The sequence below is a fragment of the Desulfovibrio desulfopostgatei genome (assembly GCF_053570645.1).
In genome coordinates this window covers 1,910,088-1,967,758 of record NZ_JBRBQS010000002.1, presented here as the reverse complement: position 1 = coordinate 1,967,758, position 57,671 = coordinate 1,910,088, and the positions used below count along the sequence as shown (strand labels likewise).

General features: G+C 57.0%; 47 protein-coding genes (2 of these 47 cut by a window edge). 18 read left to right on the top strand and 29 right to left on the bottom strand.

Annotation, left to right across the window (positions count from 1 at the left end; genetic code table 11):
- The 5 genes from radA to aat all read left to right on the top strand — a co-directional run.
- A protein-coding gene (gene radA, locus ACUZ9Q_RS08655; RefSeq protein WP_300553150.1) for a DNA repair protein RadA crosses the window boundary here: on the top strand, positions 1-219 show its 3' portion. 1,125 nt of this gene lie to the left of the window's left edge; 219 of the gene's 1,344 nt are visible here — the last part of the coding sequence; its start codon lies beyond the left edge, outside the window; the stop codon is at positions 217-219.
- A gap of 11 nt (positions 220-230) precedes the next feature.
- Entirely contained in the window at positions 231-872 is a 642-nt protein-coding gene (locus ACUZ9Q_RS08650; RefSeq protein WP_449247695.1) for a class IV adenylate cyclase, read from the top strand.
- Between the two features lie 19 nt (positions 873-891).
- Positions 892-1,212, top strand: a complete 321-nt coding sequence (clpS, locus tag ACUZ9Q_RS08645) for an ATP-dependent Clp protease adapter ClpS (protein WP_022659235.1) — start codon at positions 892-894, stop codon at positions 1,210-1,212.
- Positions 1,213-1,221: 9 nt separating this feature from the next.
- On the top strand, positions 1,222-3,534 hold the full coding sequence (clpA, locus tag ACUZ9Q_RS08640) for an ATP-dependent Clp protease ATP-binding subunit ClpA (protein ID WP_192112010.1): 2,313 nt from the start codon (positions 1,222-1,224) through the stop codon (positions 3,532-3,534).
- Between the two features lie 133 nt (positions 3,535-3,667).
- Positions 3,668-4,447, top strand: coding sequence for a leucyl/phenylalanyl-tRNA--protein transferase (gene aat / locus ACUZ9Q_RS08635; protein WP_233483014.1), 780 nt, complete (start codon positions 3,668-3,670; stop codon positions 4,445-4,447).
- Here the strand turns inward: aat and ACUZ9Q_RS08630 are convergent.
- Positions 4,411-4,902: a hypothetical protein gene (locus ACUZ9Q_RS08630; RefSeq protein WP_022659238.1), complete on the bottom strand. Its 492-nt coding sequence runs from the start codon at positions 4,900-4,902 to the stop codon at positions 4,411-4,413. The genes aat and ACUZ9Q_RS08630 overlap by 37 nt on opposite strands.
- A 57-nt stretch (positions 4,903-4,959) precedes the next feature.
- Between ACUZ9Q_RS08630 and uvrB the strand changes: the two genes are divergently transcribed.
- The 4 genes from uvrB (at position 4,960) to ACUZ9Q_RS08610 (ending at position 11,546) form a co-directional block, all read left to right on the top strand.
- Positions 4,960-6,990, top strand: a complete 2,031-nt coding sequence (gene uvrB, locus ACUZ9Q_RS08625) for an excinuclease ABC subunit UvrB (protein WP_233483013.1) — start codon at positions 4,960-4,962, stop codon at positions 6,988-6,990.
- 89 nt (positions 6,991-7,079) lie between these two features.
- Positions 7,080-9,209 carry an NAD-dependent DNA ligase LigA gene (ligA, locus tag ACUZ9Q_RS08620; protein WP_449247694.1) on the top strand — a complete coding sequence of 710 codons (2,130 nt, stop codon included), beginning with the start codon at positions 7,080-7,082 and terminating at the stop codon, positions 9,207-9,209.
- A gap of 16 nt (positions 9,210-9,225) precedes the next feature.
- The gene (gene dapB / locus ACUZ9Q_RS08615) at positions 9,226-10,014 is read left to right on the top strand and encodes a 4-hydroxy-tetrahydrodipicolinate reductase (protein ID WP_449247693.1); all 789 of its coding nucleotides are present in this window, start codon (positions 9,226-9,228) and stop codon (positions 10,012-10,014) included.
- A 503-nt stretch (positions 10,015-10,517) separates the two neighbouring features.
- Complete coding sequence (locus ACUZ9Q_RS08610; protein WP_323389913.1) at positions 10,518-11,546, top strand: linear amide C-N hydrolase; 1,029 nt, start codon at positions 10,518-10,520, stop codon at positions 11,544-11,546.
- Between the two features lie 194 nt (positions 11,547-11,740).
- On the opposite strand, the gene ACUZ9Q_RS08605 is transcribed toward ACUZ9Q_RS08610, so the two are convergent.
- Together ACUZ9Q_RS08605 and ACUZ9Q_RS08600 are read right to left on the bottom strand one after the other, a co-directional pair.
- Positions 11,741-14,056 (bottom strand): methyl-accepting chemotaxis protein, encoded by a 2,316-nt coding sequence (locus ACUZ9Q_RS08605; protein WP_449247692.1) that lies wholly within the window; start codon positions 14,054-14,056, stop codon positions 11,741-11,743.
- 254 nt (positions 14,057-14,310) lie between these two features.
- Positions 14,311-15,231: a DMT family transporter gene (locus tag ACUZ9Q_RS08600; RefSeq protein WP_308584027.1), complete on the bottom strand. Its 921-nt coding sequence runs from the start codon at positions 15,229-15,231 to the stop codon at positions 14,311-14,313.
- A gap of 261 nt (positions 15,232-15,492) precedes the next feature.
- On the opposite strand from ACUZ9Q_RS08600, the gene ACUZ9Q_RS08595 reads away from it, so the two are divergent.
- Positions 15,493-15,915, top strand: coding sequence for a hypothetical protein (locus tag ACUZ9Q_RS08595; protein WP_027180902.1), 423 nt, complete (start codon positions 15,493-15,495; stop codon positions 15,913-15,915).
- Positions 15,916-16,034: 119 nt separating this feature from the next.
- Entirely contained in the window at positions 16,035-16,592 is a 558-nt protein-coding gene (panD, locus tag ACUZ9Q_RS08590; RefSeq protein ID WP_296966791.1) for an aspartate 1-decarboxylase, read from the top strand.
- A 118-nt stretch (positions 16,593-16,710) separates the two neighbouring features.
- Here the strand turns inward: panD and ACUZ9Q_RS08585 are convergent, their stop codons facing one another.
- The 19 genes from ACUZ9Q_RS08585 to glpA all read right to left on the bottom strand — a co-directional run bounded on the left by ACUZ9Q_RS08585 (position 16,711) and on the right by glpA (position 39,525).
- On the bottom strand, positions 16,711-17,727 hold the full coding sequence (locus tag ACUZ9Q_RS08585; protein WP_449247691.1) for a J domain-containing protein: 1,017 nt from the start codon (positions 17,725-17,727) through the stop codon (positions 16,711-16,713).
- Between the two features lie 2 nt (positions 17,728-17,729).
- Entirely contained in the window at positions 17,730-18,182 is a 453-nt protein-coding gene (locus ACUZ9Q_RS08580) for a YkgJ family cysteine cluster protein (RefSeq protein ID WP_192112003.1), read from the bottom strand.
- Positions 18,183-18,200: 18 nt separating this feature from the next.
- The gene (locus ACUZ9Q_RS08575) at positions 18,201-18,626 is read right to left on the bottom strand and encodes a CoA-binding protein (RefSeq protein WP_215648860.1); all 426 of its coding nucleotides are present in this window, start codon (positions 18,624-18,626) and stop codon (positions 18,201-18,203) included.
- Positions 18,627-18,856: 230 nt separating this feature from the next.
- A complete protein-coding gene (locus tag ACUZ9Q_RS08570; protein ID WP_449247690.1) occupies positions 18,857-20,875 on the bottom strand; it encodes a cation:proton antiporter domain-containing protein in 2,019 nt (672 codons plus the stop codon).
- 134 nt (positions 20,876-21,009) lie between these two features.
- Positions 21,010-21,951, bottom strand: a complete 942-nt coding sequence (locus ACUZ9Q_RS08565; protein WP_323389909.1) for a hypothetical protein — start codon at positions 21,949-21,951, stop codon at positions 21,010-21,012.
- Positions 21,952-21,998: 47 nt separating this feature from the next.
- Positions 21,999-22,649: a Fe-only nitrogenase accessory AnfO family protein gene (locus tag ACUZ9Q_RS08560; RefSeq protein ID WP_449247689.1), complete on the bottom strand. Its 651-nt coding sequence runs from the start codon at positions 22,647-22,649 to the stop codon at positions 21,999-22,001.
- Between the two features lie 352 nt (positions 22,650-23,001).
- Complete coding sequence (locus ACUZ9Q_RS08555) at positions 23,002-23,865, bottom strand: homocitrate synthase (RefSeq protein WP_192111998.1); 864 nt, start codon at positions 23,863-23,865, stop codon at positions 23,002-23,004.
- Positions 23,858-24,802, bottom strand: coding sequence for a homocitrate synthase/isopropylmalate synthase family protein (locus tag ACUZ9Q_RS08550; protein ID WP_192111997.1), 945 nt, complete (start codon positions 24,800-24,802; stop codon positions 23,858-23,860). The genes ACUZ9Q_RS08555 and ACUZ9Q_RS08550 overlap by 8 nt, the downstream gene beginning before the upstream one ends.
- 81 nt (positions 24,803-24,883) lie before the next feature.
- A complete protein-coding gene (gene nifB / locus ACUZ9Q_RS08545) occupies positions 24,884-27,595 on the bottom strand; it encodes a nitrogenase cofactor biosynthesis protein NifB (protein WP_215648854.1) in 2,712 nt (903 codons plus the stop codon).
- A gap of 75 nt (positions 27,596-27,670) precedes the next feature.
- On the bottom strand, positions 27,671-29,098 hold the full coding sequence (nifE, locus tag ACUZ9Q_RS08540) for a nitrogenase iron-molybdenum cofactor biosynthesis protein NifE (protein ID WP_233483005.1): 1,428 nt from the start codon (positions 29,096-29,098) through the stop codon (positions 27,671-27,673).
- Positions 29,099-29,159: 61 nt separating this feature from the next.
- Positions 29,160-30,524: a nitrogenase component 1 gene (locus ACUZ9Q_RS08535; RefSeq protein WP_192111994.1), complete on the bottom strand. Its 1,365-nt coding sequence runs from the start codon at positions 30,522-30,524 to the stop codon at positions 29,160-29,162.
- A 1-nt stretch (position 30,525) separates the two neighbouring features.
- Entirely contained in the window at positions 30,526-32,115 is a 1,590-nt protein-coding gene (nifD, locus tag ACUZ9Q_RS08530; RefSeq protein ID WP_192111993.1) for a nitrogenase molybdenum-iron protein alpha chain, read from the bottom strand.
- 11 nt (positions 32,116-32,126) lie between these two features.
- The gene (locus ACUZ9Q_RS08525; RefSeq protein WP_022659258.1) at positions 32,127-32,504 is read right to left on the bottom strand and encodes a P-II family nitrogen regulator; all 378 of its coding nucleotides are present in this window, start codon (positions 32,502-32,504) and stop codon (positions 32,127-32,129) included.
- Between the two features lie 9 nt (positions 32,505-32,513).
- Positions 32,514-32,837: a P-II family nitrogen regulator gene (locus ACUZ9Q_RS08520; RefSeq protein WP_022659259.1), complete on the bottom strand. Its 324-nt coding sequence runs from the start codon at positions 32,835-32,837 to the stop codon at positions 32,514-32,516.
- Positions 32,838-32,864: 27 nt separating this feature from the next.
- Positions 32,865-33,686 carry a nitrogenase iron protein gene (nifH, locus tag ACUZ9Q_RS08515; protein WP_022659260.1) on the bottom strand — a complete coding sequence of 274 codons (822 nt, stop codon included), beginning with the start codon at positions 33,684-33,686 and terminating at the stop codon, positions 32,865-32,867.
- Positions 33,687-34,491: 805 nt separating this feature from the next.
- Positions 34,492-35,247, bottom strand: a complete 756-nt coding sequence (locus ACUZ9Q_RS08510) for a class I SAM-dependent methyltransferase (protein WP_449247688.1) — start codon at positions 35,245-35,247, stop codon at positions 34,492-34,494.
- 192 nt (positions 35,248-35,439) lie between these two features.
- The gene (locus ACUZ9Q_RS08505) at positions 35,440-36,648 is read right to left on the bottom strand and encodes an anaerobic glycerol-3-phosphate dehydrogenase subunit C (protein ID WP_192111991.1); all 1,209 of its coding nucleotides are present in this window, start codon (positions 36,646-36,648) and stop codon (positions 35,440-35,442) included.
- Positions 36,645-37,934 (bottom strand): anaerobic glycerol-3-phosphate dehydrogenase subunit GlpB, encoded by a 1,290-nt coding sequence (gene glpB / locus ACUZ9Q_RS08500; RefSeq protein WP_449247687.1) that lies wholly within the window; start codon positions 37,932-37,934, stop codon positions 36,645-36,647. The genes ACUZ9Q_RS08505 and glpB overlap by 4 nt, the downstream gene beginning before the upstream one ends.
- Complete coding sequence (glpA, locus tag ACUZ9Q_RS08495) at positions 37,918-39,525, bottom strand: anaerobic glycerol-3-phosphate dehydrogenase subunit GlpA (protein ID WP_215648848.1); 1,608 nt, start codon at positions 39,523-39,525, stop codon at positions 37,918-37,920. The genes glpB and glpA overlap by 17 nt, the downstream gene beginning before the upstream one ends.
- A 281-nt stretch (positions 39,526-39,806) precedes the next feature.
- On the opposite strand from glpA, the gene ACUZ9Q_RS08490 reads away from it, so the two are divergent.
- Complete coding sequence (locus tag ACUZ9Q_RS08490; RefSeq protein WP_449247686.1) at positions 39,807-40,586, top strand: HAD-IIA family hydrolase; 780 nt, start codon at positions 39,807-39,809, stop codon at positions 40,584-40,586.
- 126 nt (positions 40,587-40,712) lie between these two features.
- Here the strand turns inward: ACUZ9Q_RS08490 and ggt are convergent, their stop codons facing one another.
- Both ggt and ACUZ9Q_RS08480 read right to left on the bottom strand, forming a co-directional pair.
- The gene (ggt, locus tag ACUZ9Q_RS08485; protein WP_233483000.1) at positions 40,713-42,470 is read right to left on the bottom strand and encodes a gamma-glutamyltransferase; all 1,758 of its coding nucleotides are present in this window, start codon (positions 42,468-42,470) and stop codon (positions 40,713-40,715) included.
- A gap of 350 nt (positions 42,471-42,820) precedes the next feature.
- Positions 42,821-44,629, bottom strand: coding sequence for a methyl-accepting chemotaxis protein (locus ACUZ9Q_RS08480; RefSeq protein WP_192111987.1), 1,809 nt, complete (start codon positions 44,627-44,629; stop codon positions 42,821-42,823).
- A 508-nt stretch (positions 44,630-45,137) separates the two neighbouring features.
- Here ACUZ9Q_RS08480 and ACUZ9Q_RS08475 point away from each other — a divergent pair.
- Entirely contained in the window at positions 45,138-46,193 is a 1,056-nt protein-coding gene (locus tag ACUZ9Q_RS08475; RefSeq protein ID WP_192111986.1) for an NAD(P)-dependent alcohol dehydrogenase, read from the top strand.
- A gap of 115 nt (positions 46,194-46,308) precedes the next feature.
- Here the strand turns inward: ACUZ9Q_RS08475 and ACUZ9Q_RS08470 are convergent, their stop codons facing one another.
- The 4 genes from ACUZ9Q_RS08470 to ACUZ9Q_RS08455 form a co-directional block, all read right to left on the bottom strand.
- Positions 46,309-47,598, bottom strand: coding sequence for a TRAP transporter large permease (locus ACUZ9Q_RS08470; protein ID WP_449247685.1), 1,290 nt, complete (start codon positions 47,596-47,598; stop codon positions 46,309-46,311).
- Between the two features lie 9 nt (positions 47,599-47,607).
- A complete protein-coding gene (locus tag ACUZ9Q_RS08465) occupies positions 47,608-48,168 on the bottom strand; it encodes a TRAP transporter small permease (RefSeq protein ID WP_227117948.1) in 561 nt (186 codons plus the stop codon).
- 201 nt (positions 48,169-48,369) lie between these two features.
- Positions 48,370-49,374, bottom strand: coding sequence for a TRAP transporter substrate-binding protein (locus tag ACUZ9Q_RS08460; RefSeq protein ID WP_192111983.1), 1,005 nt, complete (start codon positions 49,372-49,374; stop codon positions 48,370-48,372).
- Between the two features lie 760 nt (positions 49,375-50,134).
- The gene (locus ACUZ9Q_RS08455) at positions 50,135-51,232 is read right to left on the bottom strand and encodes a DUF362 domain-containing protein (RefSeq protein ID WP_215647846.1); all 1,098 of its coding nucleotides are present in this window, start codon (positions 51,230-51,232) and stop codon (positions 50,135-50,137) included.
- A gap of 215 nt (positions 51,233-51,447) precedes the next feature.
- Here ACUZ9Q_RS08455 and upp point away from each other — a divergent pair, with 215 nt between their 5' ends.
- The 3 genes from upp to ACUZ9Q_RS08440 all read left to right on the top strand — a co-directional run bounded on the left by upp (position 51,448) and on the right by ACUZ9Q_RS08440 (position 55,282).
- A complete protein-coding gene (gene upp, locus ACUZ9Q_RS08450; RefSeq protein ID WP_192111981.1) occupies positions 51,448-52,074 on the top strand; it encodes a uracil phosphoribosyltransferase in 627 nt (208 codons plus the stop codon).
- Between the two features lie 10 nt (positions 52,075-52,084).
- Positions 52,085-53,344, top strand: a complete 1,260-nt coding sequence (locus ACUZ9Q_RS08445) for a uracil-xanthine permease family protein (protein ID WP_192111980.1) — start codon at positions 52,085-52,087, stop codon at positions 53,342-53,344.
- A gap of 675 nt (positions 53,345-54,019) precedes the next feature.
- Positions 54,020-55,282 (top strand): sensor domain-containing diguanylate cyclase, encoded by a 1,263-nt coding sequence (locus tag ACUZ9Q_RS08440; protein WP_192111979.1) that lies wholly within the window; start codon positions 54,020-54,022, stop codon positions 55,280-55,282.
- Positions 55,283-55,441: 159 nt separating this feature from the next.
- Here ACUZ9Q_RS08440 and ACUZ9Q_RS08435 read toward each other — a convergent pair whose 3' ends face one another.
- Positions 55,442-56,401, bottom strand: coding sequence for a LysR family transcriptional regulator (locus ACUZ9Q_RS08435; RefSeq protein WP_215647847.1), 960 nt, complete (start codon positions 56,399-56,401; stop codon positions 55,442-55,444).
- Between the two features lie 98 nt (positions 56,402-56,499).
- On the opposite strand from ACUZ9Q_RS08435, the gene ACUZ9Q_RS08430 reads away from it, so the two are divergent.
- Together ACUZ9Q_RS08430 and ACUZ9Q_RS08425 are read left to right on the top strand one after the other, a co-directional pair.
- A complete protein-coding gene (locus ACUZ9Q_RS08430; protein WP_227117944.1) occupies positions 56,500-57,249 on the top strand; it encodes an SDR family oxidoreductase in 750 nt (249 codons plus the stop codon).
- A gap of 81 nt (positions 57,250-57,330) precedes the next feature.
- A protein-coding gene (locus ACUZ9Q_RS08425; RefSeq protein ID WP_449247684.1) for an MFS transporter crosses the window boundary here: on the top strand, positions 57,331-57,671 show its 5' portion. 877 nt of this gene lie beyond the right edge of the window; 341 of the gene's 1,218 nt are visible here — the first part of the coding sequence; its start codon is at positions 57,331-57,333; the stop codon falls past the right edge of the window.

Below are 57,671 nucleotides of genomic sequence, written 5' to 3'. Positions count from 1 at the left end.
GCGGTGCTTTCGTCGTATTATGATGTTCCGCTGCCGGAAAAGAGCGTGCTGTGGGGCGAGGTTGATCTCAACGGGCAGGTGCGGCCCGTATCCGCGCAGGATTTGCGCCTCACGCAGGCGCGGCGGCTGGGCTTTGATCCCATTGTCCATCCGGCTGTGGAGCAGGGCGGCATCAGCACCATAGCCGCCTTGCAGCAAAAACTGTTTCATCGCAAGTAAAGGCGGCGGTCATGGGCCTTGAGATTGAACGCAAATATCTGCATGTGAATCTGCAAACCCTGCGTCAGGCGCTTGTGGATAACGGGGCGCACTGCCTTGGCGCGCATTTTGAGTGCAACTGGGTGTTTGACACTGCCCAGGGAACGCTGGTCACTGGCGGCAAACTGCTGCGTTTGCGCAGTCAGGAATGGCAGGACAAAACGCGCCACCTGATCACGCTCAAGCTGCCCGCCACAGAAGACGGCGGCTTCAAGGTGCGCGAGGAGCGCGAAACGGAAGTTGCCGATGGCGCTGCCTTGCGGGGTATTCTGGAAGGGCTGGGCTATACGGTGGCGGCCCGGTACGAAAAAGTTCGCGAGCCATGGCGCATGGACACCGTGGAAGTGGAGCTGGACGCGCTGCCCTTTGCCCAGGTGGTTGAACTGGAAGGCCGGGCGCAGGATATTGCAAGGGTCGAGAAGCGTCTGAACCTTGACAATGCCGAAATAAGCATCAAAAGTTATCATGAGCTGCATCAGGAATGGTTGCGGCAAAACAACAAGCCGAAACAGCTTTCCTTTGTGTTTGACGAAGCGCAGAGGGCGCACTGGCGAACAGTGCTGGGCCTGAACGACAAGGCCGATGTCAACACGGATTCATCGCGGCAGAGCTGAAACGTCTTGGGAGCCATGCATGTCTTTTATCCCCGACAATCAAACCAGCGGCGACAGTCGCGTAATCGTGGAAAAAAAACTCAAGGAACCGGATCGCTACCGGGTACTCCTGCACAATGACGACTATACAAGCATGGAGTTTGTGGTGTCGGTACTGTGCGGCATTTTCCACAAAACCGCCGAAGAAGCCACGGCCATCATGCTGGCGGTACACCAGCGCGGGGTAGGCCAGTGCGGCATATACACCCTTGAAATAGCCGAGGCCAAGGTTCGGCGTGTGCACAACACGGCGCGGGCGGCAGGGTATCCCCTTAAATGCACCATGGAAAAAATCCATTGAGATAAGCCTATGTTGAGTAAAAATGTTCAGTTGGTCATTCGGGACGCCCTCATGGAAGCCCACCGGCGACGGCATGATCTGTTGACTGTGGAGCATGTGCTCTTTGCGCTGACCAACAGCATGAAGGGGCGCATCATTCTTGAGGGCAGCGGGGCAAGCGTGCCTGTGCTGCGCGAGCAGCTTGAGGAATTTTTCAACAAGGAACTGGAACCCGTTTCCCTGGCGGAAAAGCACGAAGTCTCGCAGACGGACAGCGTGCAGCGCGTGCTTGAACGCGCGCTGGAGCATATCCGCTCCTCCGGGCGCGACGCTGTGGAGCTTGGCGACCTGCTCATTTCCATCATGGATGAGGAAGAAAGCTACGCCCACTTCTATCTGCGCAAACAGGGCGTTGAACGGCTGGACGTGCTGACTTTTATTTCGCACGGGCTTGATGAAGGTTCCGGTTCGCGCGGCGTGGAAGCCGGGGCCGAAGCCGGGGACGGCGAAGCCAAGGCAGACCCCCTGGCCCAGTATACCGTTGAACTTACGGCCCGTGCCAGGGAAGGCAAGATTGACCCCCTCGTGGGCCGCACTGCGGAACTTGACCGCGCGGTTGAGGTTCTGTGCCGCCGCCGCAAGAACAACCCCCTCTTTGTGGGCGACCCCGGCGTTGGCAAAACAGCCCTGGCCGAGGGCCTTGCCTTGCGCATTGTGGAAGGCAACGTGCCTGAAATGTTTGCCAAAACAAAGCTTTATGCCCTTGATATGGGCCTTCTGCTTGCGGGCACCCGCTACCGGGGCGACTTTGAAGGCCGCCTCAAGGCCGTGGTGCAAAAGCTCAAGGAGCAGCCAGACTGCATCCTGTTTATTGACGAAATCCACACCATCGTGGGGGCTGGTTCCACCTCTGGCGGCTCGCTTGACGCGTCCAACCTGCTCAAGCCCGTGCTCGCCAATGGCGAAATCCGCTGCATTGGTTCCACCACCTACGAGGAATACCGCAACCATTTTGAAAAAGACCGCGCGCTGGCCCGCCGGTTTCAGCGCATTGACCTTACCGAGCCGACCACGGAAGAATGCCTTGGCATTCTTGAAGGGCTTGAGCCGCGCTATGCGCAGTACCACCACGTGCGCTACAGCCCTGCGGCCCTCAAGGCCATGGTGGATCTTACCGCGCGCCATGTGCGCGACCGCCTGCTGCCCGACAAGGCCATTGACGTGCTGGACGAAACTGGCGCAGCCGTGCGCCTGGGCCGTGGCGTAACGCCTGCCGGAAAGCCTGCCAAAAAGAGCGGCAAGGATGCCCCGCTGGTCAGCGTGGCCGATGTGGAGCGCATTGTGGCCCGCATGGCGGGCATACCCGTGCGCACTGTCTCCGGCAAGGAACGCAACAAGCTGGCAACGCTTGAAAAAGACCTCAAGAGTCTTGTGTTCGGGCAGGAAAAAGCCATTGAGCTGACCGTGCGCGCCATCTTGCGCGCCCGCGCCGGGCTTGGGCAGGAGCAGCGCCCCGCAGGCGCCTTCCTGTTCTACGGGCCAACGGGCGTGGGCAAAACGGAAGTGGCCCGCAGTCTTGCCAAGCTCATGGGCGTGGAATTTCTGCGCTACGACATGAGCGAATACATGGAAAAGCACTCTGTTTCGCGGCTCATCGGCGCGCCTCCAGGCTACGTGGGCTTTGATCAGGGCGGGCTCATGACCGAGGCCGTGCGCAAGGCCCCGTATTCCGTGGTGCTGCTGGACGAAGTGGAAAAAGCCCACCCGGATATCTTCAACGTGCTGCTCCAGGTAATGGATTACGCCACGCTGACGGACAACACCGGGCGCAAGACGGACTTTTCGCACGTTATCCTTATCATGACCTCCAATGCCGGGGCCTTTGAAATGTCGCGGCCCGCCATGGGCTTTGGCGGCACGGCCCCGCAGGATGCGGCGCACAAGGGCCTCAAGGCTGTGGAAAACACCTTCAGCCCTGAATTCCGCAACCGGCTGGACGCGCTTGTTCCCTTTGGCAGCCTCACAGAACCCATGATGTTGCGCATTGTGGACAAGTTTGTGGGCGAAATCCGCACCAGCCTCGAGCAGCGCGGCGTAACGCTTACACTCACGGAGACCGCCCGCAAGTGGCTGGCCCGCAAGGGCTTTGATCCCTCCATGGGTGCGCGGCCCCTGCGCCGCCTGCTGCGCACGGAGCTGGAAGACCGCCTGGCGCACGAACTGCTGTTCGGCTCGCTCAAGAAGGGCGGCAGCGCAAAGCTGACAGTCAAGGGCGAAGAACTGGCCCTTGAACATGAGGGCAGCGCGGCAAAAAGTCGTAAGCCGGTGCCTGTAGACGCCTGATTATATGCACAAAGGCGGGCCGGGGCTGTTGCCGAATGCGGCAGTTCCGGCCCGTTTGCGTTGACGCTGTTTTCAGTGGCATCCGCCCCGTCTTAGATAATATTCAAATGGTACTCTGTCGGCAAAGGACGCTATGATCGGGGCATTTACAGCACTGGCCTCTCAATTTCCGCCGCCGGAAACAGCCCGTGAAGACGGCTTGCTGTGTCTGGGCGGCGATCTGCGTCCAGAACGTCTGGTTGCTGCCTACAGCCGTGGGATTTTTCCCTGGTACTCCAAGGGAATGCCCATTCTCTGGTGGTCGCCGGATCCCCGTTGCGTCATGCCCCTTGAGGGCTTTCGTTTGCCTGCGCGCAGCGCCCGCAAGCTGCGCCTGCATCCTTTTGAGCTGACTCACAACGCCGCTTTCGGGCGGGTTATCCGCGCCTGCGCAGCACCAAGGGACAAGGAGGGCGGCACCTGGATTATTGACGACATGATGCGCGCCTACGAAGACCTGCACGCCCTTGGCTATGCCCATTCCGTTGAGGCCTGGCGCGATGGCGAACTGGTGGGCGGTCTGTACGGCGTGGCGTTGGGCCGGGCCTTTTTTGGCGAATCCATGTTTCACACCCAGCCCGAAGCCTCGCGCGCCGCACTGGCAGGGCTTGTGGCCCTGCTGCGCCAGCGCGGAGCAACCCTGCTTGACTGCCAGCAGGAAACGCCGCACATCATGCGCATGGGCGGCGTGATGCTGCCGCGCGCGGTTTTTCAGGCCGAACTTGAGCGCGCCCTTGCCTCGCAAACGCAAACAGGCGCTGCGCAAAGTTGCGCAACGCCTGAAATGGCTGGAAGCGGTCTGCCGTTTCCGTGGCTGCCCTGGGGAGTTGTGTACAGTTATTCCCCGGACGGCTTCTGGGCGGCCAGATCGTAAAAACCATAGGCCGGGAAGGGCAGCGGATAGTCGCGCACCGCGTCAAAGCGGATGAAGCCCGTGGTCTTGCCTTCGCCAATGCCTGCCAGCGGCGCAACGCCCATGGGCACGGGCAGATCAAGCGGGCAGACCGTGATTTTTTCAATCTGGTCGGCATAGCGCTTTTCAAGGTATTCAACCAGCGCGTGGCTTTCTTCTGCTGTGAAGGATTCAAGCACGCAGCGCAGGGCGGCTTCTTCCGTAGCGCCTTGCAGCACTTCTGCCGGAACGGAAGGGTCAGCCGGGGCCACAAGGCCAAGACCCTTGATGGCTTCCACTTCGGCATCAGTCGCGCCGGGGCGGAAAATCTGCACGTCCAGATGGCGGCAGCCCTTGAAGGTGCTAAGGGTTGCGGCCACAATGAAAACCCGGTCGATGGGCAGATCTATCTGAGAAGGTACGAAGATTTTTTCCATGGCAATTCCCGTTCGTTATTGATGTAATCCTGTCCTCTTACTCCAAAACATAATATTATGGAAGATAATCAGGTCATCCCATTCAGCCTTGAAACGGCGTACACCCCCACGGGCGACCAGCCCACGGCCATTGACGCCCTGGTGGACAATATTCAGGCCGGGGTTCCCTCCCAGGTTTTGCTGGGCGTTACCGGCTCCGGCAAAACCTTTACCATGGCCAACGTCATTGCCCGCTGCAACCGCCCGGCGCTGGTTCTGGCCCCCAACAAAACGCTGGCAGCCCAGCTTTACGGCGAGTTCCGGGGGCTGTTCCCGCGCAATGCCGTGGAATATTTTGTCAGCTATTACGACTACTACCAGCCGGAGGCCTATGTTCCGGCCTCGGACACCTATATTGAAAAAGATTCGTCCATCAACGACAACATAGACAAGCTGCGCCACGCCGCCACCCACGCCCTGCTGACCCGGCGCGATGTGGTCATTGTGGCTTCGGTTTCGTGCATCTACGGCCTTGGCTCGCCGGAATATTACGCCAAGATGGTCATTCCCGTTGAGGTGGGACAGCACTTCCCCATGGACAAGCTCATCACCCGGCTGGTGGAAGTGCACTACGAGCGCAATGATTACGACTTCCACCGCGGCACCTTCCGCGTGCGCGGCGATGCCCTTGAAATCATTCCCGCCTACCATCACGAGCGGGCGCTGCGGCTGGAATTTTTTGGCGACGATATCGACCTCATGCGCGAGATTGACCCCCTCACGGGCGAGGTGCTGGCCGAGGTAAGCAAAACCGTGCTGTACCCTGCCAGCCACTTTGTTTCCGCGCAGGACAACCTCAAGCGGGCTGCCAGCGACATACGCGATGAACTGGCGGTGCGGCTCACCTATTTCAAGGAGCACGGGCAGCTTGTGGAGGCCCAGCGCATTGAGCAGCGCACCCAGCTTGACCTCGAAATGATTGAAGAACTGGGCTACTGCAACGGCATTGAAAACTACACCCGCCACCTCGACGGCCGCAAGCCGGGCGAGCCGCCGTCCTGTCTGCTCAACTATTTTCCCGAAGATTTTCTGCTCTTTGTGGACGAATCGCACATCACCATTCCGCAGGTGGGCGGCATGTACAAGGGCGACCGCTCGCGCAAGCAGACCCTTGTGGACTACGGCTTCCGCCTGCCCTCGGCGCTGGATAACCGCCCCCTCCAGTTCAACGAATTCACCAGCATGCTCAATCAGGTGGTGTACGTGTCGGCCACGCCCGGCAAGTACGAGCTGGATCAGGCGCAGGGCATTGTGGCGGAGCAGATTATCCGCCCCACTGGCCTTGTGGATCCGGTGGTGGAGGTGCGCCCCACCAAGGGCCAGATGGAAAACCTGCTGGGCGAATGCCGGGGCAAGGTCACGCTGGGCGAGAGGGTGCTTGTCACCACCCTTACCAAGCGCATGGCGGAAGACCTCACCGAATACTGCTGCAATATGGGCGTGCGGGCGCGCTACCTGCATTCGGACATTGATACGCTTGAGCGCATGCAGATCATCCGCGCACTGCGGCTTGGGGAATTTGACGTGCTGGTGGGCATCAACCTGCTGCGCGAGGGGCTGGACATCCCCGAAGTGTCGCTTGTGTGCATTCTGGATGCGGACAAGGAGGGCTTTTTGCGCTCCACGGGTTCGCTTATCCAGACATTTGGCCGCGCCGCGCGCAACGCGCAGGGCAAGGTCATTCTGTACGCGGACAAGATCACCGATTCCATGCGCGCCGCCATGGGCGAAACCGAGCGCCGCCGCGCCAAGCAGGCGGCCTACAATGAAGAGCACGGCATCACGCCCACCAGCACCCGCAAATCGCTTGAATCGCCACTTGATAGCCTGTATGTGGAAGATGGCGGCGGACGCGGGCGCGGCAAGGGCAAGGGTAAACAGCGCGACCCAGACGCAGTGCCGCTGACTGCCGAGGATGTTGCCATTCTTGTTGCCAAGCTTGAAAAGGAGATGCGTCAGGCGGCTCGTGATCTGGAATTTGAACAGGCCGCAGAGCTGCGTGACCGCATCCGCATTTTGCGGGCCAGGCTTATCGCCATGCCCGAATAGACGGGGGCGCTTGCCCCTGTGAGCAGTGCCGCCGCAAAGCCCGTAAGCCAAACAAGGGCACGGCGGCTGACCATCAGAAAGGTTTTTTCATGTCGCAGAATTCACGCAATGGCAGGCAGGAGCAGAACAGCCTCTTTGCCACTGGCCCCGCTGGCGGTCCCAGCAGCGAGGAGCGCAACCGCGCCCGCTGGCTGGCCGCAGAGCTGGAGCGCCACAATTATCTGTATCACACCCAGGATGCGCCGGAAATTTCGGACGACCAGTTTGACGCGCTGTTTCATGAGCTGGCCGCGCTGGAAGACCGCTGGCCCGAGCTGCGCTCTGCCCATTCGCCCACCCTGCGCGTGGGCGGCAAGCTGCTGGACGGCCTCGCCAAAAAAAGCCACAGCCGTCAGATGTACGGTCTGGACAACGTCTTTTCTGTGGAAGAGTGGCGCGATTTTGTGGAGCGTATGCGCCGCGCATGGGATACGGAAGTCAACGGCCCCCTGCCGCAGGCCTTCTGGTGTGATCCCAAGCTTGACGGCCTCGCGCTGGAAATCATCTATGCGAATGGCGTGTTGCAGGAAGCTCTGACGCGCGGCGATGGCGAAGTGGGTGAAGTCGTCACCGAGGCCGTGCGCACCATCCGCACCGTGCCCTTGCGCCTCAGGGGCGAGGGGCCGTTTCCCGCGCGGCTTGAAGTGCGCGGCGAAGTGGTGATGTATAAAAAGGATTTTGACGCCCTCAACGAGCGGCAGGAATCCCTGGGGCAAAAGACCTTTGCCAATCCGCGCAATGCGGCAGCAGGAACCCTGCGCCAGCTTGATATTTCGGTTACGGAATCGCGCCCCCTGCGTTTTCTGGCTTATAGTCTGGGTGATGCGCAGTGGGCTCCGGCGCAGCCGTGCCGCCTGCATTCGGAGCTGATGGCCAGGCTGAAGGAATACGGTTTTCTTACGCCGCCAAACGGCAAGCTCTGCGCGAACCCTCAGGATGTAGAAAACTATGTGAACTGGGTGCGCGAAAACAGGCCGGAATTTGCCATGGAAATTGACGGCGCCGTGGCAAAACAGAACGACCTTGAAGCCCAGGAGGCACTTGGTTTTACGGCGCGCGCGCCGCGTTTTGCCGTGGCCTTCAAGTTCCCGGCCATGCAGGCGCAAACCCTGCTTGAGGGCATAGAAATTCAGGTGGGGCGCACAGGGGCGCTTACGCCAGTGGCCATGCTTGCGCCGGTGGCTGTGGGCGGGGTGATGGTTTCGCGCGCAACCCTGCATAATGAGGATGAAATCCGCGCGCGCGACGTGCGCGTGGGCGATACCGTTATTGTGCAGCGCGCGGGCGATGTTATCCCCGAAGTGGTCGGCCCGGTGCTGGATAAACGGCCCGCAGGCGCTGAACCTTATCAGTTTCCCCGCACATGCCCGGCCTGTGGGCAACCTGTGTACCGCGAAGAAGGCGAGGCTGCCTGGCGGTGCGAGAATCTGGCTTGCCCCGCCATCCGGCTGCGCTCCATAACCCACTTTGTTTCCAAGGCCGGGCTTGATATTCAGGGCGTGGGGCAAAAGTGGATCGAGCAGCTTGTGACCAGCGGGCGCGTACAGTCGCCAGCCGATCTGTTCAGCCTCACCGTGCAGGAGTTGCTGGGCTTTGAACGCATGGGCGAGGTGCTGGCGCAAAAGTTTGTGGATTCGCTGGAAAACGCCCGCCACACCGCGACCCTGCAAAGGCTTATCAGCGCCCTTGGCATCCGCCACGTGGGCGAGCAGACGGCCCGCACCCTTGCGGCGCGCTTTGCCGATCTGGACGAACTGGAAAACGCCACTGTGGATAGCCTGCTGGCCCTGCCCGATGTGGGGCCGGAAGTGGCTTCGTCCATACGCAACTTCTTTGACAGCCCTGCCAACCGCGAGCAGCTTGCGCGGCTCAAGGAAAACGGCCCGTGGCCCAAGGGGGCGGATTCGGCTCAGGGCGCGCAAACCCTTGTCGAAGGGCCGCTGGCTGGCAAAACCATCCTTTTTACGGGCACCATCAGCGTGCCGCGCGGCACGGCGCAAAAGTGGGCCGAGGCCGCCGGGGCTGTTCCCCTTGGTGCTGTCAGCAAAAAGCTGGACTATCTGGTGGCGGGCGAAAAGGCGGGCAGCAAACTGGACAAGGCGCGCTCCCTTGGCGTAACCGTCCTGGATGAAACGGAATTCAGAAACCTGTTGCGTGAATCCGGCATTGAGCCGGAATAACGGAAACGGAGAAGCTATGAGTACTTCTATTATTGTGGTCGGGGCCAGCGGGCGTATGGGCAAAACCATCAGCGGGCTTGTGGAAGCCGACCCGCAGTTCACCCTTGCGGGGCTGGTGGACAGCCCGGAGCGCATAGCCGCTCTTGCGGGCGCTGCCTGCCCTGTTTCCGACAGCTTGTCGGCCCTCTTGCCCAAGCTCCCGGGGGCAGTGGTCATTGACTTCACCGCTCCTGCGGTGAGTCTGCAATCGGCCAAGGCCGTTGCGCAGACCGGCAATGCCCTTGTAATCGGCACCACGGGCTTTACCGATGAGCAAAAAGACGAACTGCGCGCCCTTGCCGCCAAGGCCCCGATTTTCTGGGCCTCGAACATGAGCATCGGCGTGAATGTGCTGCTCAACATCCTGCCCCAGCTCACCAAGGCCCTGGGCGAGGATTATGATATTGAAATGGTGGAACTGCACCACAACCGCAAAAAGGACAGCCCCAGCGGCACGGCCCTGACCCTTGGCGAATGCCTTGCCGAGGCCCGCGACTGGAAGCTCAACGATGTGCGCTGCTCCAGCCGTGACGGCATCATCGGCGCCCGCCCCAAGGAGCAGATCGGCATTCAGGCCATACGCGGCGGCGATGTGGTGGGCGTGCATACCGTGTATTTCATGGGCCCCGGTGAGCGTATTGAAGTGACCCACCAGGCCCACTCGCGCGAAAATTTTGCGCGCGGCGCTATCCGTGCCGCTGGCTGGATGGCAGGGCAGAAGCCCGGCAAGCTTTACAGCATGCAGGACGTGATCAAGGATATTTAACGGAGGCCTATGCGCAGCACCGGGCCATATTTTTCTCCGGTTATTGCGGGCTGATATTATTGCATAATCCTCAAGGCTCGTTTCAGTTCAGGCTCAGCGCTTTGTGGCTGAGCCTGAACTGAAACGAGCCTTGTCTGTATTTGCATGCCAAGTTATTGCTATTCATTTAATTCGATAATAATATAAACAAAATATTGAATAATAAGCGTTTCAAAAAAAGTTTATCGTTTTAATATATAATATTTTGTGTTTACAATATAATTGTACGATAATATTTTAATATTTATAGTGTGTAGTGTTTGTAGATATATAAATTTAGTAAAAATAAATTATGTAATTTTTTATGATCCTGCATTAATATGATTTTTTTTGAACATTTTTGCAGATTACTTGTTTTTACACTTTGTCTTTCTATTGGTTTTGTGAGCAATTTTGTGAGGTCGCATCAGTGTAATTACATTGTATGGTGGATCGACGCAAATCCTTAACCGAGTGAGACTGTTATGTTTGCAAAACGTATGTTGGCTGCCGCTGTTATCGCCTCTGGCTTGTGCATTGGGCTGAATTGTACGCCCGCCAACGCCTGCTCGCGTATTTTACTCAACCATGCGCCATATCATGTTGTTGCGCGCACAATGGATCTTTACATTCCAGACCACGCCAAAATTATGGTGTACCCTCAGGGTATGGACAGGGATGGAGGTGCGACAACCGGCCAGTCTCTCAAATGGAAATCGAAGTACGGCAGTGTTGTTGTGCGTTCGTTGAATGCCGGAACTTCTGATGGCATCAATGAAAAAGGGTTTGTGGCAAATCTGCTGTATTTGCACGAATCCCAGTACGAAGCTCGCGACAATCGACCAGGAGTATCCAATCTGCTGGTTATACAATATATTTTAGATACATCGGCCACGGTTGTAGAAGCGCTGGAATCACTTAAGAGTGTACAGGTTGTTTCTGAACTTGCTTCTGGGCGGACATGGCCGCTGCATTTGTCTGTCTCTGACGCAAGTGGCGACTCTGCTGTGGTTGAATTTGTGGATGGAGTCATGGTTGTCCATCATGGCAGCGAGTCCAATGTCATGACCAACGAGCCTCCGCTCGCATGGCAACTCAACAACATGAAGCGTTTCAGATACTTTGGCGGTACAGAAGCTCTGCCGGGCGATATTGATCCTGCCAGCCGTTTTGTTCGCGCCGCAGCCTTTCTGAAAACAATTCCCGCTCCCACTGATACAAGGGAAGCTCTGGCGATGGCCTACAGCATTATCAAGACAGTGTCGGTTCCCAAAGGGGCGGAAAACACCTCAAGTGATATTGAATCCGAGGACAAGTGGCCCACCCTATGGACAACCTTGGCCGATTCCACCAACAGGCTCTATTTCTTTCAGGCTGCCGATTCGCCAAATATGTTTTGGGTAGACCTCAGCAAGGTCAGTTTTTCCAAGGGCAAGCCGATACTCTTTGTGTCGGGCGAAGATCATTCATTGAACGGTGAAATTTCTGGTAAGCTGGTACCGGAAAAGCGGTAGGAGATTTTCTTGCTGCGGCTAAACAGCTTGATGCAGTCTGAAACCAGCATGTACCTGTCAGCTTGAAAATGTTATTAACTGCATCTCGTACTCGTGAAACGGAGACATAAAAAGCCCCTGAACGGTTTGCCGTTCAGGGGCTTCGAGCTTGTTGCAGGGGAGGGCAGGCTTGCGCACTGCCCCGCTGGGTGTTTTTAGGAAACCATCTGCGCAATGAGCTTTTTGAGTTCCTGCGCCTGCTTTGCCAGTTCCGTCACTGCGTTGGCAGATTGCGACATGGCGGAGGACGTCTCTACGCTGATGGTGTTGATCTGTTCCACAGCGCGGTTGATCTCGTCGCTGGTGGCCGACTGTTCTTCTGCGGCGGCGGCAATGGAATGCGCCTGATCCGCAGCCTGATCCACCAGCACCACAATTTCTGAGAGCGCCTCGCCGGAGGTTCCGGCAAGCTCAGTGGTCTGCTCGATGGTGTCTACAGTCTGGTTGACCTGATCAATGTTCTGCGTGGTGCCGCTCTGTATGCCCTGAATGGCGGAACCAACCTCGCGGGTTGCCTGCATGGTCTTTTCCGCCAGTTTGCGCACCTCGTCGGCCACAACGGCAAATCCGCGTCCGGCTTCGCCCGCGCGCGCCGCTTCGATGGCGGCGTTGAGGGCCAGCAGGTTGGTCTGGTCTGCAATGTCTGAAATCACGGTCATGATCTGGCCGATACTCTGGGCCTGATCGCCCAGCGAGGCCATTCCGGTCTTGAGGCCCAAAGCCTGCGTGTGCAACTGGTTGATGCCCTGCACTACCTTGTTGACCACTTCTGCGCCATGTTCCGCCTTGCGTTTGGCATTGATGGTAGTGTCTGAGGCACCGCCCGCATTGCGCGCAACCTCAAGCACCGAGGCATTCATCTGCTCCATTGCGGTGGCGGTTTCAGAAACACGCTGCGTTTGCTGATCCGCGCCACGGCTGGCCTGTTCCACCTGGGTGGAAAGCTCTTCGGTAGCGGTGGAAAGCCTGTCGGCAATGGCATTGGCGTTCTGCGCCACCTGGGCAACGGCGTCACGCTGCTGCTCGATGGTGGCCTGCTGCTTTTTGATTTCCGTCAGGTCGAACACAAGTGTTACTGCACCAACAATATTGCCGTCCAGATCGCGGATCAGCGAGGCATCAATGCGCAGATTTTTGTGCTGGCCGTCTGCAAAGGTCATTGCTGCTTCAATGCCATGTGCGTTTACTCCCTCGCTCAGACATTTATGGCAGATGGTACGCTTGTTGGCATCCCCGTAGAAAAATTCAGCCGCTCCCATGCCCTTATAGTCGTCGGGCTTGCCGCTTTTGCCCACAAGCTTGACCATGGCATCATTCACATAGGTGATGCGCACATCTGTATCTGCAACCAGGGTGGGGAAGGTGATGCCCTGCAATACGCCGTCAGCAAAACCCAGGCGGTTTTTGAGCACTGCGGTCGTTTCTTTAAAATTGCCTGCAAGTTCAGCTAGTTCAAAACTATAATTGCCCGCGAGTGTGGCCTTGAAATCGCCGTGCGCAATCTGCGCGCTGTAGTCCATGATGTTCTTCAGCGGGGCGGTAATGATCCGGCGAACCATAAATATGATGCTGCCCAGCAATACAACAAAAATGCCGATAGCAACGAGAATAAGAATGTTGCGTTGCTCAACGGCGTCTTTTGCAAGATCGTCTGTAAATGCGGAGGTGCAGACAAGCCAGCCTGTTCTTTCAATGGTTTGAAAAACAATTACCTTGTCCTTACCCTGAAATCCGTAATCAAAAGAGCCGTTTTTGAGTTTAAGCGCCTTGACTACAAATTCCAGCTTGCTGACATCGCTCATGTGAGTCTCAGCCTTGGGGTGGGCAATAACGCGACCGTTGGCATCAATAATAAATGCATAACCATGGTCTGCAACTGTTATGTTAAAAACATGGCTTTTAATATATTCAAGCCAGTTCATGGTCACGCATACTGCGCCAATGGGCTTGCCTGTGTCGCCAAAAACTGGAGTAGCGATGGCAAATATTTCTTTTTTTGTGGTTTTTGCAATAACGATGTTGGGGTCAATGGCATCCTTGCCCTGCATGGCAGTTTTGAAATAGCCTCTTTCACTGTAGTTATTGCCAATAAAATTTTCTCCATTGGAGGATGCGCCGGAAACAGCAACGCCCTGCGAATTTAGAACAAAGATGGAATTGATTCCCTTGTATTCTTTGATAAGGGCTTTGATAAGGGTGTCCATTTCGGCGCTGTTACCTTCGATGGCTTTTTTCGCCTGACCGCTCTGCGCCGGAACCTTGATCATGCTCATGTTGGCGTCAATCATGTCATTGACGTTGGCAATGAGGCCGTTGTTTATGATCTTCATGCCGCCAACAGATGTATTGTTGACAATGTGGTATGAAGATTTGCCAACGTAAACAACAAAAATGGAAACGCCGATAAGCAGAATGACGCTTATCAGTGCGGCTATAACAGTATTTACGCTCTTGAATGACAGGCGTGGCATGGTATCCTCCAGTGAGCTCGTGATGCAAGGGTGATTATGATGTGATGATAACGTATGTTAAAAAAATTAGCATTCCGTTAACGCAGCACATCTGACTAAATTTTTTTTATTATTAATAGTCAAAAAAATCGTCAAATCCAATATAAACTTTATATCATTTGTAATAATATTTTGTGGAAATGGCAGTTGTGTAGTATATGTTTATGTGATTATCGAATTAAAAAAAATTAATTGCAGCCCAAAAGCCGCTTATATCATCGCCTGCTGAGTCTGAACACAGCGCCAAGTATGAGTGCGCCGCCTGCAAAAATGCCCAGACCGGGAGCATCGCTAAAGAGCAGCCACGCAGCAATTATGGCGTAAACAGGTTCAAGCGTGATGATAACCGCTGCCTGTCGGGCCTTGAGGGCTGTGAGGCTGCTTACGTAAAGGCTGTAGGCGAGGGCGGTGCATAAAAGGCCCAGGCAGATTATCCACAGCCAGTCCAGAGCGGCGATGCCCGGCACATCCGCTGCAGCAAAGGGCAGAAGGCAGATGATTATTACCGTATTTTGCCACCAGCAGGTCTGCATGCCAGACATGCCCCCGGCAAAGTGCCGGTTTGCTATGGCTACCAGGCCGTAGACCGCAGCGGAAACAATGCCCCAAAGCAGGCCGTGGGTTGCAGTATCAGCCAGCGAAAACGAGGGCGTCAGGCACACAAGCCCAATGCTTACCATGCCAATGCACTGCAATTCCCGGGCGCTTGGGCGCTCGCGGTAGGCTATGGCTTCAAACAGGGCCGTAAAGGCGGGAAAACACGCAAAGCCGAGCGTACCCACCGCAATACCGCCCAGTTTTATGCCCATAAAAAAAGTAACAAAATGGAGGGTCAGCAGAATGCCGCTTACGGCAAGGCCTGTCAGGTCGCGTGCCGCAATTCCATGCCAGGGCGGATCACGCCGGACAAGGCAGATGCAGCCAAGGGCGGCCACTGCAACCACGGCCCTGCCCCAGACAAGATCAACGGCGGAACACTGGCACAATTTGCCAAAAATGCCAGAGATACCAAACAGAACCGTGGCTGCGTGCATGCGGATCAGAGCTGCGCGCACGGCGCTTTGCTGCATTGCGTCCTTGTTGGGTGCTGTGGTAGATTGTAATTGTGGGGGCGCAGCCTGTCTGGCATTCTGCATGCAAGCTCCTTTATTCTGTCTGTGCGCTATGGATACATTCAAGGGCAGCGCGCGGCAAGCAGGGCTAGGCAAGGGGGCATGCATCTGGCATATTTGCCATGCCCGCATCCTGATCTGCGGTAAGCCCGGACAATGTTTCTGGAAAAAAGTCTAGATTTTATCTTGAAATTCACGAGCAGGTAGTGTAGCGCAAAAAGAAAACATAGCGTAACACGATGCTTGGCGAACTTGCGCCAGGCCGCACGCAACATCGGGGGCATCATGCCGCAGGTCGCAGCACGTATTAACGACGATCAGGAACGCTGGCTCAAAGACTACTTCCGCACAAAGAGCGCGGGGGCGGAGTTTATCCTTCCCTGGGCGGTGGACACGTTTTTTCGGGCAATCACGGGCATCAAGCATATCTTTAGTGCTGCGGAGCTGAAAACCATTGTGGAAGCCCACAAGGATATGAAGCTCATGCCCGACCATACGCGGCTTTCGTATCTTTTGCTGCGCGTTACGGATGCCTGCGACATCAACGGTGTGCACCTGCGGCATGGGGCCAGCAAATCCAGCCTTGAAGCCAAGATCAAAAGTCTGGACGACACGCAGGCCACAGCCCTGATGGTATGGGCCTCTGCTTTTTGGGTCAGCCGCAACTGCTCTGCGGAAAATATGGACGAGTACATCAAGGCGTATTGATTTTTTTGCGCCGTCTGCTTAGGTTCACACCGCTTTTGCGGCCCGGAGCGTAGCGACCAAACCGGGGCCGCGCCCGGTGAGGCTTGCGGTGCGCTTCATAGTTGTTGCATGCCGTGCTCATGCGTCCGCCGCTACCGGGCGGCGCGAGGGGTTGCCCTGTGCTGGCAACTCCTGCGGTGCGGGCAACTGCCGGATTCGGCATCATTCATGGTCGCCTGTGCGACCTTTTTTTAGGCGCGTTCAACCGCGCAAGAGAGTTTGTCATGCTGCAAATACTGCGGGCAAAACTGCATTGCATTCGTGTTACCGGGTGCGAACTGAACTACCACGGCTCGGTGACGCTTGACCCGGAGCAGTGCCGCGAGGCGGGCATCTACCCGCTGGAATTTGTGTATATCTGGAACAAGAGCAACGGACAGCGTATTTCCACCTACGTCATCTACGGCGAGCCGGGGTCGCGCTGCTGCATACTCAACGGTGCGGCGGCCCGGGCCTGTCAGCGTGGGGATGAAGTCATCATCAGCGCTTACGAATACGTGAACGGCCCACAGGATCTGTACAGCCGTAAACCCGTAGTGCTGACCTTTAACGAGGACAACAGCATTCATGAGCGCCTGCGCTATGTGGTGGACGGGGAAGAAGAGGGCGACTTTGGCTTTCATGTGGAAACCGAATAGCCGCAGGCTCCGACAGAACGCGCAAAATGCTCTTGCGATGAGCAGACTAGTATAAACGAAAAGAGGCCCCACAGGGGCCTCTTTTCGTTTATACTGCGGCGCGCATGAAAGCGCGTGATCATTCGTTGGTGATAATAAGGTACAAATCGCCTTGCCACGGCCCCACACGCTTGCCCAGCCCGCGCAGCCGGATGGGTTTGCCCACGGCAAAATCCGGCGGCAGGGTGATTTCGACAGTTTTTAGCTCGCCAGAAAGGGCCTGACGTATTTGCAGTCGAATGCGCTTGCCGGGCGCAAGATTTGCCGACGGCAGGGCAAGGGTTTGTTCTTCATCAATCTGACGGCGCAGCCAGCCCTTGACCATACCGGTAACGCCCTTGCTGTGGTCTTTGTTCCACTTGGGCGTGCCCCAGGCCAGATTGCTCTTGTGCAGTTTTACATTGCGCTTTTCTGCCGTGGGTTTTTCCTTGGGCTGGCCAAAAGTGGGCCCTTCCTTTTGGTAAGGCGCTTCCTGCTGGGGGGGCGCTTCTTCCTGATGCTGGCGGTTCAGTTCGCTGTAAATATCTTCAAAAACGCGGCGGGCAAAGGGATCTGTAAGCAGGTCGCGCAGCACGTCATGCTCTGAATAGCCGTTCTGCGCGTTTTTTTTGTCTGCCGTTTTGTCCTTTTGCTGCTCTTGATTCTGCTCTTTTTGGGCTTTCCCGGTCTCGTCTGCGGCCCGTGCCCCGGCAGCGGCGTCAGCCGGGCCAGAGCTGGCTTCTTTTGCGTCAGGTTCCGCTTGCTGTCCGTTGCTGCCTTGAGAGCCATTTTCAGCCTGAGCCTTCTGTTCAGCCCTGTCGTCAGCGGGCTCTTCCTTTGCGGCCCGCGCCTTGCTCTCTGCCTGGGCAGCCCTGCTGGCCTCTGTTGAAGCCCGTACGCCGTCCTCATGTTTGAGTATGGCGGAAAGGGCCACATAGGCCTCGTTGAGCAGCTGAAATTCCCGGCTGGCATCGGGGTTGCCGGGGTTGAGATCGGGGTGCAGCTCAAAAGCGCGACGCCGGTAGGCCCGCTTGAGGTCAGCCGTATCGGCGTCCTTTTTAAGCTTGAGAATGTCGTAGCATTCTTTCAACGATATCTGGCGGGGGCGGCGTCGCATGATTACTTCAGGATAAGCGCATTGGCTTCACAGGTGGCATCAGAAGCAAGCAGGCCGTTTTCGCGCAGATAGTCGCGGCCTTCGCGCGCAAAATCCGCATGCAGCGCGCCAGTTTCGATGCCGGGGCAGAATTCCTTGGCCATGGCAAGGCTGGCCGGGTCTTCGATGTTGCCGCGAAAAAAGGGCCATGCGCGGCAGATTGAAGGCTTGCCCTCGTGCACGCCGCAGCCGCTGCCCTGGCGAAAAAATACGCAGTAGCCGTCTTCGCCGCAACGAATTTTGAGTTTGCCGCCAATGCGTTCGCAATAGCTGTCCGCCACTGCTTCCGGTGCTTGCTGCATGTGCGCTGCCAGCCGGATCAGGTCTGTGGGGCTTACGACAATGCCGCCTCTTCCTTCGCAGCAGTGGCCGCACATGCGGCAGTTGAAAACAGATTCTCCGTGAGCGGCAGACATGGGCTATAATCCTTGACCTTAAAAAGTGAGAGAGGGGCGCATGAGGCGCTCGTGTTCCACCATGATGCAGGAATCTTCAACCACTGTCATGCCTGTACGGGCTAACATCTGACGTGCCTCGATCGAGCGTATGCCAAGCTGCATCCAGAAAACTTTTGGTTTCCAGGGCAGATCCAGTACTTCCTGCGCGTGGGCAGGGCAGTATTCCGGCGCGCGAAACAGATTGACGATATCCACAGGCTCGGGCAGCTCCGCAAGGCAGGTTGCCGCAGGCAGCCCCCATACGGTCTTGCGCACAGGATGGACAGGAAAAATCCTGTATCCCTGCTCCAGCAGATAGCGCCCGACCCTGTCCACGGCCTGTCCGGCTTTGTCCTTGGCACCGATAATGGCGATGCTGCGTGATTCGCCAAACATGGCGCGCATCAGTCTGTCGTCAAGCATAGTACATCCATACCGCAAGAGGGCGGATTATCAGCGGGCAGCCCTTTGGGTTGCTCCCGTTAGTATATCTGTAATCAGTTTTAATAGACGGCAATGGCAAAATGCGCAAGTTCCCAGCCCCGGTTTGGCAGAATCTTTTGCCGTGGCAGCGCTAACACCTTGCCGAGTTTGGCAATTAAAAGGAGGCAGGGCAAGCCCCGCCTCCTTTTACGCAGCAATTGCGAAATGCGCTATGCAGCCTTGGGCGGGGGGCTGGTTTCCTTGCCGGATTCGCGCAAGGGGCCGGAAAAGAGCGGGGCTATTGCCAAAAGTTTATCTGTTTTGCCAAACAGATAAACCACGTCATCGGCCTGGAACTGGTCGTTGGGTTCGGGCGATGCCTGGGTTACGCCGTCACGCAGAATGGCAATGACCGTTACGCCGTATTTGCGGCGCATCTGGCTTTGGGCAAGGCTGATGCCGCAAAGGGGCGAGGCGGCGGCAAGGCGCATGGCCTGAACGCCCATCTCCGGCAGGCGGCTGACCATGGAATCAAGCGAGTTTACCGATGCGCTCATGCGGCGGATCATGCGGTAATTCTCCTGCCGGATACGCGCGGCAAAGGAATCTATATCCTGTCGGGGAACCAGATAGCGCGTCAGCACGCGGCTGAAAACCTCAATGGAAGTTTCAAATTCTTCAGCGATCACCTCGTCCGCGCCAAGCGCGCGCAGAGGTGCCACCTCGCTCACAAAGCGGGTGCGCGCAATGATGTGCAGGTTGGGGTTGAAGCGGCGGGCTTCAATAACAATGGAGCGCACCGCTGCCGGGTCGGAAATGACGATGGCGAGCACACGCGCCCTGGTGACGCCCAGATGCTCCAGCACAATGGGCTGCGAGGCGTCGCCGTGCGAAATGGGTTCCTTGTGCCGATAGCGGGTAACGGTTTCAGGATTCATTTCGAGGATGGTGTAACATACGCCCGATTCTCGGGCCACATGGGCCAGATGTTTTCCGCTGATGCCAAAGCCCACAATAATCAGGTGGTCATCCATGGCGCAGGCGCCTTCGTGGTCTTCGGCCCTGGCGAGCATCCTTTCGTTGCGCTTGCCCGCAACCTTGTCGGCAATACGCGGGGCCACAGCCATAAGGCCGGGGGTCAGCATCATGGTGAGCACGCTTACGTCAAGGAATGTCTGGTAGGCGTTCATGTCGAACAACCCGGCCGCCAGACCAGATGCCGCCAGAACAAAGGCAAATTCGCCCACCTGCGCGAGAGAAAGGGAGGTGATGATGGCCGCGCGCAAGGGATAGCCCTGCACCAGCACCGAAGGCAGGGTGAGCAGGGATTTTATGACAATGAACAGCACTGTCAGAACAATAATGGCGACAAAATGCTCTAAAAAAAACTCCAGATTCAGCATCATGCCTACCGAGATGAAAAACAGGCTCATGAAAACATCGCGGTAGGGCAGAATGCCCGAAATAACGCTCATGCTGTATTCCGACCGGGCAAGCATCAAACCTGCCAAAAAGGCTCCGAGCGAGAGCGAAAGGCCCAGATGGTTGGTCAGCATGGCCATGCCAAGGCACAGGCCAAGTGTGGAGAGCAGCAGTATTTCCCTCGTGCGGGTGCGTACCACGGCTTCCATAAGCCTGTTGAGGCCAAAGCGGGCAAACAGCAGTACGCCGCCCAGTACCACCACCACGCGCAGGGTGGAGAACACCGCTCCCTGGAGAGAAAGCTCAAGCGTGCCCGCGAGCAGCGGCACCGCCAGCAGCATGGGCGCTACCATAATGTCCTGAAAAACAAGGATGGCGAGGGAAAGGCGGCCCGTAGGCGTGTTTGTGGCCCCGCGCTCCTGCAAAATGCGCAGCACGATGGCCGAGGACGAAAGCGCCACCAGACAGCCCCAGAAAAGGCCTTTCTGGTAGGTGGCATCGCGCAGCAGCATGGCTATGCCCGCCACGGCAAGAACTGTCAGGCCGATTTGCAGGCTGCCGCCCAGAAAAACGGGCCGTTTCAGGCGGTTGAGGGCCTCGCCGGAAAGTTCCATGCCTATTGTGAACAGCAACATGGCAACGCCGAGTTCAGCAATATGATCAATGGCCTGCATATCCTTGACGATACCCAGCAGGGACGGGCCGCACAAAACGCCTGTAAGCAGAAAGCCCACGGTAGCGGGCAGTTTTATTCTGTTGCAGACGATGGTGACGAATATTGAAAGAAGAAAAATAATGACGATTTCATAGAGCAAAGGAACTTCCATGCAGCCTCCTGCGGCAATCTAGCACTGTGACCATATACAGCGCAAGACGCGCTGCCGCAACAATGTTTGCGGCAGCGCGATGCTCGTCCAACTGGTTGCAATGTAAGGCAGGGTTGTAGTTGCTGCGCAAAACCTCAGCGGCTCTCGCGCATGTCGGGCAGAGCCACAAAAGGCCCGACAGTTATGCCCTGCGAGGGGGCCTGCATGATCTGTTTGCCATCGTCCATGCGTACCAGACCATTGGGCAGAAATTCTACCCGCAGGGGAACAACCACTGTGCGCAGCATGGTGAGCTGATCTTTTTCCATGCGCGGCGACATGCATTTCTGCTCCTTGCCCTGCTGCCAGCGTAGCGAACAGGCGGCGGTGACAAGGCTGGAAACCGTGCCGTCTTCACCAAAGCACAGGGAATTCATATCGCCGCAGATGGCCGAGGCCGCAGGGTCGTAGGCCGCAAGCTGCCCAATGGAGGTCGGCACATGCGCAGGCCGCGCCGGTTCGCAGCTTCGCAGTGCGCCGCTCTCGTAAAAGGCGCAGCCGTACCTCACGGGCATGGGGCCAAGCGGGGTGACGAGCCTGATTGTTTCGCCGGGCCAGAAGGTGACGCTCTCCAGTACGCCTGAAGGATAGAAACGCAGGCCCTGAACCTTGGCGCTCATTTCCTGCCCGTGCAGGGAAAGGGATATCTGGCTTGCCAGTTTGCGCTCGTCCTGTTCTGTCCAGTAACCGCTGAGTTTGCCCTTGCGCAGGAGTATGCGCTTGAGCGCACCGTTTCCGTGCCATGCCAGCCATTCGGCGGGCATGTCGCCAAGGGGCGTGTTTACGGTTGTTTGATTTTGCAGCTCCAGGCTGCGCCACATGCCGTTGGGGTAGAGGCTGAAGCTCTTGCCGCTGCTGCGGCGCACGTCTTCGGCTTCGTAAAGGGGCGTGAGCCAGCCGTGGGGCGTGGGCACGGTATCTTCTGCCAGCAGGCGGCAATCCTGCGGCGCGCCGCTAGGCCAGCGGGAGAGCACATGCACGTTGGCGATGGTGCCGTAGGGCGTAGCCACAGTTTCAAATTGCAGGGCAGTACCCATATCATTGACTCCTTGGAGCAGTTAACCCGTTTCATCCGTGAACTGCTCTAACGTCCATTGGACGCAGATTCGCCGCAAAGCGCGTGCGAAATACGGGCGCGGACGGTTCCGTCTTCCTGCCGGGTGAGGGCGCATGTCAGGCGCTGCTGGCGCATGTGCTCCTCAAGCCAGGGGGGCATGTGCCCGCAGATGAGTTCCAGTTCCACAAAGGGCGTAGACGCAAAAAAGGGACGCAAGGCTTTTTTTGATGTAATTTCAGGGTGTGCGGCCTGCACTTCCATAAGATTGATGCTGTATACGCCGGGTGTATCTGTGGGCGTGGGCGCGATGGGAACCTGAGCCTCCCCCTGGGCGGAGGCCAGAATCTCGCTGGCCAGGACATCCAGAATATCGGGCGAGAATGCATCCAGCTCGCACAGGCAAAAGCCCATCCGGCTCAGTTCGTTGTAGGCAAGGCCGGAAATACTGGCCCCGGCTATGGCTGCCTCTGCGGGCAGCAGAAGGGCCAGTTGACGCAGCCGGTCTCGTATCTGGGGCAGAGTTGCGCAGCCTTCAAGAGAAAAAGGCACTGGATCAGAGGCATGCCAGCCCTTGCCCGTGCTCCAGTCGCGCTGCCAGAGGGAAAGGTGGGTGCAGTTTTCCATGGCGGTGATTGAATTATCTGTATTTTCCAACACTGCAATGCAGTCGCATTTCATGGCGATCTCCGTAAGCTGGGGCGTCCAGAGTATTGGCGGCAACGAGTGATGTAATTATTAAAAATAACATCTATCTATCTGCCGTAATTATGATAAACTTGTTTTGGCACAAGATGGATTTTGTTCTCTGCCAAGGAAGACAAGCCTGTTTTTGAGGGAGTGTACTCTTATAGTACTCGACCGAAAAAACTGGCGCAGTATGCGCTAGTCGTTGCCCGCTTGTCGGGCTTACGAATAGCGACAGCAATGGACGTGTAAGGTTCATTTTTAACCAACTGCTGCCGTTATCCGTAGCTTCCTGCGTCGCAACGGCTAACGCAACGCTGGCAGAGGACAAAAGACGCTTGTGCCGTTAAAGACCAAAGGGGCGCGTGCCATAGCTGTACCCCAGATGCTTGCCCCAGCCGTTCATGGATTTTTGCGGCAAAAGTGTAGCCGCAAGGCGTTCCAGTTCAAGTGCCTTGCGCGCATCTACGGCGCAGGATGTATTGCCAAGCCGCGCAGCCGCCGCCGTAAAGGTGGCAAGCCCGCAGTTGCCCGCCCGTTCGCCAATGCCCCACAACGTTGTATTGACGTAGCGCGCCCCGGCGTTCACAGCCATGAGTGAATTGGCAACAGCCATGCCAAAGTCGTTGTGCGCATGGATTTCCACATCCACGCCTGCCTCGCGCAGCATGCGCACGGCCCGCCAGACTTTGTCCGGCGTGTAACAGCCCACGGTATCGCTGAGCCGCACCCGCACGACGCCGCACTGACGCGCGGCCTTCGCCGCTTCGCGCAACTGGTCGGGCGAAGCGTGGGAGGCGTCTTCAAAGCCAACCGTCACTTCTGCTCCACGGCTTGCGGCGAGTGCCGCGCACTTGGCAAGGGAGGCCATCACTTCGGCGCGGGTGGTTTTGAGCTTGTCCTTGATCTGCCGGTCAGAAACCGGGCAGCATAGATGAATGATATGTGGAGAGCAGTCAAAGGAGTGGCGCACATCGCTTTCACGCAGGCGGTTCCAGGTGGAAACGCGGGCATTGGAACAGGCCTCGCGGATGGAGCGGATGGTGGCCTTTTCGTTTTCGCCCATGGCGGGAACGCCCGCCTCGATCTGGTCCACGCCAGCTTCGTCCATCATGGCGGCAAGGCGGATTTTCAGGGCAGGGGGGAATGCAAAGCCGGGAGCCTGCTCGCCGTCGCGCAGTGTGGTATCGACAATAATGATCTCAGGCATGGCCCACCTCCACAGAAGCCGTTGCGCCCGAAAGACCGCAACAGTCCGTTCGGGCAGAAGACAAGGATTCGGGGGGATGGCATGCGTGACACAGGTCGAGAAACTGGGCATCGGTCAGGCTGCATTGCTGGCGCTCGGCAAGCTGCTGAACCAGTTCCAGCATATGTTCTTCCGCAGTGCGCGGCAAGTTCAAACCAAGCTGGCGGGCCTTGATGCGCAACGAAACACGCCCTGAGTGCTTGCCCACCACAATCTGGCGTTCAAGCCCTACAGTAGCTGGCGTGTACGGCTCGTAAAGAAAGGGTTTTTTTACAATGCCGTCCACGTGGATGCCGGATTCTACAGCAAAAATATCCGCTCCCAGCACGGCCTTGTGGTGGGAAACTTCCTGGCCTGCCTCCCTGAGCAGAGCTGTTGCTTCTGGCAGTTTGTCCAGATGCGTCAGGCCGGTTTCCAGACCCTGGGCGTACAGGCTCAGGGCCACTTCTTCCAGCGCAGGCCCGGCATCGGGGCCGTGCAGGGCAGAGCCGCCAATGCAGCCCGCCACACGGGGGCCGCCCTTGAGCATCCACAGCACGGCAAGAGCCGTGGCGCAGCCCGCGTGATCGCCGGGGCAGAACTCCACGGTATCCTTGATGGCGGCAAAGCGCGGCCAGAGTTCCGTTTCAAAGGTATAAAGGGCGTCACAGCAACCACTCAGGCGCGCCCACGGCCCGTTAAGGATCGGGCGTTTGCCCGTGCGGCGGGCCTTGACGCTGGCTGCTGCAAATTGCAGGTCTGGGGGAATTTCGACCACAAAACCCATGTGGTGCATGAGGTCGATCCATTCCCCGGCCCAGAGCGCAAATGCGTCTGCGGTCTGCCTTTCCTCTTGCGAGTGCGCGGCTGGCAGCACCCGGTAGAGCAGGCAGAGCGTTCTGTCCACCAGTTGCGGCATGGAAATAACCTCTTGGCAAAGATGGCGTGTGCCCCGGCCTGACCGGTTTGCCTCCGGCCAGGCCGTTGGAATGGGCCGGAATTATCCGCAGAGCGCCCTGGCGGCGTCATTCACGGCCTTATCCACATTTTCATAGAGGGTGAACACGCGGATTCCCTTGGTCTCAAGCTTTTTCAGCGGGCTTTCGCCTATGCGCAGGGCCAGCACGCCCTTGCAGTCGTCCACGGCGGCCAGTATGCCCGCCATGCGCCCGGCCTTTTCGCCGCAGTCGTCCATGCCATTGCAGTATTTGGAAACACTGCGGGTTTCCACGTAGCTGGCGGCGTCGCCATCGCTTTCGTAGATGTAGAACTGTTCGGCCTGACCAAAGTGCTGATCAACCGTCATGCCTGTCTTGGAAGCCACGGCAATGCGTATCTTGCGGGCCACGGCGGGCTTGGCTTCTTCCACCACGGGGGCCTTTTCGGCCACGGGCGGGCGGTAATCAATGGACTTGTCGTCGCCCAGCAGGCCCACGGCGTCGGCGCGGCACTGCTTGCAATGGTACATCTGCTTGAGCGTAGGCTCGCAGCTGCGGCGCATGTCCATGAGTTCCTTGTTGCTCACGAGGGGCATGTTTTCAAAAACGCTGCCCTTGACCGGAATAAGCTGCATGATGTTGGTCATCACAGCGCCCAGCTCGCGCGCGGTTTCCACCACCTGCGGAATGTGCCCGTCGTTGATGCCCTTGAGTAGCACCGTGTTGACCTTGCTCACAATGCCCGCCTGGGAGAGGGCGCGCAGGCCCGCCATCTGGTTTGCCAGCAGGAGGGCGGCTGCGGTTTCGCCCGTGTATTTCTTGCCACGATACATGGCAAACTTGTAAATCTGCGCGCCAATGACCGGGTCAACGGCGTTGATGGTCACGGTGGCGTGGCTTACGCCCACGCGCTTCATGTCTTCCACGTACTCCGGCAGGGCCAGACCGTTGGTGGACATGCAGAAGGTGATATTGGGGTCTTCCTTGCGGATCATCTCCAGCGTGCGGAAGGTTTCCTCGGGATTTGCCAGCGTGTCGCCGGGGCCGGCGATGCCCACAACCGTAAGATTGGGCATGTCGCGCTTTACTTTCATAAAGTGGTCAAAAGCCTGCGCGGGCGTGAGCACGGCGGTGGTGACGCCGGGGCGGCTTTCGTTAACGCAGTCGTACTTGCGCAGGCAGTAGTTGCAGCTCAGGTTGCACTTGGGCGCGATGGGCAGGTGCAGGCGCGCCGAGGTGGCACAGGCCCCACAGGAAAAACAGGGGTGGGACTTGGTGCGCTCCGCATTGACGGCGGCGGCGCTGCCAGCGGCATGGACGGCTGAAGGGGCTGTTACAGGCACAAGAGGCTCCGTGGCCGGGGCCGCAACTTCTATGCGGGAGGCATCAGCTTCCATGACGGCTTCATCCTTGAAGTATTTGTTGAGAAGCTCCTCGCGGAAGCTGCCCTCGGTGAACTGCAACATGGCGTTTGCCGTGGCTTCCATGAGGCTGAGCGAGCCGTCATAGAAGAGCATGCGTGTGCGCTGGCCGCCAACCCTGTCGTGGATGGGAAAGCCGTAGCGCAGCAGCGGAACATGGTGACGCTCCTCAATGCGGCGGCCATCGGAATTGCCAAGCATGAGGTTGGCCTTGCGCGCAAGCAGCGCGTTTTCAATGGCGGCAAAGTCTGCAAAATTGAGAATGTCGTAATCGCCGCTGAACTGGGTTTCCGTAGCCTGAGCCATGTCGGGCGCAAGCGTTTTTTCAAAGGCGGCGCAGCGGCTGCCGGTGGCGGCCACCACGGGGACGGCTCCGTTTTCGCACGAGGCGCGCACAAGGGCCAGCACCATGTCCGGCTCGCCAAATACGGCAACGCGGCTCTGGGCGTTATACTTGTGCGCATCGATCATGGCGTCAAGGTAGCGGGCGCGTTCTTCACGCACAGTGGCAGGAATGGCCCCGCCAAGGGCTTCAAGCGTGGCTATAAAGGCGTCCGTATCGCGCAGGCCCACGGGCAGGTTCATGCGCAGGAGCGGCACTCCGTAAGTATCGCGCAGGTACGCGCCAGGGGAATAGCCTTCGGGGCAGAAGGGCGCAAGTTCTAGCGTCATGCGCGCGCCAGCCATGAGGCCGATGCGGGCAAGCGTGGTGCCATACTGGGGCAGCCTGTTATAGTCGTCTTCATGCCCGCCATCAAGATTCTGCGAAAGGTCGGGCAGCAGCACGTATTCAAGGCCGCTGGCGTCAAGCAGCAGTTTGAGCGCTCTGGTATCCGCCGCAGAGAGGTGCCCGGTGATGATGTTGACCACGTTGTTGGGCGTGGCGTTCATGGGCACATGGCGCACAATGGCGTGCAAAGCGCGGAAAAATCCCTCGTACTGCGAGCCGCTGTAGCCTGGCGAGACCACGGGAATGATGGTGGCCGTCACTTCCGGGTGTTCGTCCTTGAACTGCTTGATGATGGCGGGCACGTCCTCGCCTATGGTTTCGGCAAGACAGGTGGTGGAAACGCCGATCACCTCGGGGTTGTAGAGCTTGATGAGGTTTTCAAGCCCCTTGAGCAGATTCTTGGTGCCGCCAAAGACCGTGCCTTCTTCCGTAAGCGAAGAGGAGGCGATATCCACCGGCTCATTGTAATGTGTTGCCATGTGCCGCCGAATGTAGGTGCTGCACCCCTGCGAACCGTGCAGAATGCTCATGCTCTTGCTGATGCCGTAAAAGGCGCTTACCGAACCCATGGGCATGCACATCTTGCAGGGATTTGTATTCAGGTTGACAAGATTGGCGCTCATTGTCTTCTCCTTATGTTCCAGGCGGCCTTTGGGCCGTGGCGGCGGGCAAACTGCGTGCAAGCCGATTACGCTGTGCTAGAAATGTGCTGCTCTTGCTGCCAGTGCTTCACGCACAAGGCTGGCCTGCGCCTGCGTTGCCTCGGCAAATGAGGCAGAGCTGCGCGTGAACTGCCACACAGGGCTGTTGATGGAAAGGTTCACCTCGCGGGTGAAGTTTTCCACGCCTTCAAAACCGCCCAGAGCGTGCTTGCGCTCGTGATTGTGGTCGCAAAAGGCAATGCCAAGCTTGTAGGCGAGGGGGCGTTCCTTGACGCCGCCAACCAGAATATCCGCGCCTTTCTGCTTCATGAAGGTTTCAAGCTCTGCGGGGTTGGCATCGTCCAGAATGACGGTGCCGGGGTTAACGAGGCTTGAAATGATTTCATAATCTTCAGGCTTGCCGGTCTGGGTGCCGACCACTACAGTTTCAATGCCCATTTCGTTAAACTGACGGATGAGCGATATGGCCTTGAAGCCGCCGCCCACAAAAATGGCGGCCTTTTTGCCCACAAAGTGCGGCTTGTACTGTTCAAGAAAAGCTTCAGCCTTTGCGCCGCGTTCAGAAATAAGAGCCTCAGCCTTGCGCTTTGCGTAGTCGTCATTGAGGCGTTCGGCCACCTGTCGGAGGGCTGTGGAGGTGTCTTCCACCCCAAAGAAGCTGGCGCGCATCCAGGGAACGCCCATTTCGTCTTCCATGCGGTGGGCCAGATACATCATGGAGCCAGCGCACTGCACGATGTTGAGCTGTGCAGCCGGAGCCTTGATGAGCGTTTCGTACGCGGCGTCGCCCGTGAGGGTGGCGACAATGGGAATGCCCATCTCGCGCAGGTAGTTGCGGATAATCCACATTTCGCCCGCAAGGTTGTAGTCGCCAAGGATGTTGACGCCCTTGATCTTGGGCTGTTCCTTGTGCGGTTCCATGAGTTGCACAAGGGCGTTGCAGGCCATGCGGTAGCCTGTGGACTTGGTGCCCGAAAAGCCCGGAGCCTTAACCGCGATCACACGGATGCCGTGCTTTTTTTCCGCATTGCGGCACACGGCTTCCACATCGTCGCCGATTACGCCCACAATGCAGGTGGCGTACACAAAGATGAGCTTGGGCGCATAGTTGACCACGGCCTCGTCAATGGCGCGGGTGAGCTTTTCCGCGCCGCCAAAGACGATGTCCTTTTCCTGCAAGTCAGTGGAAAAACTGTTGCGGAACAGTTCCGACCCGCTGGTGAGGCTGCCGCGAATGTCCCAGGTGTAGCTGGCGCAGCCGATGGGGCCGTGAACGATATGAAAAGCATCGGTAATGGGGTTTAACACCACGCGCGCACCGCAGTACACGCAGGCCCGCTGGCTCACGGAACCGGCCACGCTGGCCGTATCGCAACGCAGGCCGTCGCCGCTACAGCAGCCCCCGCCCTTGTTTCCCTTTTCCTTGATGGACGTACGGCGTTCTTCAAGTATTTCCATAGCCATGGGAACCCCCTTGCAAGGGCGGGGGGATGCCCCCCCGGCCCTATTGCGGCTTTGAGCCGTCTTACATAATCAGATCCATATCTTCGTCAGCGCAGTTGCGGTCAAACTCTTCCATGAGCGTATCAGCGATCCGGGTGGCGAGCTGGAAGGCTCCACGGTAGCCGACCATGGGCAGCGAGGCGTGTCCGTAGCGGTCAAGCACCGGGAAACCGGCGCGAACCAGCGGAATGCCCTCGGCCTTGGCGATCTGCTTGCCGTGAGAGTTGCCGAGCAAGAGGTCAACGGGTTCTTCCTTGATGAACTGGTGCAGGTCAAAGAGGTCCTTGGCGGCAAAGGCCTGGCATTCTTCTTCCTTGCCGTATTCCTTGAACATGGCCTTGGCCAGCTTGACGAAGGTTTCGCCGGGCGTACCGGTGAGCACGTACTTGGGGATCATGCCCAGTTCGAGGCAGAAGCGGGTCATGCCAAGCACTGTGTCGGGGTCGCCGTACACGGCAACTTTCTTGCCGTAGAAGTACGGGTTGGCGTCCAGCATGAGGTCAAGCAGGCGACCACGTTCTTCGTCAATAAGCGGGTCAACTTCGCCCCCATTGAGGTTTGCCATGGCCATGACAAAGGCATCGGTATCGGCCAGGCCGATGGGCAGGGGCAGCAGGTCAAAATCCACGCCGCACTTGCGCTTGAGTTGGGCCGCGGGTTCCTCGCTGGTCAGGCGGCCAAGGGCCAGAACCTTACGGCAGGTGCCAAGGGCGCGGATTTCTTCAACCGTGGTGCCGCCATCAGGGTACATCTTGTATTCGCCGGTCATGGGGGCATCCATGACGTTGCTGCAATCGGGGAACATGATGGACTTGAGCTTCATCAGGTTCACAAGGTGCTTGTATTCACGGATGTCGCCAGGGTTCACAAAACCGGGGAACACCGCCACGGTTTCCGTGGTTTTGCCCTTGGCGGCAAGGTAGTTGATAAAACCGGCCATCATGTTGCCAAAGCCCGTCACGTGCGAGCCAACGTAGCTCGGCGTGTTGCAGTGCACCACGAGCTTGTCGTCCGGAATTTCCATTTCGTCGATGTAGGTCTTGAGGTCATCACCGATGGTTTCAGAAAGACATGTGGTATGCACGGCAATAATGTCGGGGTTATAGACCTCAAAAGTGGTCTTGACGCCCTGACGGATGTTGGGGCCGCCGCCGAACACGCAGGCGCCTTCCGTAAAGGAACTGGTGACGGCAATGGCTGGTTCCTTAAAGTGACGCGTAAGGTAGGTGCGGTGGTAAGAAGCACAACCCTGCGATCCGTGGCTGTAAGGCATGCAGTTGCGCACGCCCAGGGCGGCAAACAGCGCGCCCACCGGCTGACAGGTCTTGCACGGGTTGATAAGAACGCCCGATCTGTTCACATGTGTCTTTGGGGTGAGGTCAAGCATACTATTCTCCCACAGTTCCTTGCAGGGTGGCGCGGTTCTTCCAGGGCGGGGTTACCATGTGCCACGCGGGGGTAAAGTAACCCATGCAGAGGTCGTAACCGAACTGCGTTGCGCCCTTGAAACCCGCGTAAGGCCCGCTGTAATCGTAGCTGTGCAACTGGCGCGAGAGCGTGCCGGCCTTTTGCAGCGCGTACTTGTCCTTGATGCCGGAGAAGAACATGTCGGGCTTGAGGATTTCCATAAATTTTTCAGCTTCGTACATGTTGAGGTCGTCAACCACGTAGGTTCCCTCATCCATGTCGCGTATCATGCCGTGGTACTTTTCAAGCGGGATCTCGGCGGCCAGCTTGTCGTACTGTTCCTGCGTAAGGTAGGCGTGATACTTCTTTTCGTCCTTTTCCACGGTGATGTGTTCGATGTTCTTGCTGTCCGCGTCGTCCTTGATGTTGGGGATGATTTCCCGGCCTTCGTAGTCGTCGCGGTGGCCGAATTCGTACCCGGCAAGCACTGTCTTGATGCCCAGATCCTGCAGCAGGCCCTGGTAGTGGTGCGAGCGGCTGCCGCCCACAAAGAGGGCTGCGGTCTTGCCGTTGAGGCGGGCCTTGTAGGCCGCCATCTGATCCTGCACCTCGGCCAGTTCTTCGGCGATAACCTGCTCGGTACGCTGCGCAAGCTCTGGATCGCCAAAGTAGGCAGCCATGTCGCGCAGGCTCTGAACTGTTCCTTCCAGGCCGATAAAGTTGACCTTGAGCCAGTCCACGCCGTACTTGGTCTTCATCATTTCGGCGATGTAGTTGATGGAGCGGTGGCACTGCACGAGGTTCAGGTTTGCCTTGTGCGAGCTGGCTATGCGTTCCACTTCTCCGTCGCCCGTGAACACCGAAACAACTTCGTAGCCAATCTTTTTAAGGATGCGTTCCTGTTCCCAGCCGTCGCCGCCGATGTTGTATTCGCCAAGGATGTTGATCGAATACTTGGTGGCGGGTTCATAATCGCCAGTTCCGATAACGCGCTTCATAAGACCGTTGTTGGCGATATGGTGGCCCGCCGACTGGCTTACGCCCTTGTAACCCTCGCAGCTATATGCCACGCAGCGGATGCCGTATTCTTGTTCAGCTTCTGCGGCCACGGCCTGAATGTCGTCACCGATCAGGCCCACAGGGCAGGTGGCGGCGATCATGATGGTCTTGGGGTGCATAAGCTCCATGATTTCATCAATGGCCTTCTTGAGCTTCTTGGTGCCGCCAAAGACGATGTCCGGTTCCTGCATGTCCGTGGTAAAGCAGTACTGGATGTAATTGGGGGTATCCCCTTCTGCCTTGGCCTTGTTGCGGCGCGTACCCCAGCTATAGAAGCCGCAGCCCACAGGGCCGTGGGTGATCGTAACCATGTCCTTGATGGGGCCGAGCACAACGCCCTTGCAGCCAGCGTAACAGCAGCCCCGGTTGGTCATGATGCCGGGAATGGCACGCGTGTTGGCGATAATAATCTGGTCTTCCGCAGGATTGACCTTGAGCATGTGCTCCTTGCGGTTCTTGAAGACCTTGGCGTTGTAGCGCTCAAGCACTACTGCGTTGGCGTCAATACTCATACATACCTTCCTTATGCGTCAGCGCGCTCGCCCGTGCGAACCACATAGGATTCTTCCACCGGCATCACAAAGATCTTTCCGTCGCCGGGGTGGCCGGTGCTGTTGGCTTCTATGATGGCCTTGACCACAGCTTCGACCTTTTCATCGGGAACGCAGATATTGAACAACCGCTTGGGGATCAGCCTGCCCACTTCGGTCAGGGATTCGCCCGCCGGAGTGCGCGGCAGCTCGCCGCTTTCCATAACCATGCGCAGGGTGGCGGGATCCATGCCTTTTTTGCCGCGTCCCAGGCACTTGGTGCATGAGAATGAGGGGCATCCGGCCTTGGACAGGGCATTCTTGGTAGCCGCCACCATGTTGGCCCGAACCATTGCAACTATTTCCTGCATGGGAGCCTCCTACAGGCCGGACTTGCCGCTGCTGATGGTCCAGGCCTCGCTGACGCTTGAAACAAAGATTCTGCCATCGCCAAAGTGACCGTCGCCCGTTTTTGCCACGCGCAGGATAACGCGGATAGCATCGTCCTTGTCTTCATCGCTGACCACAAGCATGAGCATCTGCTTGGGAATTTCGTCGTACTGGATATCGCCCACCATGATGCCTTTCTGCTTGCCACGGCCCACCACATCAAGCTTGGTAACGGCGGGAAAGCCCGCTGACAGCAGCTCGGAGAGAACCTCGGTGGTCTTTTCAGGCCGAATAATCGTGCGAATCATCTGCATTGTTGTTCTCCGTTTCGTGCTGTTGGTTTAGGCGTCCATCAAGCCGTGTTCCATGAGCAGCTCTTCGAGCCGTTCCTGGGAAAGGGGCTTGGGGATAATAAACATGTCGTTACCGTCGATCTTCTGCGCCAAGGTGCGGTATTCGTCGGCCTGTCCGCAGGTGGGGTCAAATTCGATAACGGTCTGCTTGTTGATTTCGGCGCGCTGCACCATGTTGTCGCGCGGCACAAAGTGGATCATCTGGGTGCCGATTTCTTTGGCAACGGCAGAGACAAGCTCGGCTTCGCCATCAACCTTGCGGCTGTTGCAGATGATGCCGCCAAGGCGCACGCCGCCGGTGTTGGCGTACTTTTTGACACCCTTGCAGATGTTGTTGGCGGCGTAGAGGGCCATCATTTCGCCCGAAGCCACGATGTAGATTTCCTGGGCCTTGCCTTCACGGATGGGCATGGCGAAACCGCCGCACACAACGTCGCCCAAAACGTCATAGAACACGTAGTCGAGGTCTTCGGTGTAAGCGCCAAGGCGTTCCAGCAGACCGATGGAGGTGATGATACCGCGCCCGGCACAGCCAACGCCCGGTTCGGGGCCGCCGGATTCCACGCAGCGGATGCCCTTGAAGCCGTTTTTGAGCACCAGATCCAGCTCGATGTCTTCACCCTCTTCGCGCAGGGTATCGAGCACGCTCTGCTGGGCAAGGCCGCCCAGGATAAGGCGCGTGGAGTCGGCCTTGGGGTCGCAACCCACGATCATGATGTTCTTGCCCATTTCGCCAAGGCCGGCGTTAAGGTTCTGTGTGGTGGTGGACTTGCCGATACCGCCCTTGCCGTAAATAGCTACCTGACGCATGAGATTCCCTCTGGGTTTGATGTTCCCGCGCTCGTTGCGCTTGTCCCTCTTTGTGCAGAAACCGTGCCGTTAGATTAACTATATAATATTATTACATAATTTTATAATCTGCATGCACAATCAATACAAAATTGTTAAGGTGGCCTATCGTGCAGAAAAAACCGCCCTGTCTGTAACTTGCTTTAATAATAGATTTTTATTTGAAGGAAAATTTTGGCCGTAAATCGCCAATACAAATTTGTTTGAAATTGGGAACAGGTTGCAGGGAAATTGCCATGCGTGAATGTGCAGGGGCAGAATGGGCTGCATTTGGGACACACGATGATGGAAGCGGCAGAGGAAAACAGGTAGGGCAGCGATGGCTGCTCATGAGCGCAGAAAGCCCGGCCCATCAGGCAAATGGGGCGGAAGCAGGGATTGAATTGCAAAAGAGCGGTGAATTGAGAGGAGTGTGAAGGGAGGAAGGGAGCGGTTCAGGCAAGAACGTATCTGTTCGGACGGTTTTGCCAGTAGGGGAGACAGAAGGGCTCATTCATCGAGCGTGGTCAGGCCTGCATGGCCGCAAATATATGCATAGCCGAGGCAGGAAGATTTTGATTCAAAATTGTATCAAAATAGGAATGAAAGCGTAAAAGTTGCAAAGCGTGAACAAACCAACTCGCGCAAGAAATACAGCGGGCAAGACCATGCGCACGGCTTATGAGCGGCATACGCGGCAGAAATGTAGTATGGGGTTCGGGGATGGGGAAGGTGAGCTACGCGCAGCCAGAAGTTTTTAAAGTATCTGTGGGGCTTAGATCCGTGATTAGGATGTATGCCAGATCAGCATTTCAAGGGAATATTCCGTGCGTTCCACATATTCCCCGTTCTGGTTGCGAAAATTTTCAATATGGGCAGCCAGGTGGGCCATATCCGGCTCAGCGCCACGGGCGCGCAGGTTGGCGGCGCAGGCTCCAAGCAACTGGTCGCGGGTGTGCGGCACAATCCACTGACCGTCAACGGGCAGCGCTGTATACTGAACGCACTGACTCTCAAGCCATGCGCCCATATCTGGGGCATCGGCAAACTGGGGCGGCGTAATGTCGTAATGCGTGTACAGCCCGGCCATGACATCCGAAGTTTTGCGCTCGTTAAAACCCATAAAGACCACCTGCTCCAGCGCGTAGTGCTGCAGCTTTTCGCGGGCGGCGTCATCGCTCAGGGCCGGGGTCATGGAAGCAAAAACAATCTGAAAGCGTTCCTCAAGGGCAAAGTGCTCCCAGTCGGAAAGCACGGGCCGGATGTTGGCAAGGCCCTGCGCGGCGGCATCCTGCATGAGGATGCGGAGCATTTCGTCTGATATATCTACGGCAGTGACCGATGCGGCCTCCTGCGCAAGGCGGATGGTGTACATGCCGCTGCCGCAGCCCACATCCAGAACCGTTTTGCCGCGAAAATCCACGCCGTTGTCGCGCGCCAGCTGGAGCATGCGCCCCTCGTAGGTGTCAGCCCCGGCTTCATAGCGGGGAAAGGACTCAGCCCTGCTGTTCCAGAATTCCCTGGTGCTGTTTTTGGCTGTCATGGCGTATCCTTTGGGCTGGCGGCAAACCGTCTGGACAACGGGTGCAATGCACGGGAATATTCGTCTGACGGTGCGGCAAAGCCGCTGCCTGCTCTTGATTTTCGGTAGTGTTGGCAAAGCCGACATGCATGTGGCAGGCGGCTAACCGCCTGCCACATGAGTTAAGCAGAAATTGTTGCGTGAACCAGAAGCCTAGCGGGCTTCGAGCCGCTGCCGCAGAATGGTGACAGGGTGCAGGCTGAATTTGCCGGAACCGTGCGTTATCTGCACGCGGCAGGTGCCGCACTCGGAAACCGCCGCCTGCGCGCCGCTTTCGCGTACCTTGGCGAACAGTTCCGAGCCTACAGTCTGGGCAATGTCGTATTTTTCCTTTTTAAAGCCATAGCTGCCGGAAATGCCGCAGCAGCCTGCATCAGCATTTTCCACGGTCACGCCGTCAAGGCGGCGCAGCAGTTCCAGCCCCGGCAGGCCGTTGCCCTGTGCCCGCAGATGGCAGGGCGCGTGGTAGATCAGCTTGAGGTCGGGCAGGGTTTGCTTGCCGTCGGCCTTCAGCGAGAGGTCACCGCTGTCCACAGCATCCAGCAGAAATTCCTGCGCGTCCGCAAGACTGCATGCGCCGTATTTTTCCGCCACATCGGGGAAGTATTCCGGCAGATCCACCCGGAACATGAGGGCGCAACTGGGGCAGCCCGTCACCACGGGTAGCCCTGCATCGCGCCACTGGCCCAGAGCTTTCAGGTTATGTTCCGCATTGGAGCGGGCATGCTGCCAAAAGCCGTTGGCAACCATTGGCAGGCCGCAGCACACAAGTTCCTCGGGCACAATGACCTTGTAGCCCGCGCGGTTCATGGCCCACACCATATCAAGGCCGGTGCGCGGGTCATACACGTCCACGTAGCAGCCGGGGTAGAAAACCACACTGCGCTTGTGGTCGGGCTGGTGCACATGGCGCATGAGCTGGCGGAATGTCTGGGGCGCAAAGGCGGGCAGGGGCGCGCGTTTGTCGATACCCAGCGCATCCAGCACCATGCGGGTAACGGGATTGAGCATGCCGAAGTTCTTGAGCGCCGCCGGAATGAGCCGCAGCCACTTGGCCATAAGCTCGCCGTGACCGAGCACCCAGTCGCGCAGACCGGGGGAGTGTTTTTTGAACTGGTCGGCCCTTGCCATCATGTTGAGGCTGGAAACCGGCACGCCGTGCGGGCACGAGATATCGCAGTTTTTGCAGTTGGCGCAGTAGTGCAGCGAGGGGTCTTCCGTCAGCCCAAGCAGGCGAAAGCGCTCATAGGCAGGGCCTATCATGCGCGGCCCCAGAAACTTGGGGGTCGCATCCGCCACGGGGCAGTGCACCACGCAGGTGGTGCAGGCTATGCATTTGTCTGGATTGATGCGCACGCTCATTGGTTTTCCCCGGCAGCGGCGGCTGCGGCGGCCATGAGGCCCGCCTGCCAGCCCGTGGCGATGGCAACGCCGTGACCGCTTTTTTCTGTTGCGTAATCATATCCGCCAAGGCTGCGCCCGGCGAAAAAGACGTTTTGCCAGCGCACTACGGCGGCATCGTCCACAGGCCGCATGGTGCGGTCAACGCGCACACCCATGCGCGAGAACAGATGATTGCCGAAAATCTTCGGCTCTGACCACTGCGAAACATCCTGCGGCACGGTGATGTCAATGCCGAACACGGAATCCCAGCACTGGCCGGGTTCAAGCGTCATGCCGCCGCCAAGGATGCCGCCGGTGGCGGTTACATAGGCGCGGGCGGCGTGATGGCGTTCCTGCCCGGAGGCCTCGGCCACCAGGGCGGTGCAGGTTTTGCCAGTTGTTTCGGCGCGCAGAACCGTGGTGTTTTCCACCAGTTCAAAGTTGTGCTTGTTCAGGGCCTGCAACAGGGCGTCGCGCAGGCGCAGGCCGCCAACCCCCGGAGGGATGGACAGCATTTCCACCACCGGGCAGCCAGCTGCGGCATTGACCGCCTGCCAGACTTCCGGATTGGCCTTGCTGCCGCAGAGCGGGGGAATAAGGATAAGGTCGTACTTTCCGGCATGCGGGGCAAGCGCATCCAGCAGCCAGCGGCGGCTGTGCGGCTTGTCCGCCATGCGGGCCAGATCAAGCGCAGATATGGCGCGGTGGGTGTCGCCAAAGGGCGAGGGCAAAAGCCCCTGGGTAAATTCCTTGTCGGCCCAGCTTTTGTAGCGCCGCAACTGGCTGACCACCAGGGAGGGACGGCAGTCGCGCAGGCCCTGCACGCTGAGCACCAGCACTTTTTTGGCGCTGGCGAGCGCCTCTGTGTGCAGGCTGGCTGGCAGCAGATAGGTGGGCTTGAGCGTTCCCATGATCGTGGGCAACTGGGTGTTGCGCGGGGTGCCGTCCTGCGAGAGGGCGGGGCGCATGGGCCAGTGCTGGCCTTCCATCACATTTGCAAAGAACTGAAAGGCCGAGCGGACGCTTTCTGCCCCAAGCAGGCTGTAGGGATGGTCTTCAGGCAACATGGCCAGACCCTGCCACGGGTCGGCGGCAAATCTGCCGTCTGCGTAACCAAGAAAATCCACCGAGCCGCCGCTGATAGCCAGCGAACCCATGCCCGTGGTGAGCAGCCGTACGCTGCGGCCCTGATCCGCTGCGGCAAGGGCAGCCACAAGGCCCGCCATGCCGGAGCCGACCACCAGTACGTCAACAATCCTGCTCATGGGCGGCTCCATCAAGATTGAGTGTTCCCGCGTATACGGCGCGGCCAAGTTCCATTTCACGCGCCTGCATGCCCCACAGGGCCGGGCGCAGACCGCCCCAGCGCTCCTGAAGGAAGCGACGCACGTTGTCGGTAGCTGAAAATTCAAGGGGAATGTCGTGTTCGGAAAGTGCGGCCACTGCCCGCAAGGAGCAGAACGTTCCCTGGCAGGTACCCATGCCCAGACGTGTGCGCAGGCGGATATCCGTCAGCGAATGGGTGGAGGCGTCGCGCGCCACGCATTCAATTTCCGCCATGCTGACCATCTCGCATTCGCAGAGCAGGGGGTTGGAATCGGCCTTTTCCGCGCGTTCGATCACAGGGGTCAGGTCATCGCCCATGCGGTCGGCCATAAGCTGGATGCCCTGCACAGGAAAGTACTTGGCGGCGCGGGAAAGCGTGGCTTCGTCCGGATCCGGCACAATGGCTTCTTCAGCCGTGCGACAGGGGGCGGTGACGCCGAGCTTGGCGCAAACCTTGTCTGCGGTGCGTTCGCCCATGAGGCGGTAGGTGGTCAGCTTGCCGCCGAAAATGGAAACCATGCCATCAAGGCCCTGCTCGGCGTGATCCATAACATGGAAGTTGCGGCTGGCCTTGCGCCCGGCGGCGTTGCCCGGCGTGTAGAGGGGGCGTGTGCCCGCAAAGGCGCGCAAAATGCGGTAGCTGCGCACATCGGGGAACAGCGGCTCACCGATTTTGAGCAGGCGCAGCACTTCCTCGCTGGTGGGGGTGGTGTCGTCCGGCCTGTCGGTGGGTATGGACGTGGTGCCAAGAATGGTGATGGAACCGTGCGGCACAAAAATGTCGCCGTCCGAGCCGGGGTGCAGGCGGTTGACCACGCGCGAGGTAAAGCGGTGGTTAAAGACCACAAGCGTGCCACGGTCGGGCGAAACCGCCACATCAAGACCGGCCAGGGCCGCAATGCGGCCAGACCATGAACCGGCGGCGTTGACAACAACAGAACAGGCAATCTCAATGGTTTCGCCCGTGTTCTTGTTGATGGCCGTAACGCCGCAGACCTTGCCGTTCTTCTGGCAGATGCCGGTCACTTCATGATAGGTGAGCATTTGCCCGCCGTGGCGCCTGGCCGACATGGCGTTGTGCAGCACCAGCCGGAAGCCGTCCACGCAGGAATCAGGCACGCGGAAAACGCGTTTGACCTCGGGCGACATGTTGGGTTCAAGGCGCAGGGCTTCCTTGACGTCAATTTCAGAGGCTTCAATGCCCGCGCGGCCACAGGCCTCAACCCATCGATCCACATAGGCGGGGTCGTCCTCGGGCGTGAGCGCAAAAAAACCTTCGGTTTGTTCCACGCACTGCCTGCCAATGCGCCGCACGATCATGTTTTCTTCAATACATTCACGCGCGGATTCATTATCTCCCACGGCGTAACGGCCGCCGCTGTGCAGCAGGCCGTGAAAGCGAGAGCTTGTGCCGTGGGCCAGGCCGCCCTGTTCGAGCAATATGGCAGGAACGCCGCGCATGCAAAGATCGCGCAGGGTTCCTATGCCTGTTGCGCCGCCGCCGATGACGACAACAGTAGTTTCAAGCATGGTTTCTCCAGTGGAGCAAATTGTCGGAATCGTCCTGAAGCATGCAGACGCTGCCAGATGCCGCGCCTGCGTGGCCGAAAACAACGGCTAGCTGCACAACAAGATTGAATATCCAGGTCGGGTAAATGATTGCTGCGGTTATGCCCAGGATGATTGTTGATACCGTATGGTTATCAATTTGTGTAATTGCGTCAAGATTGAATGCTGGAGAATATTGGGGATGCACTTGCCAGAGAAGGCAATGCCGCATAATGAAGGCAAAAAACTCAAGGATTGCATATATGGATTGGTCAAAAAAACGTTGCGTTGTGCTTGATATGGACGGCACCGTCTACCTCGGTCATATCCCAATTGATGGGGCCGTGGGCTTTATTCAGCGGCACTGGAACAGTCTGGATTTTTATTTTCTGAGCAACAATACCTCCAAATCTCCATTCACCTACGTGGACAAGCTCAACGGCATGGGCATTGCCGCGCGCGAAGACCTGCTGCTCTCGCCCGTGACGCCTCTGGTAGATTTTTTGCGCGCCAATGGCATCTTGCGCGTTTTCCCCGTGGGCAATGCCGATTTTCAGCATGATCTGCTCAAGCGCATGCCCGAGCTGCAACTGGTGGAAGAGGACGCGCAGGCCGTGGTGCTGGCCTATGATACGGAACTCACCTACCACAAACTTGCCCGCTCTGCCTTGCTGTTGCAGGACAGTTCGGTGCTCTTCCTTGCCACGCACCCTGATCTGGTGTGCCCCTCGCCCGAAGGCCCGCTGCCGGATGTGGGCAGCTTCATCAGCCTGTACGCCACGGCCACGGGCAGAAAGCCGCAACATATTTTTGGCAAGCCCGACCCAGCCGTGCTCGCACCTCTGCTGGCGCGCTACCGCAAGGAAGAAATGATCATGGTTGGCGACCGCCTGAGTACGGATATGCAGCTTGCGTGCAATGCTGGCATTGATTCCATTCTGGTGCTCAGCGGCGAAGCCACGCGCGCCGATCTTGCCAGGGAGGAGCATCAGCCGACTCTGGTGCTTGAAGACCTGGGTCACGCCGATAAAGACTGGGCATAAAGCCAGTCTGCCCGTTGCCGACAATAAAAACACCCGCTCTGGCCGAGAAAGACCAGAGCGGGTGTTTTTGTGTCAGAGCTTGCGGCCCCACATGCTGCTGGGTCCGAAGCTTGTCTTTACGTCAGTCTAGTAGGCCACGGCAGCGCCGTCACCGCGCGGATCCGTACCGCCCTGACGCACGCCGGTGGCCTGATCCACAAGGATCGCGCCAGCATGGCCCATGGTGTCGGTGTAGTTTTCAATCAGGCGCACAGGATGCCCGCGCCGCTTGAGTTCGTCCGCCACCTTTTGGGGAATGCGGCCTTCAAGCTTGAGGTCGTTGGAAGAAGCGCCCCAGGTGCGGCCATAAAGCCAGCGGGGAGCGGCAATGGCCTCTTGCGGGGTCATGCCAAAGTCCACCACGCGGGTAACGATGGCGGCCTGGGTCTGGGGCTGGCCTTCGCCGCCCATGGTGCCGTACACAAGGTAGGGCTTGCCGTCCTTGAGCAGCATTGCCGGGTTCAGCGTGTGGAAGGTGCGCTTGCGCGGCTCAAGATGGTTCACGTGCTTGGGATCGAGGGAGAAGAAGCTGCCCCGGTTTTGCAGCAGCACGCCAGTGCCGCCCGCAACGATGCCGGAACCAAAGTCGTGATAGATGCTCTGGATAAGCGAAACCGCGTTGCCCTGCGCATCCACAACGCCAAGCCAGATGGTGTCGCCCTTGGGGTCAAGGGGCGTAAGGTTTGTGGCTGCCTTGCTCATGCTGATGCGCGCGGCCTGATCCTTGCCGTGCTTGGCGGAAAGCAGATAGTCGAGAGGGATTTTTACAAAATCAGGGTCAGAGAGGTACTTGTCGCGATCGACAAAGGCTTCCTTGGTGGCTTCGATCAGCGCGTGGTAGTAATCCGCAGTGCCTTCGCCCATGGCCTTGATGTTGAAGTTGTTGAGGATGTTCAGAATTTCAAGGGAGGCCATGCCCTGCGTGTTGGGCGGGAAGTTCACGGCCTTGTAACCACGATAGTTGACGGAAATGGGGTCAACCCAGTCCGCCTTGTGGTTGGCAAAGTCGTTGAGGGTCAGCAGGCCGCCGTTGGCTTGCAGGTCGGCCACAATACGTTTGGCGATGTCGCCCTTGTAAAAGACCTGTGCGCCCTTGTCCGCAAGCTGGTTCAGCGTGACGGCCAGATCGGGCAGGCGCATGACTTCGCCCACGGTGTAGGGGCTGCCGTCTGCATGCAGATAGGCTTTGCGGAAGGCGTCAAAGCGTTGCAGGTTGCGGAATTCCGAATCATTGGGATTGGTGTTGATCTTGCTCCAGTAAGCCAGCGACGTGCTCACGGGGAAGCCGTTGGCGGCATAATCGGTGGCGGAAGCGAGCAGCTCCTTCCACTTCATTTTGCTGCCCATGCTCTGCTTGCTGTAGGCATAGGCCGCATCCCAGCCGGAAACCACGCCGGGCACTGTATTGGCCGCAATGTAGCCGCGGGAGGGGATTTTTTTCAGCCCTTTGGAGGCATAAAAATCAATGGTAGCCATTTCGCCCGAGCGGCCGCTGGCGTTGAGCGCCTTCAGTTCGCCGGTTTTGGCATTGTAAATGAGCCAGAAGTTGTCGCCGCCCAGGGTGCACATCTGCGGGTAGACAACCGCAAGGGTGGAGGCGGTGGCAATGGCCGCGTCCACCGCCGTGCCGCCGCGCCGCAGCACGTCCAGCCCGGCCTGCGAGGCCAGATAGTTGGGGCTGGTAACAACGCCCCTGGTGCTCAGGGGGTTGGTAGCGGCGGAAATGGTCGCCGTGTACTGGGGCTCATCCTGCGCCTTGACTGTCGCTGTAGGCAGTAAGAGGCCGCATGCCATCAGAACCGGCAGGGTTTTGCGGCTGACCAGAGAGAGAAAATTCATGGACATCAGATTCTCCTTTCAGAAATGCTAAAGGCAATGAAACCGGCCATGTATATGCACCATCTGTTCCAAAGAGAAAGATAACCCATTTAAATGTATTGAATTTTTTAACAGGCGCAATCTGGCGCATTTTTGTTTCATTATCAGGCAATTGAGCCAATTATGTAACAAATTGCAGATTGCGCGGTAAAACCATAGACCCGCCCCCGACAATCGCGGGCGGCAACGTACCCACACAACAGGCGTTACGGGAAATTTCACGTTGCCGCTGTGTGTTTGTTTATCAAACTCTGGATGAATGATGGCGCTGTGCAGCAGGGCGCTTCACCTTGGCGAAGCGCCCTGAACTTGCCGCATTATTTGGTGTTTTTTAGTTCTGTGACCATGTTGTTGAGCTTTTTGGCCTCATCGGCAAGGGCGGCAACCGCTCGGGCCGATGTGTGCATGATGGTGGCGGTTTCTGTCGCGATAGAGCTGACCTGCGTCACAGTTTGCGTGATGGATTCGGTTGCGGCGGACTGTTCTTCTGACGAAGTGGCAATGCCGCGCACCTGATCAACTGTCAAATCCACCATGCCCACGATTTCCCGCAGGGCTTCGCCGGATTTTTGCGAAAGCGTGGTGGCGCTTTCCACATTGCCAGCAGTCACGTCAACCTGACGGATGCTGGAATCCACGCTCTTCTGGATTGCGCCAATGGCATTGCCCACATCGCTGGTGGAACTCATGGTTTTTTCTGCCAGTTTGCGCACTTCATCGGCCACAACGGCAAAGCCGCGTCCGGCTTCTCCGGCGCGCGCCGCTTCAATGGCGGCGTTGAGGGCCAGCAGGTTGGTCTGGTCTGCAATGTCGGAAATAACGCCCATGATCTGCGAAATGGCCCCCGCATGCTCGGCAAGCTTGGTCATTTCCTCTTTCAGCACAAGGGCATCCTTTTGCACGTTGCCAATGGCCTGAACGGACTGGAACACAACCTCCGCGCCTTCCGCAGCGCGCTGGCGCATGTTGGTGGAAAGGTCCGCTGTGGCCGAGGCGTTTTTGGCGACTTCAATGACCGTGCAGTTCATCTGTTCAACCGCAGTGGCGGCTTCTGTGGTGCGCGCGGCCTGCGTGGTGGCCCCTTGCTCGGCCTGCTCGATATTGCCGGAAATTTCGGCAGAAATGCTGGTTATGGCCGTTACCACCTGTTCCAGATGCTTGGCCGCGCTCAACATGCCTTCGCTGCGGGCGCTTCGCGCTTCTTCCGTCAGGCGTTCGGCCTCGGCAACGGCTTCGAGCGCCTTTGCCGCGCTCTGCTCGGCCTCGCGGGTTTTTTCTTCAGAAATTGCCAGCGATTTTTTTACATTGGCTGTCATTTCCGACATGCAGCGCTCCAGAACCGTAACTTCGTCCTTGCCCGAGGCAACGATCTGCACGTCCATATCGCCGTTGGATATGCGCTGCGCAGCCTCGCGCGCGGCCTTGATAGGCGTCAGGATGGAGCGGGTAATCAGCAGCATGAGCGGTATGTACAAAAGCACGATGCAGCAGACCACCCCAATAAGGATCTTTTTGAGATTGGCAAAAATGGCATCGCTGATCTGGCCCGCGATTTCATTTTTGACCTGTTCCACGTTGTCGATGTAAACGCCCGCGCCGACCCACAGGCTCGTGCCGGGCACCTGCGAGCCATAGGCGATTTTGGACTGGGTGCCGCCGCCGGGCTTGTTGAAGACAAAGGTCACAAAACCGCCGCCTTCCGCCGCCTTTTTGGCAAGCTCCGCGTTAAAGCGGACGCCGTTTTTATCAACGGAATTGCCAAGATCCTTGCCCACCAGATCAGGGAAAACGTGGGCAACAACAATGCCGCCATCATATACAAAGAAGTAGCCGGAGCTGTCTTTTTCGTACCGGGCTTTTTTTATGGCGCTGGCAATAATGGCATTGCGTTTGGTTATGTCTGTAATGCCGCTGATCTGCTCGCCAATGCTGTTTGCCATGGTGGTTGAGAGATCGCGGATGCGTTGTTTTTGGCCTTCATAAAACATTTCGCCCACTTTCTGGGCGGAAAGCTCGGTGGCTGAGTTGGAGATGTGGATCAGGGAGTATACCAGCCCGCCAACAATAATCAGGGTAAAAATCAAGATCATGAACATACGATGCGAGATCGTAAACATCCTGAACATGCATACCTCCAGTACCATTTACTGTTGAAGCAAATCAGCTGCGCCAACCCTTGGATTAGCCTAATGATTCAGTCTGTAGATAAAAATTCCTGCTGAATTTTCACATTGATACCAATTACCGTATCGTTCGGTGTATATATAACTTTATGCTTTGAATAAAAATCCTTTGTTACCAGAAAACGACGATTTTTTATCGCCTGGCAGTATTTTGATGCATGCCATTGAACCGTTCAAAAAAATTGAAGCAGAGTGGCAAATGTGATAACTATGCGTTAATTTGGAAGAAATATTGTCTTTGCTGGGTGTTTTTTTCAGTTAACGGCAATATCGGCGCTGTTGGCCTGAAAGCATGGGCGATGACAGGCCGTATTGTGGAGTAAGTAAGCTATATTTGTATAATATTATTTTGTGAAAAAAATCACTTTACTCCTGCTCCGGCACAAACTAGTATGAATGCACAACCAGTTGTGCTGGCTGTCGCAGTTACCCAAAAGACAGGAGAAGAGAAATGAAAGGTTTTGCAATGCTTGGCCTGAACAAGATCGGCTGGATAGAAAAAGAAAAGCCCCAGTGCGGCCCGCTGGATGCCCTTGTTCAACCCGTGGCGGTAGCTCCTTGCACTTCAGATGTCCACACGGTTTGGGAGGGCGCGCTGGGTGACCGGCACGACATGATTCTGGGACACGAGGCGGTTGGCAAAGTTGTGGAAGTTGGTTCCTTGGTGCGTTGCTTTAAACCTGGGGACAAGGTCATCGTGCCCGCAATTACGCCAGACTGGAATTCTCTTGAGGCGCAGGCCGGGTATTCCATGCATTCCGGCGGCATGCTCGCGGGCTGGAAATTTTCCAATTTTAAGGACGGCGTGTTCGGCGAGCTTTTTCACGTTAACGATGCGGACGGCAACCTGGCCCTGCTGCCGCCCTCCATTGACCCTGCCGAAGCCGTGATGTTGAGCGATATGGTGCCTACCGGCTTTCATGGTGCGGAACTGGCCGATGTGCAGTACGGCGATTCCGTGCTTGTGGTGGGCATTGGCCCTGTGGGCCTGATGGCTGTTGCGGGCGCGGCATTGCGTGGTGCTGGCGAAATTTTTGCTGTCGGCTCCAGGCCCTTGTGCGCAGATGTTGCCCGTGAATACGGCGCAACGGCTATCATCAATTACCGCGATGGCGACATTGTCAGCCAGGTTATGGACCGCACCAAGGGCAAGGGCGTGGACAAGGCCATCATCGCCGGGGGCGATGTGGATACCTTTGCGGAGGTCATACGCGTGCTCAAACCCGGCGGCCGCATCGGCAACGTGAACTATCTGGGCTCTGGCGATGCCGTTAAAATTCCGCGCATCGAGTGGGGTTGCGGCATGGGGCACAAGATCGTGGCGGGCGGTCTGATGCCCGGCGGCAGGCTGCGCATGGAAAAGCTGGCAAGCCTGCTGGTTCACGGGCGGTTGAGCGTTGCGCCCCTGCTGACCCACAGATTCAAGGGTTTTGAAAATATTGAAAGCGCCCTGTTGATGATGAAGGACAAGCCGCGCGACCTGATCAAGCCCGTTGTGGTGGTCTAGCCTCAACTGTGATGCATCTTGCCGGGTAAACAATAAGCCCCGGCAGTCGCCAAATAAAAAACTCCCGGCATGCCACAGGTATGCCGGGAGTTTTTTATTTATGTGCAATGAGTTGCTAGTTGCCGCCCATCAGCCAGTTCATGGGAACAATCGAAAGGCTGGGGAAGAACAGCAGCAGGAAGAGCATGACCATTTCCACTAGAATGAACGGCACAAGCTTGACGATGAGGTCGGCAAACTTGATGTGCCCGATGCCGCACACCACATACAGCACCGTGCCCACCGGGGGCGTAATAACGCCGATGCCCAGGTTAAGCACAAAGAGCAGGCCGAAATAATACGGGTCAATGCCTGCCTGCTGGATCAGCGGGTAGAACACCGGCGCAAAAATCAGGATGTTGGGCGTGAGGTCCATGACCATGCCGATAAGGAACAGGAAGATATTGATGCTGATGAGCAGCAATATGGGGCTGTCAATAAGCGGCGAGAAGAGCGCGGTCATCTGGTTGGGAATCTGCGCAATGGTGATGAACCAGCCAACGGCCGTCGCCGTGGCCACAATCAGCATAACCACCGAGGTGGTGCGGGCCGCGCGGGCGCTCACCCGCAGCAGATCGCGGAAAGAAAGCTCACGGTAATACAGCACACACACCAAGATGGCGTAAATGGCTGCAAACGCGCCGCCCTCCGTGGGAGTGAAAATGCCAAAGCGAATGCCGCCAAGCAGCAGCACAGGCATCATGAAGGCAGGCGTGGAGTCAATAAGAATCTTGATGGCTTCTTTCTTTGTGAAGCGGATGGTTTCGTTATAGCCATCCTTGCGCACCACAAAGAACCACACCACCATGAGGGCAAGACCGATCATGATACCGGGCACCAGGCCGATCATGAACAGCTTGGTGATGGAAAGACCGCTGACCGTAGCGCCAAGCAGAATAAAGTTGGTGCTGGGCGGAATGATGGGGCCAAGAATAGCGCCGGAGGCGATGACAGCGCCCGCACGGCCAGGGTGGTAACCCACCTGTTTCATCATGGGCAGCAGCAGGCCGCCAAGAGCGGCGGCTTCACCCACCGAGCTGCCCATAAGGCCCGCAAAGATGATACTGGCGATAATGGCCGCATAGCCAAGGCCGCCGCGCACCCGGCCAATCATGAGCTGGGCAAGCTGCACCACGCGTTTCGAAAGGCCGCCCTCCGCCATGATTTCACCGGCGAACACAAAGAAGGGAATGGCCATCAAGGGGTAGTTGTTGGCGCCGTCCAGCATGCTGCCGGGAATAATCATGGCATCCCACATGCCCGAGTGCCACATGAGCACAATGGAGCACAACACAAGCACAATGGCCAACGGAACGCCAATGAGCATGAAGAAGAAGAGGGAGCCGAGGAAAATAAAGAGTTCCATTCTTCTCTCCTAGCCCTTTTGGAAGGTGGATGCAGGTCTGCGAACCAGGCTCACGAGAGAGCGCAGCTCTACAACAAAACCAACAAGGGCCATGATGGGCAGGGTGCCGTTGATAAAGGCCATGTTGACGTTGGTCGCCACAGAGTAGGTATCGAGCGTTTGCAGCACGTTGACCACGCCGCCGTATAGCAGCAGGCCCAGGGCAAAAAGGCTGCATACCGATGCCAGAATATCCACAGCCTTGCGCTTTGCGCCTTCCAGCGTGGTTACAAGCAGGTCAACTGCAATGTGCTTCTTGCAGATAAAGGCCTCAATGGCGCCGAAAAACGTAATGTACATAAAGAGAAAACGCGCCCATTCTTCGCTCGGCGGGTAGCTGGAAGAAAAGATGTAGCGCAGCAGGGCATTATAAAACACAAGACCGATCATGCCCAGAAAGATGACGGCGCAAAATACTTCAAACAGCAATTGCCCCGTGGTTTCGTGCTTGGGTTCCTGTTCCGGCTCAAGCAAGGCATGCACGCCCGGCGCATGGTCCGGCGGGAAATTTTTGGAAATGTCGTCGCTCATAACGAACCTCTGGAAAACGCTGCCCCAATCGCTGGCTACGCAGTGCCGTGCTGATGCTAGCAAGACTGTTTGTGCCGCCGCAGATGGCTGCGTGAAGAATTGTTGCAACCCCCGCTACCCCAAAAGGCCGCGGGGGTTTTGTCCATGAACTGCACAGGCCGGAAAAGCCTATACTTTTCCGGCCTGTAAAGCGGGGAACAATTATTTGGATTCGCGGTAGCTGGCGGCGCTGTCCAGAATGGCCTGGCAGTTGGGCACCGTATCGTAAAAGAGCTTCCAGCTGCGCTTGCCGGCTTCAGCCATGTAGTCGTGGAATTCCTTGCTGGGGGTATTGATGCTGCCCTTGTTGGCAAGGATGGTCGCCTTGGCTTTTTCGTCGCCTTCCTTAACCATGACCCACACGTCATCGGCGGAGCGCTTGGCGGCTTCGTCAAACCACTTTTTGTCCTCGGCGGGCAACGACTGATAGAACTTGTCGTTGATGTAGAGGGAATGGATCACGAGAATGTGGCCGGTAAGGGTGATCTGGGGGGTGATTTCATACATCTTGAGGCTGACGATGTCGGCCAGGGGGCTGTCGCCGCCGTCGATGACGCCCTGATCAAGCGCGCCGGGCACTTCGGCAAAGGGCATGGGCTGGCCGCTGATGCCGCATTCCTTGGCAAAGTTGGTGTACAGGGGGATGTTGGGCACGCGCATGCGCAGGCCCTTTACATCTTCCACCGTGACGATGGGCTTCTTGGTGTAGAAGTGGCGGAAGCCCAGGGGGAAGGCGTTCATGGTGCGCAGGCCGGACTTTTCGGTGAAGCCTTCGTTGATGAGGTCAAAGGTCTTGCCTTCCATGGCGCGGCGGGCGTGGTCCAGATCATCGAAGAGCATGGGCGTTTCAAGCATGGCCATGGCAGGGTGCAGGGCAGAGGTCTGCGTACCGGTGGCGCACATCTGAATGATGCCCTTGCGTGTGGCGGCAATGTAGGCGTCTTCCTTGCCAAGCTGGCTGTTGGGGAAGACCTGCACTTCATATTTGCCATTGGAAAGTTCGGCAAGATACTTGCCGAAAAGATGCATGCCGATGGTTTCCGGCTCGCCTTCGGGCTTCATGCCCGCCATCTTGATAATGGTCTTGGCTTCAGCGGCCTGGGCAAAACCAAGGGTCATGCCGCAAACAAGGCCCAGAGCAACAAGCAGAGCTACGATACGTTTCATCCTGTAAACCTCCTCGCTAGTAAAACTTAGATGCCGTTTGACAATGAAAACTTATCCCTGTCCACAGCAGGGGGGCAATTATGACCAGCCGACGCGCCCACGTTTCCCAATACGTTCTGGTGCGTCAGACTCTGACGGGTCAAAAGCTGAGGCAAACTTAAGTGACGATCTACCTAAAATTCAACTGTTATTTGCAAAAAAAAAGTTGAAGAAGCCCTTATACCCTGAATCCACGCCGAAATGATTGTTTTCAACAAAAATGTAGAAAGATGAAATCTTGCCGCTTTTGCTGAAAATATGGCGACTACTACAGTTGATTTGTAAGTATGAAATTTTTTTTAAAAGAAAAGTTAGATAGTGCATAGAAATATTATTTGAAATTTATTAAATATTAAAAGTACTAATTGTAAAATAAAAAATCATGATGTAGTTTTTAAGAAAAATTCCTGTCCTGCTTTTTTTTAGCGGAAAAAATTTATTTTTATTTTTAAAAATAAACTTAAAAATGTTGTTAAAGTACAAGTAATAAATAAAATATTTAAATATATCATATTTAATCGTGATTATTGTGACAAATATATTACAAGTTTGTGACAATTTTGCGGGGGGGGGTAGCTTTTCGGATGGTTCCCCGCCATCTGCTCATGTTCACAACTGGCAGCAGGGCTGGCAGTGAGAAAACTGGTCAGCAACTACGCATCGCAACATCAGGGCCTCTGACCGGGGAGCCATGTACCCTGATGTTGCAATGCGCAGCGTGCTAGATTTTTTTGAGTTTGTATTCGCGATTTCCAAGGCCCAGCGATTCGCCATAGCTCAGTTGCACCTGTCCGCAGGTATGCGGCCAGCGGGCGGAAAATTTGTCTGCAACCGTTTGGGGCGAGGCCTCCTGCCCAAGCGAGGGGGCTTTTGAAACAAGGTCAAAACAGGCTTGATCCAGCGCTACCGGGTCGGTAGAGGCCAGAATGCCCACATCCGGCACCAGCGGCATGTCGCTCCAGGGGGCGCAGTCGCAGTCGGGTGTTACGTTGAGTACAAAGTTGATGTAGCAAACACTCTTTTTGCGGCCTTTTATTGCCCCATATGCATATTCTGTCATGCGCTCAATAAATGGCTGCATCTCTGTTTCCCAGTCTATGCTAATTGCTTTTTCGGGGCAAACAGTAATGCATTCAAAGCAGCCTATGCATTTTTCAATGTCCACAACGCTTTTTTTGCTTTTCATGCTGAGCGCGTGCTGAGGACACACCTTGACGCACTTGGCGCAGCCAACACATTTTTTTTCGCTGACAGATACGTGGGTGGCGTGTTGCTCTTTTTTGCCGCGCACGGCAGCGCCGCCCATGGCAAGATTCTTGATCGCGCCGCCAAATCCCGCCATTTCATGCCCCTTAAAGTGCGACAGCACCACCATTGCCGGAGCGCGGCGTATCTCTGTGGCGATATGCACGTCTTTGAAATGCTTGCCGTTGATGCGCACGGGCACGTCATTTTCGCCATATAGGCCATCGGCCAGAATGATGGGGGCATGCACCACCGAAGGCGCAAAGCCGTGGGCGTATGCCGTTTGCATGTGGTCAACGGCATTGTGGCGGCTGCCGGAATACAGGGTTGTTGTATCCGTCAGAAATGGTTTGCCGCCTGCTTCCATGATCTTGTTTACAACCTGGCGCACCAGAGTGGGGTTGAGGTGCGTGTCGTTGCCGTATTCGCCAAAGTGCAGCTTGATGGCGGCAAGTTCTTTTTTCTTGATGATTTTTTTCAGATTGAGCGCATCGCAGAGGCGCGCTACCTTGGCGATTTTGCTGTCCTCGTGCGACCGGCAGTGCATATCTGCATAATAAACTGTGGCGGGCATGGCGTGGCCTCCATGTGAGGATGTTTAGGGTGCGGCAGGGCAGGGAATCCGGCATGGTTCTGCCCTGTGCAAAGCTTTAAAACACTAGCTCATGCCGCGCAGCCAAGGCAATAAGGCTGTTCGCAAGTATCGTTGACACGAGTCGCCATTAAGAATAGCGTATTCCGGTTTTAATTTTTTCCACTCAGTCAGTTATGCATAGCTAAGGAGGCTTTATGGCCGTTTATGTCGTTGATCATCCTCTTGTGCGCCACAAGTTGGGCATTTTGCGCATGGGGGCCACCTCCACGCGCGAATTCCGTTCTGTTTCCAACGAGATTGCGCGTCTGCTCATTTACGAAGCCACCAAGGGCTTTCGTACAGAAAAGCACACTGTTGAGGGCTGGGCCGGTCCGGTGGAAATTGAGGCCATTTCCGGCAAGATGGTAACTGTTGTTCCCATCCTTCGTGCTGGCCTTGGCCTCATGGACGGCGTGCTGGACATGATCCCCGGCGCCAAGATCAGCGTTGTGGGCCTGTACCGCAACGAAGAAACCCTTGAACCTGTTGAATATTACGTAAAGCTTGCTACCGATATGGATCAGCGGCTTGCCATCATCCTTGACCCCATGCTGGCAACCGGCGGCTCGCTTATTGCCGCCATCAGTCTGCTGAAGCGCCACGGTTGCAAGCAGATTTGCAGCCTCAACCTTGTGTGCGCGCCCGAAGGGATTGCCAAGGTCAAGGCCGCCCATCCGGATGTGGACATCTACACCGCCGCCATTGACGACCATCTGAACGAAAACGGCTATATCATTCCTGGTCTCGGCGATGCCGGCGACCGTATCTTCGGAACCAAGTAGCGAGGGCCCCATGAGCACAGCCAGTACGCGGCGCGAGATTGCACCCACTGACTATAATTTTCGCTTCAGGGATTGTCTTATAGGCGCGCAGATGCTCTTTGTGGCCTTTGGCGCTCTGGTTCTTGTTCCCCTGTTGACCGGGCTTGACAGCAACGTGGCTCTTTTCACCGCTGGTGTGGGCACTTTGCTGTTTCAGGTCTGCACTCGGGGCAAGGTACCCATTTTTCTTGCTTCGTCCTTTGCCTTTATTGCGCCCATCATTTACGGCGTTCAGACCTGGGGCATGGCGCAAACCCTTGGCGGGCTTGTGTGCTCCGGTCTGGTGTATTTTCTTTTGAGCGGGCTTATCCGCTGGCGCGGCACGGATGTGGTGCTGCGTGTGCTGCCGCCCATTGTGACCGGCCCGGTTATTATGGTTATCGGCCTTATCCTGGCCCCGGTGGCAGTGCATATGGCCCTGGGCAAAACAGGCGACGGCGCGGTTGTGCTGGTGCCTGAAAACACGGCTCTGTGGATTTCCATGACTTCGCTGGCCGTTACCGTGCTGGTGTCGCTCCTGGGCAAGGGCTTTTTGCGCCTCATGCCCATTTTGTGCGGCATTGCGGCGGGCTTTATTGTTTCGATGTTTTTCGGCGTGGGCGACTGGACAAAGGTTGCCGCAACCCCCTGGTTGCAGATGCCCTCGTTCACCTTCCCAGAGTTTGCCTGGGAGCCCATACTGTTTATCATGCCCATTACGCTTGCCCCGGCCATTGAGCATTTTGGCGATGTTGTCGCCATCAGCTCCATTACCGGGCGCGATTACCTGAAAGATCCCGGCGTTCACGCCACCATGTTTGGCGATGGCGTTGCCACCATGGCTGCCGGTTTTGTGGGTGGCCCGCCCTGCACCACCTATGCAGAAGTTATCGGTGCGGTGAGTCTTACGCGGGTGTTCAACCCCGCCGTGATGACCTGGGCGGCCATGTGTTCAATCTTGCTGTCGTTTGTGGCAAAAATCGGCGCGTTTCTTGGTTCCATTCCCGTACCTGTCATGGGCGGCATCATGATTCTGCTGTTCGGCGCGATCATGGTTGTGGGCCTGAACACGCTGGTGCGGGCTGGCAAGGATCTGATGGAGCCGCGCAACATGATCATTGTTGCGCTTATCATCATCTTTGGCGTGGGCGGCATGCAGTTCAGCATTGGTTCGTTCAAGCTTGGCGGCATTGGCCTTGCCGCGGTTACGGGCGTATTGCTCAACCTGCTGTTGCCCAGAAGCCGCACCTAGATACAGAGCTTTTCGGCGCGGATTTTTGTAAGGTTCGCGCTGATCAGGCGCGGCATATGGCTGATCTTGCCTGATCTCTTTTCTATGCGATTCGGCTGATGGGTTTTGTCTGTCTGCGGGCGGCATGGCGTTCTTCGCCGTGCCGCCCTGCTTTTTGGCAAAGTCATTGGGCGGCAGGGGGGCAAAGGCAATGAGGCATGCGGCCGCACAGTGCATTCACGGGGGGGGGTGAAATTTTCAGGGATTGCCGTACGTTGGTATCAATACTATACGGGGTTGATAGATGTGCCAGGTATTATATCTTTACCGATTGGGCAAGCGCTGTAGATAATATACTGCAATAATAATTTATCATCACACGTAATTATGATAATTGTGTCTAGATATTAAATGAAATAGTATATTTTAAAATAAATACTGCGTAGAAAGTTCTTCTTTTGTCAGTATATATCTGTATTAATGAAAAAAGTGCAGTGATTTTTTTTATAAATATTATTTTTTTAATAAAAACATATTGAATATATATAAAACCGTATAATTAAAGCGTGGCTTAAAACATCTGTACCTGAGCAGAAAAAATCGGTATAGAGATATCCCCCAAGTTTGGATGGGCCTGCCAACCAGCAGACCATTGTCAAAATCCCTTTTCTTTTTTGGGTAAATCCCGAGTCGCCAATGCAGCGTAGTAGTAATCATCAGTCCTGGGAATGGGTAGCCGGGCCAGATTTGTGTTATTGCGACGATGTCCCCTTCAAGTCCGCAATTCTTGGCATTCCAACGGTAAAAGGGCAGTCCCTGTTTTTTGGTATGGATGCCGCTGACCAGCAGATGGCCATGGAAACTCTCATGGATGAATATGGCGAGCCGCGCGCCTTTTCAAACGTGATCGGCCACTATGTGCGGAAAAGCGATGGGGTTCTGTTTCTGCTTGAAATGAGTGGAGAGCCTCTGTTTGATGATGGTTACGGCCTGATGGGATTTAAAGGCGTAGAGCGGGTTATTGCCAACATTGCCCTGTATTCTGCGGGAATTTCCACAGCCATTGACCTCGATACCATCTACGCCACCGCCCCCATTGCCATGTGCGTCGTTGACCGCAACGGCGTGCTTATTTCTGCCAACGAGCACCATGTGCAACTCTCCGGGCGGTCATTGTTTGATACGAGCGGCGCGCATATTTCTTTGTTGCACCCGGAACTGGAAGCAAACATCCAGAGTGACTTTTGCAATCTTGATGCCGGGGGGCGGGTTTCTGACCATGAAGTAAGAATCGACAACAGGGATTACGCTGTTTCTGTCACGCCGGTTCGCAATGCCTCCGGTGGCATCACAGCGCTGTCGCTGGCGTACTTTGATATTACAGAGCGCAAATCGCTGGAACGCAAACTCAAGGAAGCCAACGAGCGCCTGCGCCATATGTCCATTCACGACCACCTCACGGGCGCGTATAACAGAAGATTTTTTGACGCCATCCTGCGCAGGGAGGCTGCCGTGTGCAACCGCCGCGCGGGCAACCTCTCTGTGATCCTCATAGATATCGACTTCTTCAAGTTTTATAACGACAAGTACGGGCATCTGGCAGGCGATGAGTGTCTGGCCCAGGTCGCCAGAACCATGAAGGATTCTCTGGAAGATATGGGGGGCGAGCTGTTTCGCTATGGCGGCGAGGAGTTTGCCGTGGTGCTGCCTGAATGCGATGACCGCAACGCCCATGAGGTTTGCGAAACTTTGCGGGCAGCGGTGTGTGATCTCAAAGCGCCCCACGCGGGCAGCGATCGCAACTATGTGACCATAAGCGCCGGGGTGGCCACGGTGCAAAGCCGGTTTGAAAAGGTGTCGCCTTCCCAGCTTGCGGCCAGAATCCTTGAAGCCGCCGATAAGGCGCTTTACGAGGCCAAAAATTCCGGGCGCAACAGGGTCAAGGCCAGCACAGTATAAAACCTTTATCTGGCACTGCCTTTATGTTTTCCTGCCGCATCCCGCTTTGGGAGGGCAGGATTTTTTTTGCGGCGTTGTGGCGTCAGGCTACCACTTCCCCGACCCTTCCATTCAGCATCTGCTTTTGCATTTCGTGGCTGTCGCCTGCAATGCCTGCGCCTAGCTCTTGCCCTGTTTATTGCTGCCTGTGCCGGGGCATACGCAGGGTCGCGCCAGCAGCTCCTTAACGTGTTCTGTCATAAAATCCACAAGGGTCCGCACACGCAGGGGCAAACCTTTTTGCACCGGGTAAACCACATGGGCGGGCAGCTCACGCGCGCGCCATTGAGGCAACAGGCGCACCAGCCGCCCGGCGGAGAGGTCTTCCGTCACCAGCCAGCCCGGCAAGGGCGACACCCCAAGCCCCAGCAAGGCCGCTTCACGCAGGGCCGTGACGCCCTCTGCCGTGAGCACAGGGCTCACGTGCAGGGTTTGCTCCTCGCCTGATTCATTAAAAAGGGTGATGTTGCGCGCGCCGCCAAAAACTTCTGTGCCGAGCGTGAGCCAGGGCCAGGCCGCAATGTCGGCTGGTGTTACAGGCATTTGCCTGCCCTCAAGAAATGATGGCGCGGCAACGGGATACCTGCGTATCATGCCCAATGGTCTGGCGATAACTGTTTCATCGGCAACGCTCCCGGCTACCACGCCGGCATCGCAACCTTCTTCAAGCATGCGCAAGGGCCTGTTTGAGTACACCAGATCAACGGTAATGGCCGGATTTTGCAGCATGAACCGAGCCAGAAACTTGCTGACCACGCTCTGCCCGAAGTCGATGGTGGAGAAAAAGCGGATATGCCCCATGAGGGCGGTCTGATCCACGCGCAGGCGGCGCTCGCATTCTTCAGCCATGTTCAGCATGGCGCGGGCATCAGCCAGCACCTTTGCGCCCATGTCTGTCAGGTGCATGCGGTGTGTATCGCGCCGCAGCAGCGCTGTGCCGCATTCCGCCTCAATCTGGGCAAGCTGGCGGCTGAGGGTTGGCTGGGTAAGGCCCAGGTTGCGGGCCGCCGCCGAGATGCTGCCGCTTTCGGCAATGCTCACAAAGTTACGCAGCAGGGCAAGATTTGAAAATATTGTCATACGTAATCCGTATAACCAATATGAACGCCATGCGTCTACCAATTATCCGCCTCAAGCAGCATTGTGCTTTCAACAAAGCAAACCAAATGGAGGCGCACATGACCATGCATACATCATCCAATGCGGCCATTGTTACCGGAGCCGCGCGCGGCATTGGCGCGGCCATTGTTCGGCGGCTGGCTGGGGACGGCCTGGCCGTTATCGTCAACTACGCCAGCAGTGCGGGCAAGGCCGAGGCTCTCGCGGCTGATATATGTGCCCAGGGAGGCCGCGCCCTTGCCGTCAAGGCCGATGTAACGGTTCCAGAGCAGGCGGCTGACTTGTTTTCTGCCTGCGAAGGCGCGTTCGGCACTGTGCGAGTGCTTGTAAACAACGCCGGACTCATGCAGCCCGGCATGGTGCCGCTGGCGCAAACGGACGATACGCTGTTTGACCGCATCGTGAGCACCAATATCAAGGGCGTGTTCAACATGCTGCGGCTGGCTGCCGCCCGTATGCAGGAAGGCGGGCGCATCATCAATCTTTCCACCAGCGTCAACCGTCTTGCCCTGCCGGGGTATGCCATCTACGCGGCCACAAAATCCGCAGTGGAAACCATGACCGGCATTTTTTCCAAAGAACTTCGGGGCCGCGACATCACGGTCAATGCTGTGGGCCCAGGCCCTACGGCTACGGATCTGTTTTTTGAGGGCAAAACAGAAGGGCAGGTGGAGGCAATGGCAAAGCTGCCGCCGCTGGAGCGCCTTGCCCAGCCGGAAGATATAGCCTCAGTAGTAGCCTTTCTGGCTGGCAGGGACGGCGGCTGGATCAACGGACAGACCATCCGTGCCAATGGTGGCATGGTCTAGGGCCTGAGGCAAATTTTCATATCGGTTATGTGCCGCGCATATCGCGCGCAACTATCGCAAACAGACATAAAGGAACATGCCATGAAGACGGAAACCACAGACCCTCAGCAGAACGGGTCGCTTATATACCTGCTGGCTCTTGCCGCGGGGTTGGCCGTAGCCAACATTTACTATAATCAGCCTGTGCTGGGGCTGATCGCCGGGGAACTCAAGGGCGGCGACCATGTGGGCCTTGTGGCCACCATCACCCAGCTGGGCTACACCCTTGGGCTTCTGTTTCTCGTGCCGCTGTGCGACACGCTGAACAGAAAAAGGCTGGTTCTGATTCTCTGCGCACTATTGGTGGTTTCCGCAGCTCTTGCGGCTCTGGCGCCGGGCATGGCGGTGCTCATGGCGGCTTCGGCTGGTATGGGGGTGGCCGC

What these genes read in the sequence shown, in the direction of transcription:
- ACUZ9Q_RS08430 (WP_227117944.1), top strand. Translation starts at nt 56,500, where the DNA reads ATGACCATGCATACATCATCCAATGCGGCCATTGTTACCGGAGCCGCG.
- ACUZ9Q_RS08440 (WP_192111979.1), top strand. Translation starts at nt 54,020, where the DNA reads ATGCAGCGTAGTAGTAATCATCAGTCCTGGGAATGGGTAGCCGGGCCA.
- ACUZ9Q_RS08470 (WP_449247685.1), bottom strand. Translation starts at nt 47,598, where the DNA reads ATGGAACTCTTTATTTTCCTCGGCTCCCTCTTCTTCTTCATGCTCATT.
- glpB (WP_449247687.1), bottom strand. Translation starts at nt 37,934, where the DNA reads ATGAGCAGGATTGTTGACGTACTGGTGGTCGGCTCCGGCATGGCGGGC.
- ACUZ9Q_RS08600 (WP_308584027.1), bottom strand. Translation starts at nt 15,231, where the DNA reads ATGCAGAATGCCAGACAGGCTGCGCCCCCACAATTACAATCTACCACA.
- ACUZ9Q_RS08465 (WP_227117948.1), bottom strand. Translation starts at nt 48,168, where the DNA reads ATGAGCGACGACATTTCCAAAAATTTCCCGCCGGACCATGCGCCGGGC.
- clpS (WP_022659235.1), top strand. Translation starts at nt 892, where the DNA reads ATGTCTTTTATCCCCGACAATCAAACCAGCGGCGACAGTCGCGTAATC.
- nifB (WP_215648854.1), bottom strand. Translation starts at nt 27,595, where the DNA reads ATGAGCGCCAATCTTGTCAACCTGAATACAAATCCCTGCAAGATGTGC.
- ACUZ9Q_RS08460 (WP_192111983.1), bottom strand. Translation starts at nt 49,374, where the DNA reads ATGAAACGTATCGTAGCTCTGCTTGTTGCTCTGGGCCTTGTTTGCGGC.
- glpA (WP_215648848.1), bottom strand. Translation starts at nt 39,525, where the DNA reads ATGCTTGAAACTACTGTTGTCGTCATCGGCGGCGGCGCAACAGGCATA.
- ACUZ9Q_RS08480 (WP_192111987.1), bottom strand. Translation starts at nt 44,629, where the DNA reads ATGTTCAGGATGTTTACGATCTCGCATCGTATGTTCATGATCTTGATT.
- upp (WP_192111981.1), top strand. Translation starts at nt 51,448, where the DNA reads ATGGCCGTTTATGTCGTTGATCATCCTCTTGTGCGCCACAAGTTGGGC.
- ligA (WP_449247694.1), top strand. Translation starts at nt 7,080, where the DNA reads ATGTCGCAGAATTCACGCAATGGCAGGCAGGAGCAGAACAGCCTCTTT.
- ACUZ9Q_RS08455 (WP_215647846.1), bottom strand. Translation starts at nt 51,232, where the DNA reads ATGCCCGCCACAGTTTATTATGCAGATATGCACTGCCGGTCGCACGAG.
- aat (WP_233483014.1), top strand. Translation starts at nt 3,668, where the DNA reads ATGATCGGGGCATTTACAGCACTGGCCTCTCAATTTCCGCCGCCGGAA.
- ACUZ9Q_RS08525 (WP_022659258.1), bottom strand. Translation starts at nt 32,504, where the DNA reads ATGCAGGAAATAGTTGCAATGGTTCGGGCCAACATGGTGGCGGCTACC.
- ACUZ9Q_RS08550 (WP_192111997.1), bottom strand. Translation starts at nt 24,802, where the DNA reads ATGCCGCAACTGGTGGACAGAACGCTCTGCCTGCTCTACCGGGTGCTG.
- ACUZ9Q_RS08605 (WP_449247692.1), bottom strand. Translation starts at nt 14,056, where the DNA reads ATGCCACGCCTGTCATTCAAGAGCGTAAATACTGTTATAGCCGCACTG.
- ACUZ9Q_RS08555 (WP_192111998.1), bottom strand. Translation starts at nt 23,865, where the DNA reads ATGCCTGAGATCATTATTGTCGATACCACACTGCGCGACGGCGAGCAG.
- ACUZ9Q_RS08650 (WP_449247695.1), top strand. Translation starts at nt 231, where the DNA reads ATGGGCCTTGAGATTGAACGCAAATATCTGCATGTGAATCTGCAAACC.
- clpA (WP_192112010.1), top strand. Translation starts at nt 1,222, where the DNA reads ATGTTGAGTAAAAATGTTCAGTTGGTCATTCGGGACGCCCTCATGGAA.
- ACUZ9Q_RS08565 (WP_323389909.1), bottom strand. Translation starts at nt 21,951, where the DNA reads ATGGGTACTGCCCTGCAATTTGAAACTGTGGCTACGCCCTACGGCACC.
- ACUZ9Q_RS08570 (WP_449247690.1), bottom strand. Translation starts at nt 20,875, where the DNA reads ATGGAAGTTCCTTTGCTCTATGAAATCGTCATTATTTTTCTTCTTTCA.
- dapB (WP_449247693.1), top strand. Translation starts at nt 9,226, where the DNA reads ATGAGTACTTCTATTATTGTGGTCGGGGCCAGCGGGCGTATGGGCAAA.
- ACUZ9Q_RS08575 (WP_215648860.1), bottom strand. Translation starts at nt 18,626, where the DNA reads ATGCTTGACGACAGACTGATGCGCGCCATGTTTGGCGAATCACGCAGC.
- ACUZ9Q_RS08595 (WP_027180902.1), top strand. Translation starts at nt 15,493, where the DNA reads ATGCCGCAGGTCGCAGCACGTATTAACGACGATCAGGAACGCTGGCTC.
- ggt (WP_233483000.1), bottom strand. Translation starts at nt 42,470, where the DNA reads ATGTCCATGAATTTTCTCTCTCTGGTCAGCCGCAAAACCCTGCCGGTT.
- ACUZ9Q_RS08630 (WP_022659238.1), bottom strand. Translation starts at nt 4,902, where the DNA reads ATGGAAAAAATCTTCGTACCTTCTCAGATAGATCTGCCCATCGACCGG.
- ACUZ9Q_RS08435 (WP_215647847.1), bottom strand. Translation starts at nt 56,401, where the DNA reads ATGACAATATTTTCAAATCTTGCCCTGCTGCGTAACTTTGTGAGCATT.
- ACUZ9Q_RS08445 (WP_192111980.1), top strand. Translation starts at nt 52,085, where the DNA reads ATGAGCACAGCCAGTACGCGGCGCGAGATTGCACCCACTGACTATAAT.
- ACUZ9Q_RS08610 (WP_323389913.1), top strand. Translation starts at nt 10,518, where the DNA reads ATGTTTGCAAAACGTATGTTGGCTGCCGCTGTTATCGCCTCTGGCTTG.
- ACUZ9Q_RS08580 (WP_192112003.1), bottom strand. Translation starts at nt 18,182, where the DNA reads ATGTCTGCCGCTCACGGAGAATCTGTTTTCAACTGCCGCATGTGCGGC.
- ACUZ9Q_RS08520 (WP_022659259.1), bottom strand. Translation starts at nt 32,837, where the DNA reads ATGCAGATGATTCGCACGATTATTCGGCCTGAAAAGACCACCGAGGTT.
- ACUZ9Q_RS08560 (WP_449247689.1), bottom strand. Translation starts at nt 22,649, where the DNA reads ATGAAATGCGACTGCATTGCAGTGTTGGAAAATACAGATAATTCAATC.
- ACUZ9Q_RS08585 (WP_449247691.1), bottom strand. Translation starts at nt 17,727, where the DNA reads ATGCGACGCCGCCCCCGCCAGATATCGTTGAAAGAATGCTACGACATT.
- ACUZ9Q_RS08535 (WP_192111994.1), bottom strand. Translation starts at nt 30,524, where the DNA reads ATGCTTGACCTCACCCCAAAGACACATGTGAACAGATCGGGCGTTCTT.
- nifD (WP_192111993.1), bottom strand. Translation starts at nt 32,115, where the DNA reads ATGAGTATTGACGCCAACGCAGTAGTGCTTGAGCGCTACAACGCCAAG.
- panD (WP_296966791.1), top strand. Translation starts at nt 16,035, where the DNA reads ATGCGTCCGCCGCTACCGGGCGGCGCGAGGGGTTGCCCTGTGCTGGCA.
- nifH (WP_022659260.1), bottom strand. Translation starts at nt 33,686, where the DNA reads ATGCGTCAGGTAGCTATTTACGGCAAGGGCGGTATCGGCAAGTCCACC.
- ACUZ9Q_RS08475 (WP_192111986.1), top strand. Translation starts at nt 45,138, where the DNA reads ATGAAAGGTTTTGCAATGCTTGGCCTGAACAAGATCGGCTGGATAGAA.
- ACUZ9Q_RS08510 (WP_449247688.1), bottom strand. Translation starts at nt 35,247, where the DNA reads ATGACAGCCAAAAACAGCACCAGGGAATTCTGGAACAGCAGGGCTGAG.
- ACUZ9Q_RS08490 (WP_449247686.1), top strand. Translation starts at nt 39,807, where the DNA reads ATGGATTGGTCAAAAAAACGTTGCGTTGTGCTTGATATGGACGGCACC.
- ACUZ9Q_RS08505 (WP_192111991.1), bottom strand. Translation starts at nt 36,648, where the DNA reads ATGAGCGTGCGCATCAATCCAGACAAATGCATAGCCTGCACCACCTGC.
- nifE (WP_233483005.1), bottom strand. Translation starts at nt 29,098, where the DNA reads ATGGCTATGGAAATACTTGAAGAACGCCGTACGTCCATCAAGGAAAAG.
- uvrB (WP_233483013.1), top strand. Translation starts at nt 4,960, where the DNA reads ATGGAAGATAATCAGGTCATCCCATTCAGCCTTGAAACGGCGTACACC.